This is a genomic window from Neisseria elongata subsp. elongata, assembly GCF_900113545.1.
GTDB lineage: Bacteria > Pseudomonadota > Gammaproteobacteria > Burkholderiales > Neisseriaceae > Neisseria > Neisseria elongata.
The window spans coordinates 115344-171177 of the sequence record NZ_FOPS01000002.1; the positions used below are offsets into that span (position 1 = coordinate 115344).

Here is a 55834-nt window from a genome sequence, read left to right on the forward strand (position 1 = left end):
CTGGCAGGGCACGGTCACCGGCGTTACCCTCAACGTCGACATCGAAAACGACGCCCCCGTCGTCATGCAGACCGTTACCATCGACCGCTACTTGGGTTAGGCTGTCTGAAAAGGCCGTCTGAAAGGAAAAACATGAACCTCTACCGCCAGCTTACCGACCTGATGAAACGCGAAAGCCGCGCCGCCGCCAAAATCACCGCCTCCCTCGGCGGCGGCACATGGGAAGCCGAAACGCAAAGCGGCCGCACAGTCATCCTGCGCGGCCGCGGCGAAACGGGCAAACGGTTTTTTTACGACGCCCATACCGGCCAAATCCTCGCCCCCGCCCCCGATTTGGACATGACGGATATTGCCGTGTGAAGTGAAGCGGAGAAGGACGGGCGGGATTGTTTGGAAGCCTAGAATGGGGATATTGGAACAAGAAGAGAGGAATATTTGAAGAGGGACGGCGACGCGGAGGTGATGGGACACCGCCGCGCCAGCCAAGCAGGACAGGCTGCATTGACTTCGAGGCCGTCTTGTCTGTACAGACGGGCGGGATTGTAATCAAACCGTAAGGAAATGCAAACATGTACCGCGAATTGCGTTGCACAGCCTGCAACAAACTGTTGGGAAAAGGCAGCGGCACAGTGGAAATCAAATGCTGCCGCTGCAAAACCGTCAACCGTTTCAACTGATTTTTAACAGAGTGCCGTGAGCACCGTATTTTTTTCAACAGAGCCGCCCGACGGCCTTAGCGAAAGGAAAATATGGATGCGAACGCACCCTCAAAACCCACCGTCGGCAGCCTGTTCGCAGGCATCGGCGGCTTCGACCTCGGTTTCGAGCAGGCAGGATTCGCAACCGCGTGGCAGGTCGAAATCGACGACACCAACCGCGCCGTCCTCGCCGACCGCTTCCCCCATGCCAAACAACTGCGCGACGTGCGCACCTGCCTGCCCGACTTGTGGCGCACAGATGTCATCGTCGGCGGCTTCCCCTGCCAAGACGTCTCCATGGACTGGATGAGGCCGACGCTGCGGAAGCTCGGGCTGCGGGAAACGCCGTCTGCCCGCAAGTCGCCCGCTGGATTGCCGAAAAATTCATCCCAACCTTCCGATAAATAAAACAAAAGGCAGAGCACCGCGAGTGCCTGCCGCATATGACAAAAACAAACCACCATACCAAAGCCCCGCTGCCCTTCGTCGGGCAGAAACGACACTTTATAAAACACTTCAAAGCCGCCTTGGGCAACATCCCCGACGACGGAGCAGACTGGACGGTTATCGACGTCTTCGGCGGCAGCGGCCTTCTGGCACACGTTGCCAAACGCACCAAACCCGCCGCCCGCGTCATATATAACGACTTCGACGGCTACGCCGACCGCCTGCGAAGCATCCCCGACACCAACCGCCTGCGTGACAGACTGGCCGCGATATTGGACAACAAGCCGCGTGAAAAGAGACTGGACAAAGACATCAAGTCCGCCGTTATCGCCGCCATCGAAAACTTCGACGGCCGCAAAGACCTCAACTGCCTGCGCTCATGGCTGCTGTACAGCGGCAAAGAAGCTCCGACGCTCGAACACCTATATAAGGAGACCATGTACAACTGCCTGCGCCGCAGCCCGTATCCCGAAGCGGCGGACTATCTGGACGGCCTCGAAATCACCGCCGAATCATTCGAGACCCTGCTGCCCCGATACGCAGGACGGGAAAACACCCTGCTGGTACTCGACCCGCCCTACGTCTGCACCCAGCAGGGCATGTACGCCAACAAGGCTTATTTCGGCATGATTCCCTTCCTGATTCTGACCGCGATGGTGCGGCCGCCCTTCATCTTCTTCAGCAGTACCCGCAGCGAGTTCGCCGCCTACCTCGACTACCTGCGGCGGCACCGCCCGCAGGAATGGGCGAAATGGGAGGGCTTTGAGCATGTCAAAATCACCGGCGGCATCTCCAAAACCGTCCGCTATGAGGACAATATGATTTACCGATTCACTCCCGAGCAGGCATAACAAAAGGGGCTGGCTGCCCCTTTGTTCCCACGCTACACGAGCCAAGCAGGAATATGGATAAAACGGGAGGAATTTTGCGCGGGTTTTGTCATGGGTGATAAAGGTGGGGGTGTGACAAAAAAAACGCAAAACAGGGACAAAACGCCCGCGACGTTACAAAACGGCATCAGCCGCCCATAAACCAGAATTTCAACGCCCACAATACGGCAACTATCCACACCATAGGCGGCACGTCTTTGACGCGGTTGCACAAGAGTTTGATCACGGCGTAGCTGATGAAGCCGAAGGCGATGCCGTCGGCAATCGAATAGGTGAACGGCATGAACACGATGGTCAGGAAAGCGGGGGCGGCTTCGGTCATATCGTCCCAGTCGATTTCACGCGCGCTGCGCAGCATTTGCGCGCCGACGTAGAGCAGCGCGGGCGCGGTGGCGAAACCGGGGATGCTCTGCACCAGCGGCGAGAAAATCAGACACGCCAGCATCAATACGCCGACGGTTACGGCGGTCAGCCCCGTGCGGCCGCCTGCGGCAACACCCGCCGCGCTTTCGACATACGGCGTGGTTGAAGACGTACCCAGCGCGGCACCGGCGACGATGGCGGTCGAGTCGGCAAGCAGGGCGCGCTTCAGGCGGGGCAGTTTGCCGTCTTCCAGCAGGCCCGCGCGGTGGGAAACGCCGACCAGCGTGCCGGTGGAGTCAAACAAATCAACCAGGAAAAAGACGAAAATCACGCTGACCATGCTGAGTTTAAAGAGGCCGGTAAAATCCATCTGCATGAACGTCGGTGCAATGCTCGGAATTTCGCCGACCACGCCTTTAAATTCGCTCAAGCCCAGCAGGGTGGAAATGGCCGTGATTGCCAGAATGGTCAGGATAATCGCCCCTTTGACGCGGAAATGACCCAACGCCACCACCATGGCGAAGCCCGCCAATACCAAGAGCGCGACGGGTTGATGAATATCACCCAGTTTCACCAAAGTTGCTTCGCTGGAAACAATGATGCCTGCGCCTTTGAGCGCAATCAGCGACAGAAACAGCCCGATGCCGGCGGCAATCGACATTTTCAAACCCATAGGCAGCGCGTTCACCAACATTTCGCGCACCTTGAAAAAGCTGAATAAAATAAAAATGATGCCGGAAACGAACACCGCACCCAAAGCCACCTGCCAGGGCACGCCCATGCCTTTGACGACGGCGAAAGTAAAGTAGGCGTTCAAGCCCATGCCCGGAGCGAGCGCAATCGGATAGTTGCCGACGAAGCCCATCACGAAGCAGCCGATGGCGGAAGCGATGCAGGTGGCGACGAATACTGCGCCCATGTCCATGCCCGTTTCGCCGAGAATCAGCGGATTGACGATGATGATGTAGCACATGGCGAGGAAGGTGGTCAGCCCCGCCGTCAGCTCCGTGCGCACATTCGTGCCGGCAGCGGACAGGCCGAACAGGCGGTCAAACAGATTGGGAGTTTGTTTATCCATGATTGAAATGTGAAGTTAAGTAAAGCAGGTATTATACCCGAATTGTCTACAAATCAGGCCGTCTGAAAGCATAGAATATTTTTTTTCAGACGGCCTATCCCGCGTTTTCCAGCATCAGGACAAACTGCGCCAATTCCTGAGGCAGTTCGGCCTTCAAGTGCAGCGGTTTGCCTGTCAGCGGGTGGTCGAGGTGCAGCTCGGAAGCGTGCAGGAACATTCGTTTCAAACCGAGTTTCTGAAGGCGTTTGTTGGCTTGGTAGTCGCCGTAGCGTTCGTCGCCGGCGATGGGGCAGTGCTGCGATTGGAGGTGGACACGGATTTGGTGGGTGCGACCGGTTTTCAGGGTGGCTTGCACGAGGGTGAGGTACGAGAGTCCGACTTGGTGCAGGAGGCCGTCTGAAAAGCGGTTGAGTACGCGGAAGATGGTGTGCGCGGATTGTCCGTCTTCGCTGACGCGCACCATTTTTTCGCCTTGCGCGCCGGTGTATTTGAATAGGGGCAGTTTGACGTGGAAGCTGTCGTTCGGCAATTTGCCCACACCCAGCGCGAGGTAGATTTTTTTGGGGTGGTCGTTGCGGATGGCTTCGTGCAGTTTGACGAGCGCGCTGCGTTTTTTGGCTATCATCAAGAGGCCGCTGGTGTCTTTGTCGAGGCGGTGGACGAGTTCGAGGTAGCGGGCTTCGGGGCGGGCGCGGCGGATTTGTTCGATAACGCCGAAGCTCACGCCGCTGCCGCCGTGAACGGCGGTGCCTGCGGGTTTGTTAATCACCAGCAGCGCGTCGTCTTCGTAGATGATGGTAAATTCGCGCGCGGGTACGGCTTGGGTGCGGTTTTCAGACGGCCTCTGCTTTTCGGCGGTGCGTACGGGCGGGATGCGGAGCAGGTCGCCTGCCTGAATACGGCTGTCGGGCTTGCAGCGTTTTTTGTTCAGGCGCACTTCGCCGGCACGGATAATGCGGTGGATATGGCTCTTGGGTACGCCTTTGAGGATTTTTATCAGATAGTTGTCAAGGCGTTGGCCTGCCGCCTCGTCGTCAATGCGGAAGAAACTTGCGGAGTCTTTGCTTATCGGCTGCATTTTCTCTATAATCTGCGCGTTTTGTCCCTGTGGGGCAAAGCATATTGAAAAAAGAGATTCTATATTAAAAACGTACTCTGCAAAGCATTTCCTTCCGTCTGCGAAAGCCCGCGGCGGAAGACCGTAATCAAGTTTGAATGGAACTGCCGAACCGTTTTGGCATAAGACGACAGGGCTTTTGCCGCGCCGCACAAAACAGACCACAACAGGCAAACGATAATAAGAAGATGTCGGCTGTCATTTTTTAAGCCCGAGAGTGTCCGCCTCAAAAGCGCACGCGGGTGCCGCCGGAAAACTCTGGCGTATGTTCTTTAATACCTTCTTTATCCGCTTAACCGACCGCACATGACCGCTTGACGCGGCATGCAGTATTGCGGTGTGAAATTCGAAAACTGATTACACGCTTCGTGAGTGCTAACGGGGTGTCCGGGGCCGTCTGAAAGGCCGCCGTCCGCCCGAGAGGTTATCATGAAACGTATGTTGTTTAACGCCACGCAGGCAGAAGAACTGCGCGTGGCCATTGTGGACGGGCAAAACCTGCTCGACCTCGACATTGAAACGCTGGGCAAAGAACAGCGCAAAGGCAATATCTACAAAGGTGTCATCACCCGCATCGAGCCGTCGCTGGAGGCGTGTTTCGTCGATTACGGAACCGACCGGCACGGCTTTTTGCCGTTTAAAGAAGTATCCCGCTCCTATTTTCAGGACTACGAAGGCGGCCGCGCCCGCATTCAGGAAGTGCTCAAAGAAGGCATGCAGGTCATCGTCCAAGTGGAAAAAGACGAACGCGGCAACAAAGGCGCGGCACTGACCACCTTCATCAGCCTGGCCGGACGCTACTTGGTATTGATGCCGAACAACCCGCGCGGCGGCGGCGTGTCCCGCCGTATCGAAGGCGAGGATCGGCAGGAGCTGAAAGACGCGATGGCCGAGCTGGATGTCCCCGCTGGCATGAGCCTGATTGCCCGCACCGCCGGCATCGGCCGCAGCGTGGAAGAATTGCAATGGGATTTCGACTACCTGCTGAAACTTTGGCGCGCCATCGAAGAAGCGGGCGAAGCCCATCGCGAACCCTACCTGCTTTTCATGGAAAGCTCGCTGCTCATCCGCGCCATCCGCGACTATTTCCGTCCCGACATCGGCGAAATTTTGGTGGACAACGAAGAAGTCCATGCGGAAATTTCCGAATTCATGTCGTATGTGATGCCGAACAACGTAGGCCGTCTGAAACTCTATCAAGACCACACGCCGCTGTTTTCCCGTTTCCAAATCGAACACCAAATTGAAAGCGCGTTTTCACGCAGCGTCAGCCTGCCTTCCGGCGGCGCGATTGTGATTGACCACACCGAAGCCCTCGTTTCCATCGACGTCAACTCCGCCCGCGCCACCCGCGGTGCGGACATCGAAGACACCGCCTTCAAAACCAATATGGAAGCCGCCGAAGAAGTCGCCCGCCAAATGCGCCTGCGCGACTTGGGCGGTTTGGTCGTCATCGACTTCATCGACATGGAAAACCCCAAGCACCAGCGCGATGTTGAAAACGTCCTGCGCGACGCGCTCAAAAAAGACCGCGCCCGCGTGCAAATGGGCAAACTTTCCCGCTTCGGCCTCTTGGAATTGAGCCGCCAACGCCTGAAACCCGCCTTGGGAGAAAGCAGCCACGTCGCCTGCCCGCGCTGCGCCGGCACCGGCGTCATCCGCGGCATCGAATCGACCGCCCTGCACGTTTTGCGCATCATTCAAGAAGAGGCGATGAAAGACAATACCGGCGAAGTGCACGCCCAAGTGCCCGTCGATGTCGCCACCTTCCTGCTGAACGAAAAACGCGCCGAGCTGTTTGCGATGGAAGAGCGTTTGGATGTCAACGTTGTCCTGATTCCGAATATCCACTTGGAAAATCCGCACTACGAAATCAACCGCATCCGCAGCGACGATGTGGAAGAAGACGGTGCGCCGAGCTACAAACGCGTCGCCGAGCCCGAAGCGGATGACAACGCCAAACCTTTCGGCAACGAGCGTGTCAAAGCCGCCCGTCCCGAACCGGCCGTTAAAGGCGTCAAACACAACCAGCCGGCTCCCGTTGTAGCCGAACGCCCGGCCGGTTGGTGGGACAAATTCAAAGCCTGGTTCAAAGGCCTGTTCGGCGGCGGCACGATGGAGCAGCCTCAGGAAGAAAGCCGCAAACAATCCTCAGGCAATTCCCGCCATTCCTCATCCCGCAGGCGCGGTAACCGGCGCGGTGCCGGCAGAAGCGCGGGCGGGGAAATGCGGAATAACGCCTCTCGCAGCGATACGGCGGATGTTGAAGAAACCAAAACAGACAACGCCAAAACCGACAGCCGCCGCAACGGCCGACGCGGTGCGGACAGCCGAAACGCAGACGGCCGAAACGCAGACGGCCGCAACGGCAACCGCCGCCGCAACGACCCAGCCGCAGCCGTTCCAATGGCCGAACAGGCGGAAAAACGCACACCGGCGGAAGAAACCGTTGTTGCCGCACCTGTTGCCGCCCTGCCCGAAGTTCAAACGGAAAAACGCGAAAGCCGCGACAACCGCCGCCGCGAACGCAACCCGAAACGCAACGAAGCCGCAGAAGCCGCCGCGGTTGAAACCGTGGCCGCTGCGGCAGCCGAACAGCCTGCCGTTGCCGAACCCGCAGAGAAAAAACGCGGCGGACGCAATCAGGAGCGGGGCGGTCGCAATCCGCGCGACCGCAACGGCAACCGCCGCAGCGACAAGAAACGCAACATTCCGTCAGCCGCCAAAATCGAGCAGTATCTGATGATTGACGAGGCTGCCGACAAAGTCCTTGCCGCCGTCGCGCACGTTTTCGGCGAAACGCGTCCGGCAGACAGTCAGCCGCAAACCGGCCATGATCAACCGCTGATCATCACACTGCCTGCCTTGCCGCAGGATGAGGCGGAAGAAACCGTTTCCATTATGGTGCAGCCTGCAAACGCTGAAGCGGACATGATTGCCGACAGCAGTGCCAAAGTGCTTGCCGCCGTGGCGCAGATTATGGATACGGCCGAAACCGTGCCTTCTGCGGCAACCGAAACCGCCGAACCTGTCGGAGAAACCGTGCCGGTTGGGCAGCCCGCCGAGCCCGTTGCCGTGGAAGCCGAACCGTCGGCCGTGCCGGCTCCCGCTGTTGCGGCTGCCGCAATTGAACCGTCCGCGCCGTCCGGCCTGATATTGGTTCAAACCCGTCCGGAAGCCTTGGCCGCCGCCGTTGCCGCCGTTCAACCCGAACAGCCGCAGGGCAAACGCCGTGCAGATTTGCCGAAACCCGTTGAAACCGAAACGGCTGCCGCACCGCTGGAACAGGTGGAAACCCGCCGCGTTTAGCCATATGCCGTAAGTGCAGGCCGTCTGAAAACAGGTTTCGTGTTTTCAGACGGCCTGTTTCCGTTTCCACCTTTCGGTTTATGTTTTTTAAATTGCAGTCCGAGCAAGAAAACTGAATGACGGCGCGGGGGTGCCGTTTCAGACGGCCTCTTTCCCGCCGTGGCGGTTTTGCCGTTCCGTCCGACGGACAAAGCGGGAAAACGCGGCTTGCCGGATATTCCGTTATACAATCAGTTCTATATTTTCAGACGGCCTTTGCCGCAGGCCGAGGCCGGCCGATTCAACCAAAAGGAGTTCCGTATGACCCTAATCTTCAATTCCGACGGTTTTCCCGTTTATTTCGAACAAGCCCCGACCATCATGGTTCGCGACCCGCTGGCCGAATTCCTCGGTGCGGCCGAACACGGCCTGATGACTTACCGTTACGTTGATGCCGTGCGGCTGGCCGGGCATTCCTGCCCCACGGTGGCCGGTGCGTACCTGATGGTTTGCCGGGGCTTGAAGGCATTGTACAGCGACGATGTGCCCGAACGCGGCGGTATCGAGGTTCGGATGCGCGACGGACGGGATGAGGGCACGACCGGCGTTGTCGCCTCCGTCGCCACCCTGCTGACCGGCGCGGCCACAGAGCAAGGCTTCGGCGGCATCGGGATGAACCGCCGTTTTGCCCGCCGCGACCTGTTGGCTTTCAACGGCAATATCGACGGCACGCTCGCCCTGCGCCGCCGCGATACCGGCGCGACGGCGGAAATCGACTATCACGCCCAACGCGTCCCGTTTGCTCCGCAGATGGCCGAAGTGATGCCCAAAGCCGTGTCGGGTACGGCCTCGGATGAAGAATTACGGCTGTTTAAAGAGTTTTGGCAGGAACGCACCCGCGCCATTTTGGTCGATCATGCGGATGATGACGGGCTGATTGAAATCCGTTTGAAATAAGGTTCGTCCGTCAAACGGCATCATGCCGCAAAAAAACGCCTGGAAGGTTTGCGGGCGTTTTTTTTTGCGGGAGGAAGTGGGTTTTCAGCGCGGCCGGGCGGGCGGAAGTATTCATGTTTCGCATCAATTCGTTCTGTTGTTTTCAGACGGCCTTATCTGTTTTGATTACAGCTGCGGGCGGCATGAGGCTTTCATCGTCGGGATTGTCGCCGCAGGCACACGCGCAACGGACGAAGCGGCAATCGGGCGGTGACGGGTTGGCGGACGGGCAACCGCAACGGCGGCAGCCGGCAGGATTGCCGGACGGCCGGAACGGGTCGTCGAAACGGCGGTATTTGTCTGCTTTCATAAGCCTTCCTTTCGGCTCTTTATTTCGCGCTCGGGCGGATTTGCCAAGAAACAGCCGGAAAGATAATATCCCCGCCCGTGCCGTACCTTCAAGGAAAAACAAGAAAAAAACGGCTGGAAACTGATTTATCGCAAAGGCATATAAAGTATCCGATGCCAATCGGGATGTGACCGCACGGGCAGATATAGGCCGTCTGAAAGACATTCGGCGGGCAAATGAAAGATTTTATCGACACTCAGGACTTGTTTGGAGAGGTATTCGGCGAATGGCAGACGAGCAATACAGATTACAACAGCCCCGAACAAGTGTTGGACGAGGCCTATTATTCTATAAATTGCGATTATTACCTAACCGCCTATCTGCAATACCCGCTTTACCGCACCAAGCCTGACGGCGATTTTCTCCGTCCTTATTTCGATTTGTGGAAACAGGGTTACGGCTTTACCTTAGATAAAGACTGTTTGTATTTGTGCAAATAGCTTCCGTTTTTTCAGACGGCCTCAAACATTTTTTACACGCCATGATCTACCACCGCATCGCCGTAAACGTGCCGCTTTCAGACGGCCTTTTGACTTATTCCCATTCCGACCCGCTGCCGCAGGGCGCGCGGGTGCTTGTGCCTTTCCGCAACAAAACCGTGGTCGGGATTGTGTGGGAAACGGATATTGCGCCCGATATGGATGCGGCGCGGATTTTGGGCGTTCAGACGACCTTTTCGGACGAGCCGCTGCTGCCTGAAAACTGGCGTGATTTGCTCTCGTTTACGTCGCGTTATTACCACTATCCGACGGGGCAGGCGGTGTTTGCCGCGCTGCCGCAGGGTTTGAAGGAAACGCGCGCGGTGGAAATGCCGCAGCCGCCGTTGTTTTACGCGCTGAACGAAGCGGGCAGGGCGCAAACGCCGCCGCCGGCGCGGTTCAACAAAAAAGCGGCTTTGTGGGATGCGCTGCTGTCGGGCGGGATGACGATGGCGGGGTTAAAGCAGGTAAACACGCAGGCGGCGAAATTGATTGGGGATTGGGCGGAGCAAGGTTGGATTGAAACGACGGAAGCGGCAAAACCCGTTTTAAGGTCGTCTGAATTTCAGCTCAACGCCAACCAACAGAAGGCTTCCGATGAAATTCAGACGACCTTCGGCAGCTTTCAACCGTTTCTGCTGTACGGCATCACCGGCAGCGGTAAGACCGAGGTGTATTTTGATGCGATGGCGAAAGTATTGGCGCAGGGGCGGCAGGTGTTGTTTCTGTTGCCCGAAATCAACCTTACGCCGCAGCTTTTGAAGCGGGTGGAAGACCGTTTTGCCGACGTACCGACCGCCGTGTTGCACAGCCAGATGGCGGCAGGCAGGCGCACGCAGGATTATCTGCGCGCGATGTTGGGGCAGGCGAAGCTGGTCATCGGCACGCGGCTGGCGGTGTTCACGCCTTTGCCTGATGTCGGGCTGATTGTGGTCGATGAGGAACACGACGGCTCGTTCAAGCAGGACAACGAATTGCGCTACCACGCCCGCGATTTGGCGGTGTGGCGGGCGAAGCAGAGCGGCTGTCCCGTCGTGTTGGGCAGCGCTACGCCCAGCTTGGAGAGCTGGCACAAAGCACAAAGCGGCGCGTACCGCCTGCTGCAACTGACCGAACGCGCCCATACCGCCGCGCAACTGCCGCAAGTGGACATCCTCAACGTAGGTCGTCTGAAACTCGACAACGGCTTCTCGCCGCAAGCCTTGCAGCTTTTGAAACAGAACTTCGAAGCGGGCGGCATGTCGCTGGTGTACCTCAACCGGCGCGGTTTTGCGCCCGCGCTGTTTTGCGGCGACTGCGGCCATACCTTCGGCTGCCCGAACTGCTCCGCCAAAATGGTGCTGCACCAACGCGCCCGCCAACTGCGCTGCCACCATTGCGACCACCGCGAACCCATCCCGTTCAAATGCCCCGACTGCGGCAACCAAGACCTGACCGCCGTTGGTCACGGCACGCAGCGCGTCGAAGAAACCCTGCGCGCCTTCCTGCCGAAAGCAACCGTTGTCCGCGTCGATAGGGACAGCACGGCGCACAAAAACGACTGGGCGGATTTGTACCGCCGCATCGCCGATAACGAAATCGACATTCTGGTCGGCACGCAGATGCTCGCCAAAGGCCATGATTTCGCGCGGCTCAACCTCGTTATCGTGTTGAATGCCGACGGCAGCCTGTACAGCGCGGATTTCCGCGCACCGGAAAGGCTGTTCGCCGAGCTGATGCAAGTGTCCGGCAGGGCGGGGCGCGCCGACAAACCCGGCAAGGTGTTGATACAGACCCAACTGCCCGAACATTCCGTCTTCGCCGCCGTCAAAGCGCAGGATTATGCCGTGTTTGCCGAAAACGAATTGAACGAACGGCAAATGTTTTCCATGCCGCCTTTCGGTTTTCAGACCGCCGTCCGCGCCGACGCGCCGCGCGTTGCCGATGCGATGGAGTTTCTCAACGCCGCCAAAGAAACCCTCGCTCCTCTTTTGCCCGAAAGCGTCTCCCAGTTCGGCGCCGCCCCCATGCTGATGGTGCGCCTCGCCGAACGCGAACGCGCGCAAATCTTCCTCGAATCCCCGTCCCGACAGGATTTGCACCGCGCCGTGAGTTTGTGGGTGCAGGTGTTGCAGCAAAACCGCGACGGCAAAATCCGATGGTCGGTGGATGTGGATACACAAGAATCGTGAGGGGTTTGAAGAAGGCAGAGGCCGTCTGAAAGGTGTTTTCAGACGGCCTCTGTTTGGTGTCGGAGTTATTTTGCCAGTTCTTCGTCGATTTGGCGGTAGAGTTCGGCGAAGTCGGGTTCGCCGACGAAGGTTTTCAAGACTTCGCCTTTTTTGTTGATGAGGACGGAAGTCGGGTAAACCTGCGTGCCGAAGGCCGTGGCGGTGGTTTTCCCGCCGTCGTAGGCGACGGTGAAGTTCATGCCTTTTTCGGCGGCGTAGGTTTGTACGGCGGGGAGGGGGTCGAAGGGCAGGGAGATGCCGATGACTTGGAAGTCAGGCCGCGATTGGTAGTCGTGCGCCATTTTGATGACCAGGGGCATTTCTTTGACGCAGCCGGGGCAGGAGGGATACCAGAAATTGATGAAGCTGACTTTGCCGTTCAGGGTGCCGTTGTTTACGGGGCGGCCGTTGAGGCTGGTCAGGGAAAAGGCGGGGGCGGCCGGTTTGGCGGGTATCAGGACGAAGGCCAGCAGGCCAGCGATGAGGGCGGCTGCGGCGACGGGGATGAGTTTTTTCATGGTTGGCGGTTTTGCAGTTGTTGCAGGAGGGTGTAAACGTCGGGCGGGAAGCAGGTGCCGCGGCCGTCTGAAACGGGGACGACGGTGATGTCGGCCTGAACGGCGGTTTTGCCGTTATGCGCCAGGGTTGCGGTTTGGCGGATGACGGTGCGCTCCGGTTCGAGTGTGCGGATGCTGCTGCGGATGAGGAGGGTGTCGCCTTCGGTGGCGGGGCGCAGGTAGCGGATGTCGGCACGGGCGACAAGGATGGAAATGCCGCCCAAGCCGGCGAGCAGGTTGTACCGTTCGAAAAAATGCCAGCGCGCTTCTTCGAGGAATTCGAGGTAGCGCGCGTTGTTGACGTGGCCGTATCCGTCGAGGTGGTAGTTGCGGATGCGGATGGCGGTGTCGCTCATTTTCAGTCTAAATCCAGCGGTTGGAAGGCTTCGCGTGCGAGCGGTTCGGCGGTGAGGTCGGTAACGACCGTGGCGGTGCGGATGTCGAACCATTCGGCGAAGATGTCGGGGTGGAGGTCGGGCCACAGGCTGTCGTCTTCGCACCAGTCGGCCAGTTCGGCGGCGAAGATTTCTTCGACGCGGCCTTCGATGCTGTCCCAGATTTCGTCCGTGTTGTTGCAGGGGTCGGTGAGGTAGGCGTTGGCATCGTCTTGCAGGTCTTCGAGGGTGAAGTCGGAAAGGTCGGTGCCTATGCTGTGCAGCCAGTGCCAGAAGGGTTCGCGGGGAATCAGCAGGAAGAGGCTTCGGTTTACTTCGTACATGGTGTTTTCCTTAAATGTCGGTTGGGACGGCGGCTATGATAATGTGTGCCGGCGGTTTCGTCATCCGTGTGCTGCGGTTTCAGGCTTCGCGCTCCTGCGGCGGCCAGTCGGAATAGGAGTGTTTGCTCAGGTAGGCGTTGGTGTAGCGGCCGTCGGCGGTGATTTCGCGGCCCAGCCAGGACGGGCGTTCGAAGGGGGTGTCTTCGGCGGGCAGTTCGATTTCGGCAACGACGAGCGGGGCGTTTGCGCCGAAGTATTCGTCGATTTCGAAGGTGAAGCCGCCGTGTCGGACGGTGTAGCGGTGTTTTTCCAGTGTGAACGGGCACATGGTGTCCATGATTCCGCGTGCGTGTTCGAGGGGGATTTCGTATTCGTATTCGCTGCGGGTGATGTCGGAAATGTAGCCTTTCAGGGTCAGCCAAGCCCGGCTGCCGATGATACGGACGCGGATGGTGCGTTCTTTTTCGACGCTGAGGTAGCCTTGGGCGAGCAGTTCGGGTTCGCCGGCTTCGGCGCGCCAGCCGTCGTTTGCGGGGAGGAAGCGGCGTTCTATTTCGATGGTCATTTTCAGACGGCCTTTCAGAATGGTTTGAATATAACGAGGTAAAGTGCGGCAATCATCATCAGGACGGGTATTTCGTTGAAGACGCGGTACCATTTGTGGCTGTGGCGGTTGCGGCGGGCGGCGAAGTCGTGCAGCAGGCGGGCGCAGTAGGCGTGGTAGGCGAGGAGGAGGAGGCCGAGCGTGAGTTTGAGGTGCACCCAGCCGTAAACCCACCAACTGGTGGCGAAGGGGATGAGGATGCCGAACAGGGCGGCTCCGATGCCCAGCGGGGTCATGAAGCGCATCAGCCGCTGCGACATTTCGAGCAGGCGGCGGTATTCGGCGGATCCGGTGTCTTCCACCTGCGCGAGGTTCACATAGATGCGCGGCAGGTAGAAAAGTCCGGCAAACCAGGAGATGATGAAGAAGAGGTGCAGCAATTTAAACCAGGGATACATTTTCAGACGGCCTTTCTGCCCGTGATACGGGTCGGGCGGCATTATATAGTAGGCAGGGGCGGATTTTGTTAAAATGGGTGTCCTTAAACCAAATCCATAAGGGAAAGCGTGATGTTGAACCAGTTTGAAATCCACGGCGGCGTCGTTAAGAATTTGAATGCCTTTTTGGCCGAGCGCGGCATAGACCTGAAAACGGCGATGGATGCGGAGGAAACCAATAAGTTGGTGGCCGCGATTATCCATGAGGGTTTGCCGGGCATGGTGCGCCGCATTTATTCGCTGCAGAAAATGCAAACCTTTTTCTGGGAGAAAAAGGATTTGATGGTGGATTATGTGGCCGCGCGTTTGGAAGCGGCGGAGAAAAAGGCTCAGGCGCGCAAATAAGCCTGCTTTGAATCCGGTTTGGAGGCCGTCTGAAAACCCGAAATGCGGTTTTCAGACGGCCTCTCTCCGTGTCGGGACAGGTTGCCGCCGTGTTGCCTTTTGTTAAGTAGGCGGCTATAGTGAATCACATTCAGGCCGCTTCTTGTTCGGCCGATAAGAAAAATATCGATTCATTAGAGGACACATCCATGCACCTGATACGCGCGCTCAGCATTATTTTCGGCTTCCTCGCCTTGGGGGAGGCCGTGATTCATTTTACGGGCATGAAGCTGCCCGGAAGCATCATCGGCATGGCCTTGCTGTTTGTTTCGCTGCACATGAAGTGGGTGAAGGCGGCATGGCTTCAGGGGCTGGTGGATGTGATGATGGCCAACCTCTCGCTGTTCCTCGTGCCGCCCTGCGTCGCGGTGATGGGGTATTTCGATTTGCTGGCCGAGGATTTTTGGGCGATTGCGGCATCCACGCTGTTGAGCACGTTGGCGGTAATGTTCGCCACCGGCAAGACCCACGAACTGCTGCGGAGGCGTTGAAATGGAAATGTTGCGCCATCCGATTGTGTTGCTGTGGCTGACGATTACGTTTTATTGGGCGGTCAATCTGCTGCGGGCACGTACCGGCAGCATGTTTGTCAATCCCGTGGTGTGCACCACCGCCGTCGTCATCCTTTATTTGAAGCTCGCAGGCATAAATTACGCCGCCTATCACAACGCGGCGCAGTTTATTGATTTCTGGCTCAAGCCGGTGGTGGTCGGGCTGGCCGTGCCGCTTTATTTGAATTGGGACAAAATCCGCCGCCAATGGCTGCCGATTGTGCTATCGCAGGCCGTGGGCAGCGTTACCGGCATCGTCAGCGCGGTGTATATCGCCAAATTTATGGGCGCGGGGCGCGCTGTGGTGTTGAGCCTGGCCGCCAAATCGGTCACTAATCCGATTGCCATCGAAATCACCCAAAGCATAGGCGGGATTCCCGCCATTACCGCCGCCACCGTTATCGCCGCCGGCATGATCGGGCAGATGGCGGGTTACCGCATTATGAGCGCGGGTACGCTGACCAAGCCGATGTCGCAAGGGATGTCGATGGGTTCGGCCTCGCACGCGATGGGCATTGCCGCCTCGTTGGAGCGCGGGAAAAAGTTTGCCGCCTATGCCAGCCTCGGGCTGATTTTCAACGGCGTATTGACCGCAGTTTTAGTACCGCTGCTGATTCCCCTGATGGGCGTGTAAGTATCCGCCCGACATCATGAGGCCGTCTGAAAACCATGTGCGGTTTTTTCAGACGGCCTCATGCCTGATTCCGCATACCGATGCCAAAAAGAGGTATTTGCTTTACAATACCGTCCCTTAACTTTTGTTTACCCGATTTTTTGTACATGAACGAACACGTTTCCGTCCCATCCCCCGTCGGCGAAGACTACCTGCTGTTAGGTCAGTACGCCGAACGCGCCTATCTCGAATACGCCATGAGCGTGGTCAAAGGCCGCGCGCTGCCTGAAGTTTCAGACGGCCAGAAGCCCGTGCAGCGGCGCATTTTGTTTGCCATGCGCGATATGGGTTTGACGGCGGGGGCGAAGCCGGTGAAATCGGCGCGCGTGGTCGGTGAGATTTTGGGTAAATACCACCCGCACGGCGACAGTTCCGCCTATGAGGCGATGGTGCGGATGGCGCAGGATTTTACCTTGCGCTATCCCTTAATCGACGGCATCGGCAACTTCGGTTCGCGCGACGGCGACGGGGCGGCGGCGATGCGTTACACCGAAGCGCGGCTGACGCCGATTGCGGAATTGCTATTGTCCGAAATCAATCAGGGGACGGTGGATTTCGTGCCGAACTACGACGGTGCGTTTGACGAACCGCTGCACCTGCCCGCCCGCCTGCCTATGGTGTTGCTCAACGGTGCGTCAGGCATCGCAGTGGGCATGGCGACTGAAATTCCGTCGCACAATTTGAACGAAGTGACGCAGGCGGCGATTGCGCTGTTGAAGAAACCGACGCTGGAAACTGCCGACCTGATGCAGTACATCCCCGCGCCCGATTTTGCTGGCGGCGGTCAAATCATCACGCCGGCGGACGAATTGCGCCGGATTTACGAAACCGGCAAAGGCAGCGTGCGCGTGCGTGCCCGTTATGAAATCGAGAAGCTGGCGCGCGGGCAATGGCGCGTGATTGTGACCGAGCTGCCGCCAAACGCCAATTCCGCCAAAATCCTTGCCGAAATCGAAGAGCAAACCAACCCAAAACCGAAAGCGGGCAAAAAGCAGCTGAACCAAGACCAGCTCAACACCAAAAAGCTGATGCTGGATTTAATCGACCGCGTGCGCGACGAGTCCGACGGTGAACATCCCGTGCGCCTTGTGTTCGAACCAAAATCCAGCCGCATCGATACGGATACCTTCATCAACACGCTGATGGCGCAGACTTCGCTGGAAGGTAATGTGTCCATGAACTTGGTGATGATGGGGCTGGACAACCGCCCCGCGCAGAAAAACCTGAAAACGATTTTGCAGGAATGGCTGAATTTCCGCGTCGTGACCGTAACACGCCGTCTGAAATTCCGTTTGAACCAAGTAGAAAAACGGTTGCACATCCTTGAAGGCCGTCTGAAAGTCTTTCTACACATCGACGAAGTGATTAAAGTCATCCGCGAGTCAGACGACCCGAAAACCGATTTGATGGCGGCGTTCGGGCTGACCGAAATCCAAGCCGAAGACATTTTGGAAATCCGCCTGCGTCAGTTGGCGCGTTTGGAAGGTTTCAAACTCGAAAAAGAATTGAACGAGTTGCGCGAAGAACAAGGTCGTCTGAATATCCTTTTGGGCGACGAAAACGAAAAACGCAAGCTGATTATCAAAGAGATGCAGGCGGACATGAAGCAGTTCGGCGACGCGCGCCGCACGCTGGTGGAAGAAGCCGGACGCGCCGTGCTGACGCAAACCACCGCCGACGAACCGATCACGCTGATTTTGTCGGAAAAAGGCTGGATACGCAGCCGTGCCGGACACAACCTTGATTTGAGCCAAACTGCGTTTAAAGAAGGCGACCGCCTCAAACAAACCCTTGAAGGCCGCACCGTTTTACCCGTTGTCATCCTCGATTCATTGGGCAGAACCTACACGCTCGATGCCGCTGAAATCCCTGGCGGACGTGGCGACGGCGTGCCGGTTTCATCGTTAATCGAGCTGCAAAACGGCGCAAAACCCGTCGCCATGCTCACCGGTCAGCCCGAACAGCACTACCTACTCTCAGGCAGTGGCGGCTACGGCTTCATCGCCAAACTGGGCGATATGGTCGGACGCGTGAAAGCAGGCAAAGTGGTGATGACCGTGGATAGCGGCGAAACCGTCCTGCCGCCGATTGCGGTTTATGCCTCTTCGCTCATCAACCCCGACTGCAAAATCGTACTGGCAAGTAGCGACCACCGCCTCTTGGCGTTTTCCATCGGTGAACTCAAAGTCATGCCCAAAGGGCGCGGTTTGCAGTTGATGTCGCTGACCGACGGCGCGTCTTTGGAGCACATCCTCGTTACCACGTCTGCGGAATTTATCGTTGAAACCGTCGGCAAACGCGGTGCGGCGCATCAGGAAAAATTGCGCATTTGCGACATCGACGGCAAACGCGGCAAAAAAGGGAAGGTTTTGGACGTATCAGGTCGTCTGAAAACCATTAAGGCGGGCGATTAACCGTTGAGGCTGTCTCAAAAATCTAAAAATGCTGCTATGCGATAATCTAGACAAAAGACCGTTAGAATAACCGATAGAACGATTGCGAAACCGATACGAACATGGATAAATCCTTTTCCTCAAAAATTGATGAATGGAACGAACAGGTGGGTCGAATTCCGTGGCTGCTCAATGTCTGCCGGTTGACCATCCTGCTGTCGATGTTTGTGCTGTATATGATGTCGGTTTTCTCGGAAAACGCCGGGCTGAAAAAAATGGTGCCGCCGACCATTTTCTACATTTGGGCCGCCGTTTATGCCGGAATTACCCTGATTTCGATTATCCGGCCGCATTGGGTGCGGCAGGAAAACGATAAATTGCCCAATGCCAGCGCGGTAGTCGATATCGTGATGATTATGGCCTTGGTGTACTTGACAGGCGGTATAGGGACGGGTGTCGGTATTTTGGTGCTGCCGTTTGTCGCCACATCGTGCATGCTCAGTTACGGCAAGTTTCCGGCCCTGTATGCCGGCTTTACCACGGTGTGCATCCTGTGCGTGATGTTTTTGAGCGACCAATTGAGTTTGGATGCCGACACATGGGACGGCCGAAATATCGGTACGGCCATTATGTTGATTGGGGCATCGTTTGCCGTGGCTTATCTTACTTCATACAGTGCCACTTTCCTGCGCGATGCCACTGCTTCGGCACGGAAGCACAAACGGAACTACAACCGCGTGCGCGGGCTGAACCAGCTGGTGTTGAACCGGGTGCAGGAAGCGGTGATTGTGATTGATCCGGAATTGAAAGTCTGGCTGTTTAACCGTCAGGCGAAGAATTATTTTTCCGGCTTGGCGGCAGAGCATAAAGAACCGATTTTCGAAGATTTGGTTGCGCGTTGGTTGTTAAACCCTGAAAAACCGTTCGAGGCCGACATCCATCTGCATCGATTTTCCATGCACGTCCGTGCCGTGCCCATGGTGCAGGAAGACGGCAAATTGCTAATGTTGTTTTTGCGCTCGTTGCGTGAAATCGCTGCCGAAGCCATGGCAACCAAACTGGCTTCCCTCGGCCAGCTGACCGCCAATCTGGCGCATGAAATCCGCAATCCGATGTCCGCCATCCGTCATGCCAACGACTTGCTGCAGGAAGGCATAGAAGACCCGGTCAGCAAGAAATTGCACGGTATCATCGACGGTAATATTCGTCGTATCGACAAGATGCTGGAAGATGTTTCTACATTGAACAAAAAAGACAACCTCGGCCGCGAAAGCATCAATCTGATGAAATTCTGGCTGGCATTCAAGCAGGAATTTACACTGAACAACCCAAGTTCGGTCGGTTGCATCAAAATGGAAATGCAGGGCAAAAATCTGACCGTTACGGCAGATCCCATGCATGTACAGCAAATTATGTGGAATTTGTGCAACAACGCTTGGCGGCACAGTACGAAAGGCAGTGACGCCATCCAAGTATCGATTAAGCCGAGCGGCAAACTGAATGTTTCGATTGTGGTGTCGGATGATGGCCCGGGAGCGGCCCCCGAAATCCGCAACCAGCTGTTCGAGCCGTTTTTCACTACCGAAAAAGGCGGCACCGGGCTGGGACTGTATGTTGCACGAGAACTGGCTCATGCCAACTTGGGACAGTTGCACTACCATCCCGAATTGAATGGATTCGAATTGATTTTACCGAAAGACAACAATCATGAAGAGTAACGATCTGCAATATCCGGTATTGGTCGTAGACGACGAGGCGGACATTCGCGACCTGATGGAAATGACCCTGATGAAGATGGGGCTGCGGGTGGAAACCGCCGTCGGTGTGGACGATGCCAAAGAAAAATTGGAAAACAACGACTATTCGCTGGTATTGACGGATATGCGTATGCCCGACGGTTCGGGTTTGGAAGTGGTGCAACATATCAATAAGCTGATGCTTGACACGCCCGTGGCCGTGATTACCGCTTTCGGTAATGCCGACCAGGCAGTGGAGGCATTGAAAGAGGGTGCGTTCGACTACCTGCAAAAACCGATTACCTTGTCGCAACTGCGTTCGTTGGTCAAATCGGCTGTCAAAGTAAACGAGCCCGAAGAAAAGCCTCAGGCTGCTCCGGCCGCACCTACGCCCCCCGCTCCGGCTGCCCAACCTGTTCCTTCATTCGTGCCGCCGAGGCCGCAGCCCATAGCAGCCGTCCCCTCAAGGCCGTCTGAAAGCGCGGCGAAAACCGTCAGGAAAGGCATTTCCGGCGGTATAGACCGTCCGATGACGCCTCCGAGTGCATTGAGTTCCCTGCGCGAGCGTTTCCGCAGTGCCCCGACGCAAAATACCCAGGCTGCAGCAGGTATGGCATCGGAGCCGGAAGTCGGCGGCGATATCGATATGCCGCGCCTTTTGGGTATGTCGCCGCAGATGGTGGAAGTGCGCCACTTAATCCGCCGCTTGGCCGGAAGCAACGTGCCGGTTTACATTTCCGGCGAATCCGGTTCGGGTAAAGAGCAGGCTGCCCGCAGCATACACGAACTGTCTCCGCGTACGGTCGGCCCGTTTATCGCGGTGAACTGCGGCGCAATTCCCGAAAACCTGATGGAAAGCGAATTTTTCGGTTACAAAAAAGGCAGCTTTACCGGTGCAGATCAAGACCGTCTCGGCTTTTTCCAACATGCCGACGGCGGCACGCTGTTCCTCGACGAAGTTGCCGATTTGCCGTTGGCCATGCAGGTCAAACTCCTGCGTGCCATTCAGGAAAAGGCCGTCCGCCGTATCGGTGATGCCAAAGAAACGCCTGTGGATGTGCGCATCATCTGCGCCACCCACAAAAACCTAGAAGCACTGGTAGAAAGCGGCGCATTCCGCCAAGACTTATACTACCGCCTCAACGTCGTTACCCTGCATATGCCCCCGCTGCGCGAGATGCGCGAAGATTTAGGCGGCCTGATTCTGCGCCTGTTGAACAAATACCGCGACGGCGTGCCGGGCGGCTACAAACTCAGCCCCAAGGCACAGGAAGCCTTGTTATCGTACAGCTATCCGGGCAACTTCCGCGAATTGGAAAACATCTTGGAACGCGCCATTGCCCTGACGATCGGCAACATCATCCAAGTAGACGATTTGCAGCTGACCGCAGGAAACGGCCCGCGCCTCAGCGATTTGCCGGCCCGTTCGCCAGCCGAGCCGCAGGCTGAAGCCGTCGTCGAAACGGCTGCGGACGATGCTGCGGAACTGCCGCCGATGAATTTCGACGATTTGCCGCAGTTTATGCCCGGCCGGACGCAGATTCAGGAATATCTCGACCTGTTGGAGCGTTCGATTATCGAGCAGGCCTTGCAAATTACGCGCTATAACCGCACGCAGGCCGCCAAGCTGCTGGGCATCAGTTTCCGTTCGATGCGTTACCGCATGGAACGGTTGAGTATCGAATAAACGCCCGCCGTTGTTTACCAAAAGAAAACAGGCCGTCTGAAAAAGGTTTTCAGACGGCCTGTTCGAATGTGTTGCAGACTAATTAGTAGTCTATTGTCTCACGGATGATTTTCAGGTCGGGATAGGACAGAATGATGTCGTATTCGCGGCCGTTTTTATAGGCTTCGATTTCCAGTACAGGTTTTCCCCAGTGGTCGTCGGGATCGATTTCGTGTACTTGGTAACCGCGTTGCTCCAACATTCTGACTGCTTTAGCACGGTTTTGTTCGAAGTTTTTGTCGCTGTAAATCTGATGTTCGATGTAGTCGTTGGCCGAAGCAGAAGCGGCAGACAGGGCGATGATGGCGGTAATGAGGAATTTTTTCATGATGTTTTCCTTTCGGTTGGTGAATGTTGTTTCGATGGGTGTTATTAAACCGTATTCGGATTAGGGGAAAATTAGAGGAGTGTAATCGAAGTGTAAAGCTGTCAAAAAGGCCGTCTGAAAAACCTTTTTCAGACGGCCTGATGTATTGATTCAGCGGCAGGAGTTCATGCATTCGCGTACCAGCTCCGGCCCTTGGTAGATCAGGCCGCTGTAGAGTTGGACCGCCGTTGCGCCGAGCCGCAGTTTCTCCGCCGCATCTTCGCCGCAGACGATGCCGCCTACGCCGATGATGGGGACGGTGCTGCCCAATATTTCGGCCAAACGGCGCAGGACGAGATTGCTTTTTTCGCGCACCGGCAGGCCGCTAAGGCCGCCTTGTTCTTGGGCGAGCGGATGGTTGCCCAAGGCCGTTTTGTCGATGGTGGTGTTGGTGGCGATGATACCGTCCATTTCGACGTTTTGCACCACATGGGCGATGTCGGCGATTTGCGTTTCGTCCAGGTCGGGCGCGATTTTGACTGCCAGCGGCACATAGCGGCCGTGGGATACGGCCAGTTGCGCCTGTTTGTCTTTCAGCGCGGTCAGCAGGGCGGTCAGTTCGTCGCCGCCTTGCAGGGCACGCAGATTTTTGGTGTTGGGCGAGGAAATATTGACGGTGATGTAGTCGGCATGGGCGTAGGCCTTTTCCAGACAGATTAAATAGTCGTCGGCGGCGTTTTCAATCGGGGTAACGGCATTTTTGCCGATGTTGATGCCCAGTATGCCTCGGTACGCGCTTTTTTCGATGTTGCGAATGGCTGCGTCGATGCCGTGGTTGTTGAAACCCATGCGGTTGATGATGGCCTGTTGCTCGGGCAGGCGGAACAGGCGCGGCTGCGGGTTGCCGTCCTGCGGCCTGGGGGTAACGGTGCCGATTTCGATGAAGCCGAAACCGAGTGCGGCCAGCGCGTCGATATATTCGCCGTTTTTATCCAGTCCGGCGGCCAGCCCGACCGGATTGGGCAGCTGCAGACCCATCAGTTCGGTGGGGCGGCTGCGCGGCGGTACGGGGGCGGTCAGGCCGAAACGGGCGGCCAGTTTCAGCATGGCCAAAGTGGTGTGGTGGGCCTGTTCGGGTTCCAGGCGGAAAATCAGGGGTCGGAGTAGTGAATACATGATGGAGGCCGTCTGAAAAATAGGGAAGGAAGGGTCATTTTAACCTAAAAACGTATCGGCCATGCGGCGGGAAATACCGCTTCCGGCAGGCAGGCCGCAGTGTTTAAAACGACGAACCCGGCCGGCTGAGGAAATCTTGTTCCTCAGCCGTGCTTTTCCGGCCCAAAACGGCATTGCGGTACGGATAACGGCCGAAGCGGTCGATGACGGCTTTGTGCCGCAATTCGAAATCCGACGCTGATTCGGAAGTGTAGCGTTCGAACAGCGCGGCGGCTTGGGTGTGGATGGCGCGGCTTTCGCTGTGCATCAGCGGCATCAGTATGAAATGCCGCTCTTCCTCTTTCATGGCGGCGAATCCGGGCAGGCGGAGGGCTTCCTGCGCGAGGCAGACGGCGGCCAAATCTTGCGCGAAGGCGGCCGGGCTGTCGCGGAACAGGTTGCGTGAAAATTGGTCGAGTACGATGATTTCGGCCAGCCTGCCGCGCAAGGTGTCGCGCCAGTCGGCCAGTTCTCCTGCCGCCGCCTGTTGCCACAGCGGGAAAAAACGGCTGCGGATTTGTTGGTCGAAATCGTCGTTTTTGGCAAACCAAAACGGGCGGTTTGATTCGGCAAACCAAAAATCCAATACGTCTTGGGCATTCATTGATTTTCCTTTCTGATTGGAGACAGGGGCGGCAGGGCATCCGAGTCCGTCTGAAAACACTGGTTGCGGTTGCTTGGCAAGGTTTGCGGCGATGGCAAAGGGTTTATTGGGATTTCGCAACAACGCCGATTTTTGTCGGAAACTTTGTTTGGATTCTGTAGAAACTCTGCTTCCTAGCGGAAACCTCGTTTTGGCTTCGCAGAAACCCGCTGCGCTCGTTTTAGCTTCGCAGAAACCCTGCTTCCTGACGGAAGCAGGGTTTTCAGACGGCTTGTGTTTATTTGGCTGCTTCGGGCAGGGTTTGTTCGAACGATTCGGTCAGCACTCCGCCGTGCGTAAGGTCGGCGTGGTGGCGGTATTGCACCTGCAGGCCGTGTTGCTGCAGGCGTTCTGCCAGTTGTTTGGCACTGTCGGGCGGCACGGCGCGGGTAACGGCTTCTCGGTGGGATAGCATGGCGGCCTGTTGCGGGTTGGCGGGTCGTTTGTTGTCGTTTGTACCGCTTTTTTCGATGGTAAGGCTCAGGTTGCTTGGAGGAGGCCGTCTGAAAAACGGTTCGGCGTATTGCAGCATCAGGCCGTTTTGCCACCACAGCGAGGGGTCGGCGGCAACATAGCGGGTGAAGGCCTGCGGCTCGTTGAACAGGGTGTGGAGGACGAACAGGCCGCCGTAGGAGTGTCCCCACAGGGTTTGTTTGTGCGGGTCGGTGCGGACGAGGCGGTCGATTTGCGGCCGGACTTGGTGCAGGATGAAATGGAGGAATGGCGGTGCGCCGCCGTTGCTGCGTTCGGGTGTCAGCTGGTCGGGCATGGTTTTGCCTTGCGGGTCGGGCGGGGTGTAGTCGTAGGCGCGGGCGGCGGTATCGAAACGCAGTTCGGTCGGGTAACCGATGAGGACGAGGACGGGCAGTTGCTCGGGCGGGAGTTTGAGGCGGTCGGGGGCGAGGTATTCGAGCAGGGCGTTGCCATCGAGTGCGTAAAGGGCAGGGAAGCCGCGGGCGGGCGGGGCGGCTTTGGGAATGCCGACGAAGATGCGGTGCGGCCGGTTTTGGCTGTCTTTGATGTCGAGTGTGTGGAAGGTGTAGGCGTTGTGCTGCTGCGAGAGGACGGTTGTGTCGGCGCGGCGGGTGATTTCGTTGTTGGGTGTCGGTGCGGCGGAAACGATGCTCGCGGCGGTAATCAGGGCAAGGGGGAGGAGGTGTTTGTTCATGGGCTGCTCGTTGTGGTGGGTGGGTCGGGAGGCCGTCTGAAAGGGTTTGGCGAGGGTGTTTGGATTTTGCCGTTTTTGTTTCTGTTTTGCAGAAACCCTGTTTCCTGACGGAAGCCTCGTTTTATTAGCTTCACAGAAACTCGCTACGCCCGTTTCAGATGGCCTGTGTGTCAGCGTTTGGCTTTGAAGCTGAGCAGGTGTTGCCGTGTGGCCAGCCATGCGCCGGCGATGCCGAGTGCGGCGACGATGCCGCAGACGGACAGCCATTCCCATGTGTGGAAAAAACGCCATTCGATGTTGAGGCCGTAGGGGCGGAAAATCTGTGCCACCAGGGGCTGGGTGGCGTGTATCAGCCAGGCGCACAGGGCAAGGCTCAGACCTGTGGCCAGGAGGCTCTGCCAGACGGCCTGATAGAGGAAGGGGCGGCGGATGAAGGAGGACGGCGCGCCTAGGAGTTTGGTGATTTCGATTTCTTCTTTGCGGCTGAGAATTTGCAGCCGGATGGTGTTGTGCGCCACCAAAACGAAGGCCACGCTGAGGGTAACGGACAGGAAGGCCAACACTTTTTGGACGAAATCGTCGATTTGGTAGAGGGTTTGCATCCATTCGGTGTCGAGTTGGGCGGATTCCACCATCGGCAGTTTGGCCAAATCCTGCCTCAGTGCCTGCATTTCAGACGGCGTACCACCGGGCTTGGGGCTGACGACGAATGCGTCGGGCAGCGGGTTGCTGTCGAGCATGGAGACGATGTCTTGCTCGCCCATGCTGGTTTGCAGTTCGCTCAAACCCTGCGCCTTGCCGATAAATTCGCTTTTTTCAATCCGTTTGTCGGCGGCAAGCAGTTCTTTGACGACGGCGCTGTCGGCTTCGTCGGCGTTTTGTTCCATATATAGGGTGATTTGCGGCGATTCGTTCAGTTTGCCGAGTACGGCCTGGCTGCTTTGCACGCCGAGGTAGAGTGCCAGCGGCAGGCTCATGGCGATGGCCAGCATAACGAGTATCAGCAGGGTGGCCAAAGGTTGTTTGAACAGCTGGCGGACGGCGTTTTTGGCCGCTTCGAAGTGTAGGGTGAAGTAGTTCATGAGGCAAACCTGCCTTCCTGCAGGCGCAAAATGCGGTGGCCGTAATCGGCCATCAGGGTTTCGTCATGGGCGGCGACGATGACGGTGGTGCCCGCTTCGTGAAAGGTTTTGAACAGTTCCATGATGTCGAGTGCGTAGGCGCGGTCGAGGTTGGCCGAGGGTTCGTCGGCAATCAGCAGGCTGGGCTGGTGGACGACGGCGCGCGCGATGCACAGGCGTTGCTGTTCGCCGCCGGAAAGGGTGACGGGGTCGGCGTTCTCACGTCCGGCAAGTCCGACTTTCGCAATTGCCACCCGCGCGCGTTTTTCTGCTTCGGCACGGCCGTAACCGATGATTTGCAACGGCAGCAGGACGTTTTGCAGCACGCTGCGGTCAAACAGTATTTTATGGTCTTGGAAAACGATGCCTATATGCTGGCGTAGGAAGCCGATTTGGTTATCGTTCAGGCTGCCGATGTCTCGGCCGTTCATCCACACTTTGCCGGAAGACGGTTTGGTAATGCCGGCAATCAGTTTGAGGACGGTCGATTTGCCTGCGCCCGAATGGCCGGCGACAAAAATAATCTCGCCTTTTTCAATTTGGAAACTGACGTTTTTCAGCGCCTGGAAACCACCTCTGTAGGTTTTGGAAACTTGTTCGAAACGTATCATGGAAAAACGGGGTTATCGATAAAAAACGGCGGCATTATAGCCGAAAATAATCGCAGGCCGTCTGAAAGCCGTTCGGACGGCCTTGAAGGATAAATAAAATTGATGGGGGCGTGCAAATACAGTAAACTGCGTCTATTTAAAAAATTTATGGTATCTGCAGCATGAAACCTGCTTTTGAAATCAAATCCGCCCGCACCGACGCATTGGCCGTTTATCTGCACAATGCCGATGCCGCCGCATTGGATGCCGCATTGGCCAAGTGCGCGGCGCAATATCGCGAGCTCAACCTGCCGCTGATATTGGATATGCAGGATTTCCGTCCAGCCGAGGCCGATTTGCCCGCCGTGCTGGCCGTTTTCCGCCGCCACCGCCTGCCTGTCGCCGCTTTGCGGCACAGCGATGAAGTCTGGGCGGCAACGGCGGCCGACAACGGCCTGCCTTTTACGCCGCCGGGCAAAGACCGCCCTGTTCCGCTGGAAACGGCGGATGCGGGGACGGTGGCCGAAATCACAAGTGAAGTCGCCTCCGAAACGGCCAAACAAGTCGGACATCCGACCGTCCTGGTTGCCGATCCGGTGCGGACCGGGCAGCAGGTGTATGCGGAAAACGCCGACTTAATCGTTACCGGAACGGTCAGCGAAGGGGCGGAGCTGATTGCCGACGGCAACATCCATATCTACGCATCGATGCGCGGCCGCGCGCTGGCGGGAGCCAAAGGGCGGCGCGACGCACGCATTTTCATTCATTCCATGCAGGCCGAACTGGTATCGATTGCGGGCATCTACCGCAACTTCGAACAGCAGTTGCCCGAACATTTATATCGGAAGCCAGTACAGATACACCTGCAGGACGACCGTTTGGTCATTGCGGCCATCGCGGCTTAGCCGGATGCCGTATCATTCGAACCCTGAATATTTTGCATTGAAAGTAAAGGAAACATTGTGGCAAAAATCATCGTTGTAACTTCAGGCAAAGGCGGTGTGGGTAAAACCACCACCAGCGCGAGCATCGCTTCCGGTTTGGCACTCCGCGGCCATAAAACCGCCGTGATCGACTTCGACGTCGGCTTGCGCAACCTGGATTTGATTATGGGCTGTGAACGCCGCGTGGTATACGACCTGATCAACGTCATCCAAGGGGAAGCCACCCTCAATCAGGCACTGATTAAAGACAAACATTGCGACAAACTGTTCATCCTGCCCGCCTCGCAAACACGCGACAAAGACGCGCTGACCAAAGAAGGCGTGGAAAAAGTACTGAACACGCTGACCGGCGAGATGGGTTTTGAATTCGTCATCTGCGATTCGCCTGCCGGTATCGAACAAGGCGCACTGATGGCACTGTATTTTGCCGACGAAGCCATCGTAACCACCAACCCAGAGGTTTCCAGCGTGCGGGATTCCGACCGCATCCTCGGCATTCTGCAAAGCAAATCCCGTAAGGCGGAACAGGGCGGAAAGGTAAAAGAACACCTGTTGATTACGCGCTATTCGCCGGATCGGGTGGAAAAAGGCGAGATGCTGTCGGTGGACGATATCTGCGATATCCTGCGCATCCCCCTGATCGGCGTGATTCCCGAATCGCAAAACGTATTGCAGGCCTCCAATGCCGGCACGCCCGTCATCCATCAGCAGGATGCGGTGGCTGCGGAAGCCTACAAAGACGTGATTGCCCGCCTGTTGGGCGAAAACCGCGAAATGCGTTTTCTGGATGCCGAGAAAAAAGGCTTCTTCAAACGTTTGTTCGGAGGTTGATATGTCGTTGATCGATATGCTGTTCGGCAAAAAACAGAAATCGGCCGAAGTTGCCCGCGACCGCCTGCAGATTATCATCGCGCAGGAGCGCGTCAAATCTCAGGCTCCCGACTATCTGCCCACCTTGCAGAAAGAACTGTTGGAAGTGTTGTCGAAATATGTGAACGTTTCGCTTGACGATATCCGCATTTCTCAAGAAAAACAGGACGGCTTGGACGTGTTGGAGTTGAACATCACCCTGCCGGACCAGCCGAAAAAGGCATAAGCCATGACACTGACCGAATTGCGTTACATTGTTGCCGTTGCGCAAGAACGGCATTTCGGCCGGGCCGCCCAACGCTGCCATGTCAGCCAGCCCACGCTTTCGATTGCAATAAAGAAGTTGGAAGAAGAGCTGGCACTCTCTTTGTTCGACCGCAGCAGCAATGAGGTTATCACCACCGAAGCGGGCGGGCGTATCGTGGCGCAGGCGCGGCGTGTTTTGGATGAGGCCGACGTTATCCGCCAGCTGGCCAGCGAAGAGCAGAATGAATTGGACGGCGCGTTCAAACTCGGCCTGATTTTCACTGTCGCGCCGTATCTTCTGCCCAAGCTGATTCTGTCGCTGCGCGAAATTGCGCCGAATATGCCTTTGATGTTGGAAGAGAATTACACCCATATGCTGACCGAATCGCTCAAGCGCGGCGATTTGGACGCCATTATCGTTGCCGAGCCGTTTCAGGAAACAGGCCTTCTGACCGAGCCGCTGTATGACGAACCTTTTTTCGTCATCGTGCCCAAAGGGCATCCGTTCGAAGAACTCGATGCCGTTACCCAGCACGAATTGGCGCAGGAGCAGGTTTTGCTGCTGACCGAGGGCAACTGTATGCGCGACAACGTGCTTGCCGGCTGCAACGAATTGGCGGCCAAGCAGAAAATCAGCGGCCTGACCAATACGCTGCAGGGCAGCTCCATCAATACCATCCGCCATATGGTGGCCAGCGGCCTGGCCATCAGCGTATTGCCGGCCACCGCGCTGACCGAAAACGACCACCTGCTGTTCAGCATCATCCCGTTTGCCGAAAAAGTGCCGACCCGGCGCGTGGTGCTTGCCTACCGCCGCAACTTCGTCCGCCCCAAGGCATTGGCGGCGATACGTAACGCCATTATCGGTTCGCAGTTGGCTGGGGTGAACTTTACTGAAAAAAACGGGGCCGTTCCGGCTTGAATATTGCCGTTTTCAAATAAAGGCCGTCTGAAAAACGGGTTTTCAGACGGCCTCCTTTACAAACTGCCGGCACCATGCCGGTTCAAAATGGAAAAAATGATGACAGAACAAGAATTGCAGGATTTGCAGAAAATGGTCGAAATCGCCGTTTCGGCCTTGGAAGACGTGAAAGCCAAAGACATTGCCGTTTTGGAAACCCAAGACAAAACCTCCCTGTTTGCCCGCATGATTATTGCCAGCGGCGACAGCAGCAGGCAGGTCAAAGCTTTGGCCAACAACGTGGCAGTCGATTTGAAAGAGGCGGGTTTTGAAATTCTCAGCACCGAAGGCGACAGCGGCGAATGGACTTTGGTGGATGCGGGCGATTTGGTGGTGCATGTGATGCTGCCCGCCGTGCGGGATTTTTACGATATCGATACGCTGTGGGGTGGGGAAAAACCTACGTTCCACGCCGGTGCGGCCAAGCCTTGGCACGCCGCCGACAATTGATTTGGGCAGAAAATGCCGCATCCGCCTTGCAATGGCGGTTTAAATGATTTGAGGCCGTCTGAAAGAATAAGAATGTTTTCAGACGGCCTTTTTGTCGATTCAAACGGAAATTCGTGTATTGCCGCCGTTTTGCCAGTTGCCGTTTGGATTTTGTCTGTGCGGGAATGGCGGCATCGTTATGTTTCATCGGAATGTACGGCGTTTGATTGGACTTCACGTTTTCCGTTATCCGATGAGATGAGGCTTCAGGTCGGCGGTGCGGCACGGTTTTGCCGCAATGTGCAGCTTCAGTCTGTCGTGCCGCCGTCCGTTTCCCGATAGGCCTGTGCCGTGGCGGTGTAGTTGGCTGCGGACTGAACGAGGAAGGCACGTTCCTGTGCCGTCAGTTCGCGCGCGGCTTTTGCGGGGGAGCCGGTGTAGAGAAAGCCGCTTTCCAGATGTTTGCGCGGCGGCACTAGGCTGCCCGCGCCGATAATCACGTCGTCGCCGATAACCGCGTCGTCCAAGACGACCGCGCCCATGCCGATTAACACGCGGTTGCCTATGGTGCAGCCGTGCAGTACGGCGCGGTGGCCGACGGTAACGTCTTCGCCGACAATCAGTGGTGAACCTTCGGGTTTGGCCGCCGTGCGGCCGCTGACGTGCAGCACGCTGCCATCCTGTATGTTGGAGCGCGCGCCGATGCGGATGTGGTTGACGTCGCCGCGCACGACGGCGCACGGCCAGACGGATACGTCGTCCGCCAATACGACATCGCCGATGACGACGGCGGCGGCATCCAGGTAAACGCGTTTGCCCAGTTGCGGCAGGATGTGGCGGAAGGGGCGGAGGTTCATGGTTTGCTCCTGACGGGTTTTGTGTAAAAGGAGGCCGTCTGAAAACGCGGAAATGGGTTTGCCGTTTCGGTTGCGCTTTTCAGACGGCCTGTTTGTTTTTGCCGCTTTATGCCGTTGTTTGGAGGTGTCCCAACGGCAGGGCGGTGGTGTTTTTCAGTTCCTTGAGGACGAAGCTGGATTTCGCATCCTGCACGCCGGGGTGGGAGAGCAGGGTGTCGAGCACGAAATGGGAAAAGGCGTTCATGTCGGGGAAGAAGGTGTGCAGCAGGTAGTCGGTTTCGCCGGTGAGTGCGAAGCAGCTTAAAACTTCAGGCCAGGTTTGCACGGTTTGGGCGAAGCGGTCGCGCAATTCGCCCGATTTGTCGATGGATACGCGGATAAACGCTTGAAGGCCGAGTTTGATTTCCTGCGGCGAGAGCAGGGCGGCATATTGGCGGATGATGCCTGCGTCTTCGAGTTGTTTGAGGCGGCGCAGGCAGGGAGACGGCGAGAGTGCGACGCGTTCGGAAAGTTCGACGTTGGTCAGGCGGCCGTTGCTTTGCAATACCTGCAGGATTTTGAGGTCGGTTTTGTCCAATGTAATTTGTGCCATGCTATTTTCCTTTTTTTCTTCTGATAAACGGTTTGCAATGTTTCGCAACCTTAGTGTGCGGCAATATAAGGTAAATCCGCTTAACGCACAATAGCGTAAAAAAATTACTTCTTTAACATTAAATGTTTTTTCAGACGGCCTTTCGGGCATGAATGGAAACAATGGGATGGTTTTTCGGCAAGTGTAAAGAAATATGGCGGACGGGGGAGTGTGGCCGTCTGAAACGGCAATGGGAGGCTGCCATGCCTTCGGGCTGTCCGGCAGATGAGGGCGGCTGGGTGTTTGAGTTTGGATGAAATGAATGTCCGATCCTGCAAAATGAGGCCGTCTGAAGGTGTAAAACATTCAGACGGTTGGATAGATATATTTGAAAACCGTTTGCATTTATATCCGTATCAGCGGATAATTTGCACAATTTAACTGAAAATACCTTAAAACCATGCTGATAGCTTTTTTAATTATGTTGCGCGAGGGCATAGAGGCCGCGCTGATTGTCGGCATCGTGGCCGGTTTTCTGAAACAGTCCGGGCATCATCATCTGATGAACAAAGTCTGGCTGGGCGTGATTTCCGCCGCGCTGCTGTGCGTGGGTATCGGCCTTGCCATCCATCGCCTTACCGGTGAAATCCCGCAAAAGGAGCAGGAATTCGTCGTCGGTGCAATCGGTCTGGTGGCAGTGGGCATGCTGACCTATATGGTGTTGTGGATGCAGAAGGCCGCCCGTTCGATGAAGCAGCATTTGCAAGATTCCGTCCAAGCCGCGCTCAATCAGGGCGGTTCGGGCTGGGCGTTGGTTTTGATGGCGTTTCTCGCCGTGGCGCGCGAAGGTTTGGAAAGCGTGTTTTTCCTGATTGCCGTGTTCGGCCAAAGCAGCGACCATAAAATGCCTTTGGGCGCGGTGGCCGGATTGGCGACGGCGGTGGTCATCGGCGTTTTGCTCTATCAGGGCGGCATCCGTTTGAATTTGGGCAAATTCTTCCGTTGGACGGGCGTGTTCCTGATTTTCGTCGCCGCCGGTTTGCTGTCGGGTTCGTTCCGCGCCCTGCATGAGGCAGGCGTGTGGAATATCGGCCAAACCATATTGTTCGACTGGTCTAAGGTTTTGCACGAAGACAGCCCGTTGGGCGTGCTGATGGGCGGTTTCTTCGGCTATACCGACCATCCCACGGTCAGCGACATCGCTTGGTATTTCGCCTATCTGCTGCCCGCTTTATTTTGGTTTTTACGCGGCAGCAAAGCCGTTTCACCTTCCCGTTAAATCCCCTAAAGGAAATCCGTTATGAAAATGAACCACATCGCTTTATCCGTCTTGCTGGCCATGGGCTTGGCCGCCTGTCAGCCGCCTGAGGCCGACAAACCCGCCGCCCCCGCTTCGGGCGACACCGCTTCGGCCGGCAAGCCTGCCGCACCGAATGCCGACGGCAGCGTCAATATTGCCGTAAACGATTCGGCCTGCGAACCGATGGAATTGACCGTCCCCAGCGGCAAAACCACGTTCAACATCAAAAACAACAGCGGCCGCAAGCTGGAATGGGAAATTTTGGAAGGCGTGATGGTGGTGGACGAGCGTGAAAACATCGCTCCCGGCCTGTCTGACAAAATGACCGTTACCCTGCTGCCCGGCACTTATGAAATGACTTGCGGCCTGCTGACCAACCCGCGTGGCAAGCTGATTGTTACCGACAGCGGCTTCAAGGCCGAAGCGGCTCAGGCGGATATGGGCAAACTGGCGCAACCGTTGGCCGACTATAAGGTTTATGTCCAAGGCGAAGCCACCGCTCTGACCGAAAAAACCGAAAAATTCGTCGCTGCCGTGAAAGCGGGCAAAATCGAAGAGGCTAAAGCGATGTTTGCCGACGTGCGTACCCACTACGAACGCATCGAGCCGATTGCCGAATTGTTTAACGAACTCGACCCCGCCATCGATGCGCGCGAGGACGACTTCAAAGAACAGGCCAAAGACCCGAATTTCACCGGTTTCCACCGCATCGAATACGCTTTGTGGGTTGAGAAAAGCACGGACGGCGTGAAAGACATCGCCGACAAGCTGGAAAAAGACGTGAAAGCACTGAAGGCTGAAATCGATACGCTGAATTTTCCGCCGAGCAAAGTGGTCGGCGGTGCGGCCGTGTTGATTGAAGAGGTGGCCGGTTCGAAAATTAGCGGTGAGGAAGACCGTTACAGCCACACCGATTTGAGCGATTTCCAAGCCAATATCGAAGGGGCGCAGAAAATCGTCGATTTGTTCCGCAATGTGATTGCTGAGAAAGACAAAGCCTTGTTGGATACCGTAGATGCCAACTTCAAACAAATCAATGAAATTCTGGCGAAATACAAAAAAGGCGATGGCTTTGAAAGCTATGACAAGTTGTCGGAAGACGACCGTAAGAAATTACAGGCTCCGATTAACACGTTGGCTGAAGAGTTGGGCAAACTGCGCGGCACTTTGGGCTTGAATTAAGGCCGTCTGAAAACTTATTCCGGTTTTGCGGGAATTCGGTTGCCTGATGGGAATCGGATTCTTGTCCGAACTGGGTTTGTTTGAGCGGAATATAAGGCTGAGGCCGTCTGAAAATCGTTTTTCAGACGGCCTCTTTTTATTGCGGATGAACGGTTTGATACCGGGCGGAAAGCCGTAGACATGCAGGCGCGGGCGGTATGCAAGGCGATGTGTTTCCGCCGCTTTAATATCCGAAGGAATTGTTCCCCGGATGTTGTTGCGCGAGGTTATCCGCTGTAAACCGTTACAGGATGCGCGCCGCCAGCAGGTCGTGCATATTGAGCGCGCCGACCAGTATGCCGTCGCCTTCTACTACCAAAAGGCCGTTCACATGGTTTTGCTGCATTTCTTTCAGGGCTTCGGTGGCGAGACGGTCGGGGGCGATGCTTTTCGGGTTGGGGTGCATCACGTCGTTTACCGTCAGTCTGGCAAAGGTTTCGCATTTTTGGAATAGGCGGCGCAGGTCGCCGTCGGTCAGGATACCTTTCAGACGGCCTCCTTGGTCGGTAACGGCCAGCATCCCCAGCCCTTTTTCGCTCATGATGACCACGGCGTCTTTCAGCGGCGTATCTTCGGTTACGGCGGGCGAGTTGTCGCCGCTGTGCATCAGGTCGGCAACGCGCAACAGCAAACGCTTGCCCAGCCGTCCGGCGGGATGGCTGAGGGCGAAGTCTTCGCGGGTAAAGGAGCGTGCGCGAAGCAGGGCAACGGCGAGTGCGTCGCCTAAGGCCATGACGGCGGTGGTGCTGGAAGTGGGGGCGAGGCCGAGCGGGCAGGCTTCCTGCGAAACGGCGGCGGTCAGGTGGATGTCGGCATGCCGCGCCATGGTGGATTCGGGATGGGCGGTAATGCAGATCAGGCAGATATTTTTGCGTTTCAATGCCGGCAGGATGGCAGAAATTTCGTCGCTTTCGCCCGAATTGGAAATGGCCAGTACGACATCGCCGTCCACAATCATGCCCAAATCGCCATGGGCGGCTTCGGCAGGATGGACGAAAAATGCCGGCGTGCCGGTGGAGGCCAGTGTGGCGGCGATTTTGTGGCCGACATGGCCGGATTTTCCAATACCCATGACCACCAGCCGCCCCGTGCAGGAAAGAATAGTGTCTGCGGCGGCGGCGAATGTGCCGTTGAGGCCGTCTGAAATTTCCTTCAGGCCGTCGGCTTCGATTTGCAATACTTCCCTTGCCCATTCGATGTATTGTTCTGCGTCGTTTGTCTGCATGGTGTCTGCCTTGTTCAAATATGGTGTTTCGCGTAGGATGCGCTCCTTATTTATTTCGATATAAGGAAGCGGAAATGACTATTTTATCGGACGTTAAAGCCTTGGGCCAACAAATCTGGCTGGATAATTTATCCCGCTCGCTGGTGCAGGGCGGCGGATTGGCCGAATGGCTGGCAAAAGGCGTGTGCGGAGTAACGTCGAATCCGGCTATTTTTCAGAAAGCTTTTGCCGGAGACCCTCTGTATGCCGCCGATGTGGCGGATTTGAAGCGGCAGGATTTGTCGCCGAAACAGCGTTATGAAACTTTGGCGGTAGACGATGTGCGGGCTGCCTGCGATGTATGCCTGCCGACGTATGAGGCCGACGGCGGACGAAGCGGCTTTGTCAGCTTGGAGGTTTCACCTGAGTTGGCGCACGATGCCGAAGGCACGGTGGCCGAAGCCAGGCGGCTTCATCGGGCAATCGGCAGAAAAAACGCGATGATCAAAGTGCCGGCAACCGATGAGGGTTTGAAAGCGTTGGAAGGTTTGGTGGCAGACGGCATCAGCGTCAATCTGACCCTGCTGTTTTCGCGCCAACAGACCTTGAAAGCCTATGAAGCTTATGTGCGCGGCATCCGTGCACGTTTGGCTGCAGGCGGCGCAGTGGCAGATATCCATGTGGTGGCCAGCTTTTTTATTTCGCGTATCGACAGTGCCTTGGATGCCGTGTTGCCCGAGCATCTGCGCGGTAAAACGGCGATTGCTTTGGCCAAAGCCGCTTATTTGGATTGGCAGCGGTTTTTTGATGGCGGCGATTTTTCCGGATTGTTGGAGCAGGGGGCAAACCGTGCCCAATTGTTGTGGGCTTCTACAGGCGTGAAAGATCCGGCTTATCCGGCCACATTGTATGTGGACAGCCTGATTGGCAGGGAAACGGTCAATACCGTGCCGGAAGCAACGTTGAAAGCCTTTATCGAACATGGTACGGCGCATTCGACTTTGTCCGAGCAAAGCGATGCCGCACTTGCCGTCTTGGAGGAAGTTGCGACGCTGGGTATAGATGTCGAAACATTGGCGGTGCGGTTGCAGCAAGACGGCTTGCAACAGTTTGAAGAGGCATTTGCCAAGCTTTTGGCACCGCTGGCATGATTTCTTATATTTTCAGACGGCCTGAGGCCGTCTGAAAATATTAAGCCTATGAAAGGAAACGAAACGATTTGCCTGTATCGATAGGATAAATCGACTGGTTTTTGCGTTAAACCGGCTAAGTGTCTTGGATGTGAATGTTTGATGGGAATAAAGGCAAGAAGTAAACTGTCTTCATGTTACAAATTTATTGATTTACCCTATTCCAATCATGCATTCCGTGATTTAAGTGCATCTGAAAATATGAAAATAAAAAAACCCTGCTTTGGCAGGGTTTTTTTGCAGAAACGGATTAACGTTTCGAGAATTGTTTTGCACGACGTGCTTTGCGTAAGCCCGGTTTTTTACGCTCAACTTCACGAGCATCACGGGTAACGAAGCCGGCTTGAGATAATGCGGGTTTCAGGGCTGCATCGTAGTCAATCAGCGCACGGGTAATGCCGTGGCGGATAGCACCGGATTGGCCGGTTTCGCCGCCGCCGGTTACATTGACTTTAATGTCGAAAGATTCTGCATTTTCGGTCAAAACTAAGGGTTGGCGGACAACCATGCGGCTGGTTTCACGGGCGAAGAACTCGTCAACCGGACGGCCGTTTACAATGATTTGACCGCTGCCTTTTTGCAGGAATACTCGGGCAACCGAACTTTTGCGGCGGCCTGTGCCGTAGTAATATTTACCGTTCATGTCGCGTCCTTATTTCAATTCCAGAGCTTTGGGCTGCTGGGCGGCATGCTGGTGTTCTGTACCTGCATACACTTTCAGTTTTTTAATCATCGCATAACCCAAAGGGCCTTTGGGCAGCATACCTTTAACGGCTTTTTCCAGTGCGCGACCGGGGAAGCGGTCTTGCATTTCGCGGAAGGTGCGCTCGTAGATGCCGCCGGGAAAGCCTGAGTGGCGATAGTATTTTTTGTCTTCGAATTTCGCACCGGTAACGCGCAATTTGTCCGCATTGATAACGATGATGTAATCGCCGGTATCAACATGCGGTGTGTATTCGGGCTTGTGTTTGCCGCGCAGGCGGCTGGCGACTTCGGCTGCAACGCGGCCCAGAACTTTATCTGTGGCATCGATTACAAACCATTCGCGCTTCACCTCGTGCGGTTTGGCTGAAAAGGTTTTCATAGGGTAATTCCAAAGGTATATAGAAAGCTGCCGATTTTAGAGCGTTCTCGTATGGATGTCAATCAAGGATAAGGTTTGTTGTGCGGCTGCGGCGGCTTGTGTGGTTTGCGCCGTAAAAACGCCGTGCTTGTTTGGCAGGGGTAAATGTGAAGCGGTACCGAAATGGTCCGGTACCGCTTTTTGAGGGTTTCCCCGCCGGTGGCGTTTCGGCTCAATCCGCTTGAACCTTGTCAAACAAGGCGGCTGCCTCGGGCAGTTTCGGGTGCGTTCCTAAAGGAACGCTCGCGCCCACTGCACTCCCGACAACCTTAAGCGAACGTATTGGTTCAAAGGAATGTATGCCTTCACGGACACCGCAGGGAAAAAGGGAGGGTCAGGGAACTTTGGATAGTGCTTTTTCGCACACCCCAACCATGTCGGCTATTCTACGCTCAAATTCTCCGATTGCCAAACCATCTTTCATTGAGATTTTGAGTAGGTCGTGGACGACGTTTAAGGCGGCCATGATGATGATTTTATCGGTTTCGACAATGCGGCCGCCGTTTTGTATGGCTTCGATTTTTTGGTTCAGCATGTCTACGGCTTGGAGTAGTGTTGCTTTTTCGGACGTCGGGGTTCCGATGCCGAAGGTGCGTCCCATGATGGATACGGAAACTTGTTCGGTTTGTTGTGTCATTTTTCAGTCTCCGGGGATGTTTCAGACGGCGTTTTGGTCGGCAGCCGGGCAAGCAGTCGGCGGATTTCGGCGGCACTTTCTTCCAATAGGGTGCGGTAGTGCCGGTTTTCTTCCGTCAGGATGTCGATTTTGCTTTGAAGGTCGTGTTTCAGTTTGTCTACTTGTACCAGCAGGGCTTCGCTTAATTCGTCTACGGCCGCCTGGTGCTGTTCGTCTTTGCGTTTTTGTTCGGCTTTGAGCCGGACGTTTTCCAGTTGGTGTCTGCGGCTTTCGCTCAACAGGGTTTCGAATTTTTGTACCAGTTGGTAGACGCGGGCTTCCAGTTTTTCCAAGGGTTGGGTCATGCGGTGCTCCGTGTAGGCCGTCTGAAACGCTTTCAGACGGCCTGGGGGTTATTCCGATTTGGCTTCGCGCATCATCAGACGTTCGGCGACATCTTTTGCGCTCAGTTCGTTGCGTACGAGTTCGTACAGGGTTTGGGTAATCGGCATGTCGATTTGGTGGCGGCAGGCGGTGTTGAATACTTCGTCTATGGTGGGTACGCCTTCGGCAACATGGCCGATTTCGGTCAGGACTTGGTGCAGGGGCTTGCCGGAAGCCAGGCCCAGGCCGACTTTTCGGTTGCGCGACAGTGCGCCGGTGCAGGTGAGGATGAGGTCGCCCATGCCGGCCAGTCCCATCATGGTTTTTTGTTGCGCGCCCAGTGCGACGGCCAAACGGGTCATTTCGGCCAAACCACGCGTAACCAGTGCGGCTCGGGCGTTCATGCCGTATTCGAGGCCGTCTGAAAGGCCGGTGGCGATGGCCATGACGTTTTTAACCGCGCCACCGACGGCTGCACCGATGATGTCGGTGTTGGCATACAGGCGCATGATGGGTGTGTTTAGTTCTTGCACCAGCCCGTTAATCCATTTTTCGTTTTCTGAAGCCAAAACGACGGCGCAGGGCAGTTGTTTGGCGAGTTCTTGGGCGAAGCTGGGGCCGGAAAGGACGCCGATTTTGTCGTTGTCGGGCAGGATTTCTCGGACGACTTGGAAGGTCAGCAGGCCGGTGTCGAGTTCGAAGCCTTTGCAGGCGGTGAGGATGGGCAGGTGGCCGTAACCGGCTTGTTTGATCAATTCGACACTGTCGCGCAGGCCGGCTACGGAGGTAACCATTAAAACCAGTTCGCTGCCTTCGAGGGCTTCGGTCAGTTCAGTGTGTGCGGTCAGGTTGTCGGGCAAGGGAAAACCCGGGAGGTAACGTTGGTTTTCCCGTTCGTTTTGCATGGCGGCCATTTGTTCGCGGTTGCGCGCCCAAATGGAAACCGGATGGCCATGGAGGGAGAAGTGGATGGCAAGGGCCGTTCCCCATGAGCCGGCGCCGATGACGGTAATTTTCATGTTGTGTTTTCCATGCTGAGCGGCCGGCTGTTCGGAGGTTTGTCCCGCCGTTTGTTGCCTGCGGGTTTTCAGACGGCCTGATTGAAACAGGGCTGCATTATTGCATTTTGGCTGTTTTTTCTCAAATTCAGCGGTTTGTGCCGTTGTGTGCTTTCAGACAGCCTTATGTCGGAAGGCTGTTTGTCGTATGGCGCGCATCTAGGGTGCGGTTGGTTTATTTTTGCAATGTTTGTTTGTCCAATTCCACTTGGGCAAGCAAGCCATGCCCTGTGCGCCGGTTGTCGGACAGTATCAGTTTCCCGCCGTAACGTTTGGCGATGGTGTCGGCAATGGACAGGCCGAGCCCTGTGCCTTGCTGTTCGCTGCCCAGTATGCGGTAGAAGGGGTCGAGTACGCGCCGGCGTTCTTCCGGCGGAATGCCGGGTCCGTTGTCTTCAACCCAAAGGGTCAGGTGTGTGTCATTGTCGTCAAAGCCGAGATCGATTTGGCCTGAAGCCGGCGTGTAGCGGATTGCGTTGTCGGCCAGTGTTTTAATCAGGGTGTAAATTTCTGTTTCATTTGCATAAATTTCGCAGTTCCGTTCGACGGCGATGCCGATGTCTTGTCCTTTGACGGCGGCAAGGGGGTAGAGTTCTTCCAATATGCGTCGGAACAGGTGTTGCAGGTTGACGGCGGCGAGCGGACGTTTTGCATCCGGCGATTGGGCGCGTGCCAATGATAAAAGCTGTTCGAGCAGGTGGCGTTGGCGGGCAATGCTGGTTTGGATTTGCCGGGCTTGTAGTTTGGCGTCATCTGCAAGGGGGAGTTGGTTTAAGCGTTCGACTTGCAGGGAAAGCGCGGTCATCGGGCTGCGCATTTCGTGTGCCGCATCGGCGATGAAGCGTTGCTGTTGGCGGATGTTGTCGTCCGTGCGTTTCAATAGGCGGTTGATGGCGGCAATAAAGCCGGTCATTTCGCTGGGGGCATCTGTGTCGTTCAGTGGGGAAAGGTCGTTTTCCTGCCGTACGGACAGGCTTTGCGACAGCCGTTTTACCGGTAGCATGGTGCGCGAGACCACCCAGACGGTCAGCAAGATGGTTAAGGGAATGGATAAAAGGAGCGGGATAACGCTGTGAAAGGCTGCATTTTCAGCCAGGTCGGCGCGGTATTCGTTTTCTTGTATGACGGCGATTTGGCCTTGTGAACCGTGGTGCAGATAGATTCGGTAGTCGTCTCCGTCGTCCCGCAAATCGTGGAAGCCGTCGGACAAATCTGCAGGGATATTCAGACGGCCTTGTTTTCCGGGACGTTGGGTGAAGATGCGGGAATCGCTGTCTATATCGGTTTCATCTTCGTCTGAAGAGGAAAGTGCGGCTGTTTGACGTAAAAGGTCGTCTTGTAACTCTTCTGTTTCGTGATAGGTCGTATAGAAGGAAAATCCGCCGGCTATCACGGCCAGCAGCAGGGAAACGGCAATGACGGCCAGGCTGATTCTGGCTTGCAGTGAGTTTTTGATGAGTCGGAAAGTACGGTTCATGCCAAATATTGTGTGTGAGGTGAGGTTTGGGGTGTGGATTGTAACGGGTGAAAATTAGTAGAAAAATAGTTTTGTGTGCGTTCTAGGTGCAATTTTCTTGCGCAGGGTCAATGGTTGATTGTTATGATTTGAGAGTTTCGGTATGCGGATGGTTGTAATGTGGCAAAATCGGTAAAAAATAAAATCATAGGAAAAAAACATTTAAATCAAGGGGAGGAGAGACGGCAGGCTTGGGTTTTTCGTAAATTCTCAGGGGGAATATTGCGGCGGTATCGAAAAAATGGCGGGATATTCGGCAAACTCTTCCGAGAATAGGGTATTAAATCTATAATGGCCGTCTGAAATTTGTATTTGGACGGTTGTTGCTTGGCAGTAAAAATGCCTGTGCCGCCTCCGATTAAATTAATTTGAATGATTTAAAGGAACTGTAATCATGGCTCAAACGAACGTTGCTTCGGGTCCCATGTACAAAACCAATTTTGCTTTTGCCGTCATGCTTATTGGTATGGTCGGCTATTTTATTTATTGGGGTCTCGGATATACCAACCACAATCATACGACGATGTTTTTGCTGGCCACGTTTTTCGGTGTTTTCATGGCATTCAATATCGGCGGAAACGATGTGGCCAATTCGTTTGGTACGTCGGTTGGGGCAGGTACTTTGACCATTCCCCAAGCTTTGATTGTGGCTGCCGTTTTTGAAGTCAGCGGTGCCGTGATTGCAGGGGGGGAGGTAACGGCAACCATACGTAACGGTATTGTGCAGATGGAAGCCTTGCCGATGGAACCCATGCAGTTCGTTTATGTTATGTTGTCCGCACTGTTGGCTGCCGCTTTATGGCTATTGTTTGCCACGAAAAAAGGGTTGCCGGTATCCACTACACACGCAATTATCGGCGGTATCGTCGGTAGTTCGATGATGTTGGGGTTTTTGCTGACAAACAACGGTGCAGGAACGTTGGCATTGGTGAAGTGGGAAAAAATAGGTGAGATTGCCATTTCTTGGGTTTTATCACCGGTTTTGGGTGGCTTGGTATCTTACTTATTGTTTTATCAAGTAAAAAAGCATGTTTTAGATTATAACGACGATATTGAGCGTCAATTGAAAGAAATTAAAGCGGAGAAAAAAGCATATAAAGAGGAGCACCGTCTAAGGTTTGAAGCATTGCCGGAACAGGAGCGGTTAGAGGCTGCTTCAGCTATGGCTAGGGATGCGCAAATTTACGGTGAAATCGATTTTGATCCGAATGAATTAGAGTCAGCCTACTATAAGGGGCTGCATAATATTGATCAACGCAAAAATAATATCGATGCATATAAAGCATTGCATTCATGGGTGCCTCTGATTTCGTCTCTTGGTGGGATGATGATTGCCTCTATGCTGATTTTTAAAGGATTGAAAAATCTGAATCTTGGTATGAGTGAGTTGGCGAGTTACCTGACCATACTTATGATTGGTGCCGGTATTTGGTTGGCAACCTTTATTTATGCTAAAACTTTAAAGCGCAAGGATTTGTCCAAATCAACTTTTTTAATGTTCTCATGGATGCAGGTGTTTACAGCGGCCGGGTTCGCATTCAGTCACGGCGCAAATGACATTGCGAATGCTATCGGGCCGTTTGCAGCCATTATGGATGTATTGCGGACAGATGAAATAGGTGTTTCCGCACCTGTGCCCCCGGTTGTTTTGCTGACGTTTGGGATCGCTTTGATTGTTGGTTTGTGGTTTATTGGTAAAGAAGTCATTGCAACTGTAGGGACAAATTTGGCGGAAATGCATCCTTCGTCAGGTTTTACGGCGGAATTGGCAGCAGCTTCCGTGGTTATGGCTGCCTCTTTATTGGGATTGCCTGTGTCCAGTACACATATCTTGGTTGGTGCGGTTTTAGGGATTGGTTTGGTAAATCGCAATGCAAATTGGAAAGCAATGAAACCGATCGCATTGGCATGGGTAATTACATTACCGGCTGCTTCGGTTTTGTCTATAGGTTGTTTTCTAATATTAAGGGCAATTTTTAGTTAATTCAGGAATGTATATTTTAAGATAAATTTTGTCAGATGCTGATGAAATATTTATAATAAGCGTAAAGCTATTCCTGGGCAGTGCTTAAATAATTGTTTTTGGAGTAGGGAAATTTTGATAGGTTAAATTTTATGAGTATGGGATTATTAAGGGTTTTGGTTCAGAATAAAACCCTCAGCAGTGAACAAGCTGGACGCTATCAACAAGCATTGAAAGATAATAAAGATATTGTTGCTATGTTGTTTGCTGACGGGATAGTTAATCCCAAGGCGTTGGCAGAATTGTTAGCGGGGATGTTCAATTACCCTGTTCTTGATTTGAGTTACTATCCACGTAGTAATATCGTGCAAGATGTTTTAAATGAAGAACAAATGCAGGCTAATGCGTGTGTTCCTATTTTTAAGCGTGGTAATAAGATATTCCTTGCGGTATCAGATCCAACTAGAATTCAAGAGTTTCAAAAAGTCGTTCTTTCTTCCGGATTTTCAATAGATTTGGTGATTGTTCGTCATGATCAGTTGATGACGTTAGTTGAGTGGCTGGGGCAGAGATCTACTACTATCTTGCGTGAGATGTCCCAAGATCAGTTGGATGTTGGAGCATCGCAATCACTATACATTGATAATGAAGAGGCCGAGGATGGGCCTATTGCGCGATTTATTCATAAAACTTTATCTGATGCATTAAATGCAGGTGCTTCTGATATCCATTTTGAGTTTTATGAGCAGATGGCACGTGTGCGGTTCCGTGTGGATGGGCAATTGCGAGAAGTTGTGCAACCTCCTGTTGCAATACGTGGGCAATTGGCGTCACGTATTAAGGTGATGGCAAGATTAGATATTTCTGAAAAACGAATTCCTCAAGATGGACGCATCCAAATTGCTTTTTCTAAACATGGTAGACCCACAGATTTTCGTGTGAGTACATTGCCAACGTTGTTTGGTGAAAAAGTTGTGATGCGTATTCTTAATTCGGATGCAGCATCATTGAATATTGATCAGCTTGGATTTGAAGATTTCCAAAAAGAATTATTATTGGAGGCAATTCATCGACCGTATGGGATGGTCTTAGTAACTGGGCCTACAGGTTCTGGTAAAACTGTTTCGCTGTATACTTGTTTGAATATTCTAAATACTGAAGGGGTAAATATTTCTACGGCAGAAGATCCTGCAGAGATTAATTTACCTGGAATTAATCAGGTAAATGTAAATGACAAACAAGGGTTAACTTTTGCTGCTGCACTAAAATCGTTTCTGCGCCAAGATCCGGATATTATTATGGTTGGTGAGATTCGTGATTTGGAAACTGCAGATATTGCTATTAAAGCATCGCAGACAGGGCATATGGTGTTTTCTACATTGCATACCAATAATGCTCCTGCAACATTGTCTCGTATGTTGAATATGGGTGTTGCACCATTTAATATAGCCAGTTCCGTTAGTCTCATTATGGCGCAAAGGTTATTGCGTAGATTGTGTTCAAATTGTAAGGAACCAATGGAAAGACCTCCTGAGCATGCCTTGAGAAAGGCAGGTTTTTCAGATGAAGATTTAGCTAAAGATTGGACAATGTATCGAGCGGTAGGTTGTGATACATGCAGAGGTAAAGGTTATAAGGGGCGTGCTGGTGTATATGAAGTAATGCCAATTACAGATGAAATGCAAAGAGTGATTATGGAAGGTGGAACAGAAGTAGATATTCAAAAAATGGCATATCAAGAGGGAATGGTAGATCTACGTCGAGCAGGTTTATTGAAGGTAATGAGCGGTATTACCTCTCTAGAAGAAGTATTAGCTCATACCAATGATTAATTTAGACAAGTATGGATTGGGAAAATGAAGATAAATAAAGCAAAAAATGAAAAAGGGCATCGTTTTACTTTTGAAGGGAAACATACACAAAGTGAACAGATTGTACGTGGTGAAGTAGTTGCGACTAATGAGGATGAGGCGAAGAAAAAATTATTACGTAGAGGAATTAAACCTACTCGTGTGACTAAAGTAAAAGCCACCCGTAAGAAGCGAATTACTCAAGCAGATATTACGGTTTTTACTCGACAACTCGCTACTATGATGAAGGCTGGATTGCCTTTAATGCAAGCTTTTGAGATTGTTGCTAGAGGGCATGTTAATCCTTCGATGACTCAGTTGTTGATGGCTATACGCAGCGATGTGGAGCAGGGGTCTTCGATGGGGGCTGCATTTGCAAAGCATCCCAAGTATTTTGATAAATTTTATTGTAACTTAATTTCTGCAGGTGAAGCTGGTGGTGTGTTAGAACATTTGTTAGATAAGCTCGCTGTATACAAAGAAAAAACTCAGTCCATCAAGAAAAAAGTTAAATCGGCTCTTACTTATCCTATAGCCGTTGTTGCAGTGGCGGTTATATTGGTTATTGTAATGATGATGTATGTCTTGCCTGCATTTGGTAAGATTTATAAAGATATGGGTGCTGAATTGCCAGGATTGACACAAATGTTAATGAGTGCATCAGATTTTTTTGTTGAATATGGCTGGATTGTAATTATTGTCTTAATAGGGTTAGTTGTTGGATTTGTTCATTTACATCGAAATTCACCTGAGCTGCAGAAAAGGGTAGATATGCTAGTACTTAAAATGCCAATCTTCGGCGATATTGTACGAAAGGCCACTATTGCTAGATGGGCCCGGACGACAGCTAGTTTGTTTGCTGCAGGTGTTCCTTTAGTTGAGGCATTGGATTCAGTTGCTGGCGCTTCAGGTAATATTTTATATGAAGAGGCTACTATTTCAATTAAATCACAGGTAAATCAAGGTATGTCATTAACATCGGGGATGCAGAACACTGGCCTTTTCCCTAATATGGTCCTACAAATGGCAGCTATTGGTGAAGAGTCTGGATCACTAGATGATATGCTAAATAAAGCAGCTGAATTTTATGAGGAAGAAGTAGATACTGCAGTTTCTCAATTATCCTCTTTGATGGAACCTATCATAATGGTGGTTCTAGGAAGTATTATTGGTACTATGTTGGTTGCTATGTATTTACCTCTGTTCAATATAGGCAATGTTATCGGGTAAAGGCTTGTAGATGCATGCATGGATAAATGAAGCTTATGCTCCTTGGATTGTTCAGTTAGCTGTTGTCTTTGGTTTATTAGTGGGCAGTTTTTTAAATGTAGTGATCTATCGTATTCCTGTTATGATGGAGCGCAAGTGGACTGTTTTCGCAAAGACACACCTAAATATTGCTTTAACTGATGACGAAAAAGAGCCATTTAGTTTAACTAAACCGGCATCACGATGTCCAAAATGTGGAAGCTCGGTAAAGCCTTGGCAGAATATACCCGTGCTAAGTTATATTTTGTTGAAGGGACAATGCCATAAGTGCCACGATCATATCAGTTTGCGGTATCCATTGATTGAAATCTTGACTGCTTGTGTATTCGGCATTGTTGCAGTCTGTTATGGATGGTCTTGGATCACTTTAGCGGGTTTTATCTTTTCCGCAATTTTGATAGCGTTGACATTCATTGATGCAGATACTCAATATTTACCTGATGAACTTACTAATCCTTTAATTTGGTTGGGATTGTTGGTTAATTCTACAGGGAATGGATTGGTGGATTTGAAACAATCCCTTTTAGGAGCCATATTTGGATATTTAAGTTTATGGTTGTTGAATAAAATACATAAAACGATTCGCGGTATAGATGGAATCGGTGGTGGGGATTTTAAATTGTTAGCAGCTTTAGGGGCGTGGTTGGGTAGTTTGGTATTACCTATAATAGTCCTTGTTGCAGCAATAATCGGCATCCTGGCTGCCGTAGTTATGAAAGTTGCGAAGAGTCAGCCTATCGCATTCGGTCCCAGCTTAGCTATTGCTGGATGGGTAGTGTTTATTGCCTATGATAAAGTGATTGCTGGGGTAAATTGGTGGTTGCACCAGTCGGGGTTGGCATAGTGACGATTTGGATTGGTTTAACCGGTGGGATCGGCAGCGGAAAATCACAGGCCGCTGCCGAATTTTCGTTTTTGGGTGTTCCTGTGCTGGATGCGGATGCGGTTAGCAGAGAATTGACGGGGGAGAATGGCAAGGCGTTGCCTTTGATACGGAAATGTTTTGGCGAGTCAGTTTTTATGGGGGCTCAGTTAAATCGTGCAGTGATGCGGCAATTGGTTTTTGCAGACAGTAGTGCAAGGCAGGATTTAGAAAATATGATGTTGCCTTTGATTATGGAAGAAATTCAGAATCGGCAATTGTTATATCAACAACAACCATATGGAGTCATTGAAATTCCTTTGCTGCAAGAAAAAAAGGAATTTCAGACACTTGTTCAGCATGTTTTACTGATAGATACGGATGAATCAATCAGAATAAATCGTGTTATGGCTAGAAGCAATTTGTCAGAATCAGAGGTTAGAAAAATTATTGCGGCACAGAGCGAGAATAGCTCAAGGTATTGGATGGCTAATGAGATTATCTTGAATAATGGAAACAAGGATGAATTGACGCATAAGATAGGCCGTCTGAATCAGTATTATCAATCTTGTTTTAATGGTTAGAAACGGATATTGAGATGATTACTTTCGAACACCCTTTGTCAGAACGGGTTCGTAACTTTTTGCGGATTGAATATTTGTTTAAGCGTTTCCAAGATGAGATTGTATGCAGCGATTCTGTTTGGGCACATCATTTGGCGTTAGCCACATTGTTTGACATCATGGAGTGTGCGGCCCGTGCCGAGTTGAAACTGGATATTTTGCAGGAATTGGAACGTCAAAAGCAAATGATGGCGCAGAACCGTGATCGGCAATCCGCATTATTGTTGCAGGAAGATTTGAAACAGGTTGCGCAAGGACTTTTGGGGATACAGCAAAAGTTTGGCCAGCATTTGCGTGAAAATGAATGGTTGATGGCGATTAAACAGCGCATGCTTGTACCTGGAGGGACCAGCCCGTTTGATGTGCCGTCTTATTATTATTGGCAGCAGCGGCCTTTTGAGGAACGTAAGGCCGATTTGCAGAATTGGATTCGTACGTTAATGCCTACTTATGATGCCATTTCCGTATTGTTGAGCATCTTGCGAAAAAATTCGCGGGCAGTAAATTGCTTCGCGAAGCATGGTAATTATCAACATCCTAGTCTGGCGCAGAATATTCATATGTTGAGCATAGAAGTGGATGAAGCAGACAGGGCGATACCGGAAGTTTCTGCCAATAAGTATTTTACCCATATACGCTTTCTAGCCGTATCAGATGAGCGCCTCAGAGGTTCTCAGCTTGATCAGGATATACGGTTTAAAATGATTATGAGCAGTTTTGATCCGGTGGTGGAATGATGGAGGCCGATATGCGAAAAGTAAAATGTCCGCGTTGCGGCATAGTTTCAGAGTGGTCTTCAGCCAACCCGTATCGGCCTTTTTGCAGTAAACGTTGTAAAAATATTGATTTGGGTGCCTGGGCTGATGAGGATTATCGTGTAACGATGAGTGATCAGGAAGATTTTTTTGTTGGAACTGCAACAGGTTGAGTAAATTCCCTAGAGTTGGTAAATAAAATTCTGAATATATCTTTCTTGTTTTATTCATGCCGCTTCAGGTTTTATTGTTTACCCCAATTTTTTAGTTTAATCTAAAAATAAAAAAGACTGCCAATGCAGTCTTTTTTATTTTCTTTTTCAGAAAATTAGCTACGTTTGAACATGTTGCCAAATTTTTGGTTAAATTTGTCTACGCGACCGGTTGTATCTACGATTTTTTGGGTTCCGGTGTAGAACGGGTGGCATTGTGAGCAAACCTCAATATTGAAGTTTTCTTTTTCCATTGAAGATTTGGTTACAAATTTGTTGCCGCAAGAGCAAGTAACATTAACTTCATGATAATCTGGATGAGTATTTTGTTTCATTTTAATTCCTTTGGTTGGCGGGCACAGGGGATGTGCCTGTGCTTCAAAATATCCCTTTCGGGAAGGCGGCGGATTATGGCCTAAATGGTTTGTTTTGGCAAGTTTTTTATCTTTTGCCCATTGGTTGTTTTCGGTTAGTAGTGCGGTGGGACTTCATCACGGAGGCTATACGGCTCTTGATTACCGTCTTGGTTTTTATCTTGAATTTTCCGATACAGCAGCTTGAGTTGAGCTTGTTGCAAATCCAATGTTTGCCGCATTTGGGCAACAGTGTCGTTCAGGCTGTCAATCAGTTCGCCTTGTAAGGCCGTCTGAATTTCCAGTTCGGTAATGCGTTGCGTCAGTTCTTCCATTTACAGCACCATTGCGGCAATCCAGCCGGCAATCATCAGCGGGATATTGTAGTGGATAAAGGTGGGGATAACCGAGTCGCGGATATGGTCGTGTTGGCCGTCGGCGTTCAGTCCCATGGTCGGACCCAAGGTCGAATCTGATGCGGGGGAGCCTGCATCACCCAATGCGCCGGCAGTACCGACAATGGCTACGGTTGCCAATGGTGAAAAGCCGAGGCTGATACACAGAGGTACATAAATCGCCGTAATAATCGGCAGGGTGGAAAAGGAAGAGCCGATGCCCATTGTGACCAGCAGGCCGACCAATAGCATGACAAATGCCGCCATGCCTTTGTTGCCGCCGAACATCGCCATGCTGTTTTCCACCAAAGGCTGGATATCGCCGGTTGCTTTCATGACCGCCGCAAATCCTTGGGCGGCAATCATAATAAAGCCGACCATCGCCATCATTTTAATACCTTCGCCAAACACATCGTTGGCGGCATTCCGATTGATGACGCCGAGCATCATGAATACCGCGAAACCGACCATTGCCCCTAAAACCAGCGCATCTTTGTATTTCAACTGTATGGCGAAGCAGACGGCAATCGCTATTGCCGCCACCATGCTGCGGTAGGCGGAAGGTTGCGGTTGTTCGGCCGCTTTTTGATGATCGACCGTATCGATATCATTGGTTTGATAAAGACGAGGTTTGCGATAATGAATCAAAGCCAGCAGCAAACCTGCCACCATACCCAAAGCGGGGATGGCCATTGCTTGCATGACATTGATGTCTTTCACCTCCATGCCCGACGTGCGGATATTGCCCAACAGGATTTCGTTGAGGAAAATTGCGCCGAATCCGTAAGGTAGGAACATATAGGTGGTCACCAGGCCGAAGGTAATGACGCAGGCAATCAGCCTACGGTCGATTTTCAGGCGGTTAAATACCAGCAGCAACGGCGGCACAATCATCGGGATAAAGGCGATATGGATGGGGACGACGTTTTGGCTCATGACACCCATGACCAAGATGATGGACAACAACAGCCATTTGACCGCTTTTTCCCCGGTTTGAGAGTTTTGTCCTTGATTCAGGCGGCGGACAATCGAGCCGGCCAATTGTTGCGGTAGGCCGGAGTGGGTGATTGCCATTGCGAAAGCCCCCAGCATCGCATACGACAACGCGATTTGCGCCCCGCCTTTCAAGCCTTCGTTAAAAGCGGAAATAATGCCGGGTTGAGTCACTTCTCCCGATATGTCCGTTACATTTGCCAACGGCATTCCTGCCACCAGTCCGCCGACAAACGCGCCGATTGCCAAACTCAGCACTACATGTATGCGCGATAGTGACAATGCCAACATGACGATTACGGCGATTACGACAGCATTGGGCGTCCCCATTATGCTTAATAACATCTTTCACTCCTCATTGCCGAATGGTTTGACGATGCGCCAAGCGGTTTCAGACGGCCTAATTGTTAACATTTTCAAATATTAACATAAGCATACAAAAACACCAAGCATCAGGCCGTCTGAAAACCCGGCTGCAACAAAGTTTGAAAAGTAACTTCAGTTTTTGCTTGCACTGAAACGATTGAAACTTTATTGAAGCACGTTTTCAGACGGCCTTTTGTGACGGATTGCCGTATAGGGGTGTCGAGAATTTGGTCATTCCTTTGTGTGGCGCGGTGTATTAACGCAAAGTGCCGGTAAAGACTTTTTTCCGTTTCCAAAATGCCCGTTCGGCTTTGGTTCTAATATTCAGAACGCCGCCGTGTTCGCCGTCTGTGGTCAGCGTCAGGTTTTTCAGACGGCCTTTTTGCAGGGCGAGGCGGATGGGGGTGAAAAAACGGACATCCCAATCGGCCAGCAGTTGGCGATACGATTCTTCATCATCCGCCGCCACGGACACGGTCAAATCATCCAGAAAAATCAGACCGTCTGAAATCTGTTGGCCGCATTCCTCCAGCATGGCTTCGAATGCCGCCCAGTCGTAGGGCGCGGCATCGTGCGGCAGGCCGGGGCGGAGCAGCCAACTGCTGTCCGTAGCGGTAAAGCCGGCTTCGGCTTGCCCGTCCGAATGCCCGGGCCACAGCCATACGCCGTTAACCGGCATTGTGCGAGCGGCATTGAGCGGATGGGCGTGCAGCCACATTTGGATTTCCGTTTGCTTGGACAGCCAATCCGGTGCGGCATACCGTTCCATCCGCTCCATCCCGTCAGCTTGCCCGAGCATATCCAGAACCGACGGAACTTGCCAGTCAGGCTGTTTTGGCAAGGTCAGCAGCCATAAGTCGGGTTTGAACGGGTAAAACCGCCAACCGTCCTCACAAAAAAAATCGTTCAATCCAGCGCACCACTGCGCCGCCTCTTGCGCTGTTACCGACAAGGCGCGGCCGGATGCGAGATGCGCCTGATTCATGCCCATTTGCTGACAGACGGGTGCGGCCAGCAGGGAGGGCGTGTCTGCGGACAGCCCCAGTTCGGCCAATATCGAAATTTCCGGCCTGCCCCGCCAAAGATGGCGTGCATAAAAAACAGATGTTTCGGCGGGCAATGAAGTAAAGTGTCCGAAACGCAGCAGTGCGTTAAGGCCGGGCGTATCGAACGGTACAGGTCTTTCAGACGGCCTGTTCAATGAAGGGATGGCAAGGGTCAGATTCATCATGGTTCGGCATTGTTCGGATTAGCGTTATTTTACGCGCTTTTTCCGCATAATGAGGATTTATATGAGGATTTATAGTATACTGAAACGTTTGAAGATAAATGAAAATCTGTTTGTAAGGCTTTGTGCCTGATGGCGAATCAGGCCGTCTGAAACGGAAAAATGAAGCAATGAAAAAGATTTTTTCCCATCGTTTTTTGCAGCGTAAATCCGTCCGCTGGTCGCTGCTGGGTATACTGCTGCCCGTATCGGGTGCAATGACGGCTTATGCCGTAACTTCTCCGCCCAGGCAAGACGAATTGTTTAAAACCGAAGTCGTTGTGAAGGAGCTGCCGCCGATTCAAGTGTCCGATGTCGAAAATCGGGCGGGATATTGGCTGGAAGAAGCGGCTCAAGAAGGTGATACGCTGTATACCATGCTGTCGCGCTACGGCTTGAGCGATACGGATATTGCCAATGCCTTGAAAGGCAATGGCGAAGACGGCGGTGTCGACAAGAAATTACAACGGCTTCGTTCGGGGCAAACCATCAGTGTTTTAATGGACGGCAGCAATCGGCCGGCTGCCATCCAGTTTTTTAACGATGACGATAATGGCGAGAAAAACCTGATTGCCATCGGGAAAATCAAAGGAGAGTGGCAGGCGAGCGCATCAGAAATCGAGATGAAAACCCTGCCGACACTGAAATCCGTCGTTGTCCGCACCTCCGCCAAGGGTTCGTTGGCGCAAGCAGGCGTAGGCATCGAATTGCGTGAATCGCTGCGCGATATTTTCAGCGAACAATTCAATTTGGACGATTTGAAAGAGGGCGATCAAATACGCCTGCTGTACAACAGCATGTATTTCCGTGGACAGGAAATGGCGGCAGGCGATATCTTGGCGGTGGAAATTGTAAAAGGCGGTAAAACCTATCAGGCTTACTACTACGACAAAGGCGATGAGGGCGGCAGCTATTATGATTATGACGGTGAGCCGTTGAAGTCCGACAGTCTGAACGGCTTTGCCTTTATGCCGCTGCAAAACTATACACGCGTTTCCTCACCCTACGGCATCCGTGTCCATCCCGTGCTGCATACCGTTAAAATGCACACAGGCATAGACTATGCCGCCCCGCCCGGCACGCCGGTTTATGCGCCGGCCGACGGTACGCTTACCTTCAAAGGTTGGAAAGGCGGCTACGGATATACTGTAATGCTGCTGCACAGCAACGGAGTAGAAACGCTATATGGCCATTTAAGTGCTTTCTCTCCCTCAAAAGGCCATGTGAAGGCGGGAGAAGTCATCGGCTTTGTCGGTTCCTCTGGCCGCTCTACCGGTCCACACCTACATTATGAAGCACGGATTAATGGTCAGCATGTCAATCCAACTACAGTGGCATTGCCGACCCCGAAAATGGAAAAAATCCATTTGGCTTCTTTCCTGCGGCAACGGCAGAAAGCTGAAGACACAATGGCGGTCATTCATGATTTGCCGGTTACGGTGGCGCAGCTTTATTGATTGGATTTTGGCAGTGACGAAGGCCGTCTGAAAATCACGAATCAAGGGTTTAATTTCCTTGAAACAGTGTTTTCAGACGGCCTTCTCAATATTTGTATGAAGCGTCGTAGCAACTTGAGATCATATAGATTGCGCTATGATGATAAATTCTAAGAGGCTGTCCTAATTATCTAGAGCAGCCCCACACTTTAAGATATATAGAGTTTGCAGTTATGGCAAAAGCATAAGAGGAATGTTTTACATTCCTCTTATGCTTGAAGCTAAATATTTTGAATAGTGATTTAAAAACTAAATTTAGAAGATTTCACGCCACGAGATACGACGAACTGAATTCAATCGTAAAGGATTCATTGTCATATGAAATGAACCATTATCTCCTGAATAAAAAGTAACCGTAACACGTTTGCCATTAATCATCATATCAACTGTTTTGGATTTAGGAGCTAAAATGTTTGAAGCTTCAATCATACCTCCAAGTTTATCGTTTTCATCAAATTTGCCATCATTGTTTGTATCAAATATTTTTTCGTTAAACTGACCACCTGTTTTTAAGTCAACAGCAATCCGTGCAGTTGCACCATTAAAGCCACATGCATTACTTTCTAAGCTGGCAATAGAGCGCACAGCAGTAAAAGTTGCAACACGATTGCGGTGAATGTTTGAAGCAGAAACTATAGATTGACCAGGCAATAGTTTAAGTTTCCAGCCCTTATGGGCAGTAGTCAAAGGATTGGTCGTAATCGTATAAAGTTTTTGTTCTAATGTTTTTTCTGTTGTGCTAACAATAGCATTTACCTCAGTACCAGTACTATTTACAGATTGTTGTAACAAATCAGTTTCTGTTATAGGACCCATATCAGCAAATAACCCTAAAGCATAATTTTGGACATTTGATGCAATATCCGATAGAGAGAAATACTGACCAGTTCCAACAACCACATACAGACGTCCCCCAACTTTTTGAGCAAAGGGAGCTCCTGTTATTGGAGAGTTTGAGCTGGATGGTGAATATAACGGACTTGTACCATAAGGATTACTCCAAGTGTTAGATGCCTGATCATAATTAATACGCCAGACTTTTCCTTCATTGTCTCCAACAAAGACTGCTTCAGGGATTCCATCACTATTATCATCATATACAAAAGGCTCGCCTACTCCACTAGAACCTAAAGGTATCTTCCAGTAATTACTATTTTGAACCCACGAGTTTGTATTTTGAGCATTGAGAATATATAAATACCCTTTTCCTGAGACATTATTGTATCCGCTACTCAAAATAGCTAATGGAGTGCCGGATCCATTTTTTGTAATTGCAGGTTGGCCAACTGTTAATCCTAAATCGCTATCATCCTTATTGGAAAAATCCCACAATACATTTGATGCGCTAGGATTACTTAAATTTGTAACATCCAACGCATATATAGAAGATCCTCCCCGACCGGTAGTACCGATTAGAAGCGACTTAGCTTCGGATCCAAAACATACTTCTGCAGTGATAGGAGAGCCATCATTTATGTATTCATGTACGGCTCCAAGTTTTGCAAAATTATGTAGTTTTGGTAGTGCAGATTTGGGAATATACCCCATTTTCTCGACACCATTATGATCAAGTATATGTAACATCCCATCATTTGCAGCTACGGCATAATAAGCAGAACGGTTCATTACAGTAGAATCGCTGTATGTGCAACCATTTGGAATTCGTTTAGGTTTGAGGATGGTACTAGGCGTTGAATTGATAATTGTACCCATTAAGCTGCTACGCTTTCTCCATACACTACCTTCTTGAGTACTATCCCCTAATAAATATTTAGTCAAACTTGCCGTATCAAGTGAAGAGTCTTGCTCCTTTAAGGTACTCTCAAAAGCACTTAAATTGTTCGGAGTAAACTGAACAGTTAAGCCATTTTGTGCTTTTGTAAATACTTTACGATTTATCCATGTTCCAGTATTGTTATGATACGAATTATTCAGTAGGTCTGCAGCACGCCACTCAGGAATAAAAGTAAGTTTTCCTCCTGATAATCCAAGCCGTTTACCAATTAGATCACCTGCAAGGTCTTTAACCTTAAAGATGGCCTGTATCGCCATAGTGCTTCCTGTTGCAACATCAACAACGGAATCTTCATAGTCATTAATTGCTATGGCCGCTTGTGATGGATCTTTATAACTGTTTGCAGATACAAAAGCTTTATTTAGGGCGTCAACCATACTTTCAGGGCTATTGCCTAAAGCAAAATT

60 protein-coding genes and 1 other RNA gene (2 of these 61 only partly in view) are annotated in these 55834 nt (G+C 52.9%); 32 read left to right on the forward strand and 29 right to left on the reverse strand.

Annotated elements, in window-relative coordinates; genetic code table 11:
* The 5 genes from BM261_RS02600 to BM261_RS02625 all read left to right on the forward strand — a co-directional run.
* On the forward strand, positions 1-100 hold the 3' portion of the coding sequence (locus BM261_RS02600) for a hypothetical protein (RefSeq protein WP_174888222.1). Its footprint begins 38 nt before the window's first position; only the last 100 of its 138 coding nucleotides appear in the window; the start codon falls outside the window, past its left edge; its stop codon occupies positions 98-100.
* Between the two features lie 32 nt (positions 101-132).
* Positions 133-360 carry a hypothetical protein gene (locus BM261_RS02605; protein ID WP_074894857.1) on the forward strand — a complete coding sequence of 76 codons (228 nt, stop codon included), beginning with the start codon at positions 133-135 and terminating at the stop codon, positions 358-360.
* A gap of 209 nt (positions 361-569) precedes the next feature.
* Complete coding sequence (locus BM261_RS02610) at positions 570-677, forward strand: zinc finger domain-containing protein (protein WP_074894859.1); 108 nt, start codon at positions 570-572, stop codon at positions 675-677.
* A 72-nt stretch (positions 678-749) separates the two neighbouring features.
* Complete coding sequence (locus BM261_RS02615; protein ID WP_240317839.1) at positions 750-1106, forward strand: DNA cytosine methyltransferase; 357 nt, start codon at positions 750-752, stop codon at positions 1104-1106.
* A 35-nt stretch (positions 1107-1141) separates the two neighbouring features.
* Positions 1142-1996 (forward strand): hypothetical protein, encoded by an 855-nt coding sequence (locus BM261_RS02625; RefSeq protein ID WP_074894862.1) that lies wholly within the window; start codon positions 1142-1144, stop codon positions 1994-1996.
* 166 nt (positions 1997-2162) lie between these two features.
* Here the strand turns inward: BM261_RS02625 and BM261_RS02630 are convergent, their stop codons facing one another.
* Positions 2163-3476 carry an NCS2 family permease gene (locus BM261_RS02630; RefSeq protein ID WP_074894864.1) on the reverse strand — a complete coding sequence of 438 codons (1314 nt, stop codon included), beginning with the start codon at positions 3474-3476 and terminating at the stop codon, positions 2163-2165.
* A gap of 94 nt (positions 3477-3570) precedes the next feature.
* The gene (locus BM261_RS02635; protein ID WP_074894866.1) at positions 3571-4554 is read right to left on the reverse strand and encodes an RluA family pseudouridine synthase; all 984 of its coding nucleotides are present in this window, start codon (positions 4552-4554) and stop codon (positions 3571-3573) included.
* 468 nt (positions 4555-5022) lie between these two features.
* On the opposite strand from BM261_RS02635, the gene BM261_RS02640 reads away from it, so the two are divergent.
* Both BM261_RS02640 and BM261_RS02645 read left to right on the forward strand, forming a co-directional pair.
* Positions 5023-7902 (forward strand): Rne/Rng family ribonuclease, encoded by a 2880-nt coding sequence (locus BM261_RS02640; protein ID WP_074894869.1) that lies wholly within the window; start codon positions 5023-5025, stop codon positions 7900-7902.
* A gap of 300 nt (positions 7903-8202) precedes the next feature.
* Positions 8203-8838, forward strand: a complete 636-nt coding sequence (locus tag BM261_RS02645) for a hypothetical protein (protein ID WP_074895212.1) — start codon at positions 8203-8205, stop codon at positions 8836-8838.
* Between the two features lie 142 nt (positions 8839-8980).
* Here the strand turns inward: BM261_RS02645 and BM261_RS02650 are convergent, their stop codons facing one another.
* Complete coding sequence (locus BM261_RS02650) at positions 8981-9187, reverse strand: hypothetical protein (protein WP_074894872.1); 207 nt, start codon at positions 9185-9187, stop codon at positions 8981-8983.
* A gap of 215 nt (positions 9188-9402) precedes the next feature.
* Between BM261_RS02650 and BM261_RS02655 the strand changes: the two genes are divergently transcribed.
* Together BM261_RS02655 and BM261_RS02660 are read left to right on the forward strand one after the other, a co-directional pair.
* Positions 9403-9666, forward strand: a complete 264-nt coding sequence (locus tag BM261_RS02655; RefSeq protein ID WP_074894875.1) for a hypothetical protein — start codon at positions 9403-9405, stop codon at positions 9664-9666.
* Between the two features lie 41 nt (positions 9667-9707).
* Positions 9708-11876, forward strand: a complete 2169-nt coding sequence (locus BM261_RS02660; protein ID WP_074895214.1) for a primosomal protein N' — start codon at positions 9708-9710, stop codon at positions 11874-11876.
* Between the two features lie 65 nt (positions 11877-11941).
* Here BM261_RS02660 and BM261_RS02665 read toward each other — a convergent pair whose 3' ends face one another.
* From BM261_RS02665 to BM261_RS02685, 5 genes are all read right to left on the reverse strand, one after another.
* On the reverse strand, positions 11942-12433 hold the full coding sequence (locus BM261_RS02665) for a TlpA family protein disulfide reductase (protein ID WP_074894878.1): 492 nt from the start codon (positions 12431-12433) through the stop codon (positions 11942-11944).
* Positions 12430-12828: an acyl-CoA thioesterase gene (locus tag BM261_RS02670; RefSeq protein ID WP_074894880.1), complete on the reverse strand. Its 399-nt coding sequence runs from the start codon at positions 12826-12828 to the stop codon at positions 12430-12432. Before BM261_RS02670 ends, BM261_RS02665 begins: the two co-directional genes overlap by 4 nt.
* Before the next feature lie 2 nt (positions 12829-12830).
* The gene (locus BM261_RS02675) at positions 12831-13190 is read right to left on the reverse strand and encodes a VacJ (RefSeq protein ID WP_074894882.1); all 360 of its coding nucleotides are present in this window, start codon (positions 13188-13190) and stop codon (positions 12831-12833) included.
* A gap of 79 nt (positions 13191-13269) precedes the next feature.
* Complete coding sequence (locus tag BM261_RS02680; protein WP_074894884.1) at positions 13270-13755, reverse strand: CYTH domain-containing protein; 486 nt, start codon at positions 13753-13755, stop codon at positions 13270-13272.
* 14 nt (positions 13756-13769) lie between these two features.
* Complete coding sequence (locus tag BM261_RS02685) at positions 13770-14192, reverse strand: CopD family protein (RefSeq protein WP_074894886.1); 423 nt, start codon at positions 14190-14192, stop codon at positions 13770-13772.
* Between the two features lie 111 nt (positions 14193-14303).
* On the opposite strand from BM261_RS02685, the gene BM261_RS02690 reads away from it, so the two are divergent.
* From BM261_RS02690 to BM261_RS02715, 6 genes are all read left to right on the forward strand, one after another.
* Entirely contained in the window at positions 14304-14576 is a 273-nt protein-coding gene (locus tag BM261_RS02690) for a hypothetical protein (protein ID WP_074894888.1), read from the forward strand.
* A 188-nt stretch (positions 14577-14764) separates the two neighbouring features.
* Positions 14765-15106 carry a CidA/LrgA family protein gene (locus tag BM261_RS02695; protein WP_074894890.1) on the forward strand — a complete coding sequence of 114 codons (342 nt, stop codon included), beginning with the start codon at positions 14765-14767 and terminating at the stop codon, positions 15104-15106.
* 1 nt (position 15107) lies between these two features.
* Positions 15108-15800, forward strand: a complete 693-nt coding sequence (locus tag BM261_RS02700; RefSeq protein ID WP_074894893.1) for an LrgB family protein — start codon at positions 15108-15110, stop codon at positions 15798-15800.
* 146 nt (positions 15801-15946) lie between these two features.
* Positions 15947-18253: a DNA topoisomerase IV subunit A gene (gene parC / locus BM261_RS02705; protein ID WP_074894895.1), complete on the forward strand. Its 2307-nt coding sequence runs from the start codon at positions 15947-15949 to the stop codon at positions 18251-18253.
* 101 nt (positions 18254-18354) lie between these two features.
* A complete protein-coding gene (locus tag BM261_RS02710) occupies positions 18355-19950 on the forward strand; it encodes a two-component system sensor histidine kinase NtrB (protein WP_074894897.1) in 1596 nt (531 codons plus the stop codon).
* The gene (locus BM261_RS02715) at positions 19940-21655 is read left to right on the forward strand and encodes a sigma-54-dependent transcriptional regulator (RefSeq protein ID WP_074894899.1); all 1716 of its coding nucleotides are present in this window, start codon (positions 19940-19942) and stop codon (positions 21653-21655) included. The genes BM261_RS02710 and BM261_RS02715 overlap by 11 nt, the downstream gene beginning before the upstream one ends.
* 82 nt (positions 21656-21737) lie before the next feature.
* Here BM261_RS02715 and BM261_RS02720 read toward each other — a convergent pair whose 3' ends face one another.
* The 6 genes from BM261_RS02720 to ftsE all read right to left on the reverse strand — a co-directional run bounded on the left by BM261_RS02720 (position 21738) and on the right by ftsE (position 26759).
* On the reverse strand, positions 21738-22022 hold the full coding sequence (locus BM261_RS02720) for a PepSY domain-containing protein (protein WP_049252957.1): 285 nt from the start codon (positions 22020-22022) through the stop codon (positions 21738-21740).
* Positions 22023-22172: 150 nt separating this feature from the next.
* Positions 22173-23177, reverse strand: coding sequence for a quinone-dependent dihydroorotate dehydrogenase (locus BM261_RS02725; RefSeq protein WP_074894901.1), 1005 nt, complete (start codon positions 23175-23177; stop codon positions 22173-22175).
* A 103-nt stretch (positions 23178-23280) separates the two neighbouring features.
* Complete coding sequence (locus BM261_RS02730; RefSeq protein WP_074894903.1) at positions 23281-23820, reverse strand: DUF924 family protein; 540 nt, start codon at positions 23818-23820, stop codon at positions 23281-23283.
* A gap of 277 nt (positions 23821-24097) precedes the next feature.
* Positions 24098-25027, reverse strand: a complete 930-nt coding sequence (locus BM261_RS02735; RefSeq protein ID WP_074894905.1) for an alpha/beta hydrolase — start codon at positions 25025-25027, stop codon at positions 24098-24100.
* 170 nt (positions 25028-25197) lie between these two features.
* Positions 25198-26109, reverse strand: a complete 912-nt coding sequence (gene ftsX / locus BM261_RS02740; RefSeq protein WP_074894907.1) for a permease-like cell division protein FtsX — start codon at positions 26107-26109, stop codon at positions 25198-25200.
* Positions 26106-26759 carry a cell division ATP-binding protein FtsE gene (gene ftsE / locus BM261_RS02745; RefSeq protein WP_074894909.1) on the reverse strand — a complete coding sequence of 218 codons (654 nt, stop codon included), beginning with the start codon at positions 26757-26759 and terminating at the stop codon, positions 26106-26108. Before ftsE ends, ftsX begins: the two co-directional genes overlap by 4 nt.
* 161 nt (positions 26760-26920) lie before the next feature.
* On the opposite strand from ftsE, the gene minC reads away from it, so the two are divergent.
* The 5 genes from minC (at position 26921) to rsfS (ending at position 30209) form a co-directional block, all read left to right on the forward strand.
* A complete protein-coding gene (gene minC / locus BM261_RS02750; protein ID WP_074894911.1) occupies positions 26921-27643 on the forward strand; it encodes a septum site-determining protein MinC in 723 nt (240 codons plus the stop codon).
* 57 nt (positions 27644-27700) lie between these two features.
* Positions 27701-28513 (forward strand): septum site-determining protein MinD, encoded by an 813-nt coding sequence (minD, locus tag BM261_RS02755; RefSeq protein WP_074894913.1) that lies wholly within the window; start codon positions 27701-27703, stop codon positions 28511-28513.
* A gap of 1 nt (position 28514) precedes the next feature.
* Complete coding sequence (minE, locus tag BM261_RS02760; RefSeq protein ID WP_049248617.1) at positions 28515-28778, forward strand: cell division topological specificity factor MinE; 264 nt, start codon at positions 28515-28517, stop codon at positions 28776-28778.
* A 3-nt stretch (positions 28779-28781) separates the two neighbouring features.
* Positions 28782-29720 carry a LysR substrate-binding domain-containing protein gene (locus tag BM261_RS02765; RefSeq protein ID WP_074894915.1) on the forward strand — a complete coding sequence of 313 codons (939 nt, stop codon included), beginning with the start codon at positions 28782-28784 and terminating at the stop codon, positions 29718-29720.
* A 99-nt stretch (positions 29721-29819) separates the two neighbouring features.
* The gene (rsfS, locus tag BM261_RS02770; protein WP_040665527.1) at positions 29820-30209 is read left to right on the forward strand and encodes a ribosome silencing factor; all 390 of its coding nucleotides are present in this window, start codon (positions 29820-29822) and stop codon (positions 30207-30209) included.
* 287 nt (positions 30210-30496) lie between these two features.
* Here the strand turns inward: rsfS and BM261_RS02775 are convergent, their stop codons facing one another.
* Both BM261_RS02775 and BM261_RS02780 read right to left on the reverse strand, forming a co-directional pair.
* Positions 30497-31045: a gamma carbonic anhydrase family protein gene (locus tag BM261_RS02775; RefSeq protein WP_074894917.1), complete on the reverse strand. Its 549-nt coding sequence runs from the start codon at positions 31043-31045 to the stop codon at positions 30497-30499.
* A 106-nt stretch (positions 31046-31151) separates the two neighbouring features.
* Positions 31152-31637 carry an Lrp/AsnC family transcriptional regulator gene (locus BM261_RS02780; RefSeq protein ID WP_040665507.1) on the reverse strand — a complete coding sequence of 162 codons (486 nt, stop codon included), beginning with the start codon at positions 31635-31637 and terminating at the stop codon, positions 31152-31154.
* Positions 31638-31798: 161 nt separating this feature from the next.
* Between BM261_RS02780 and BM261_RS12855 the strand changes: the two genes are divergently transcribed.
* From BM261_RS12855 to efeO, 3 genes are all read left to right on the forward strand, one after another.
* On the forward strand, positions 31799-31933 hold the full coding sequence (locus tag BM261_RS12855) for a hypothetical protein (protein WP_256205700.1): 135 nt from the start codon (positions 31799-31801) through the stop codon (positions 31931-31933).
* A gap of 143 nt (positions 31934-32076) precedes the next feature.
* Positions 32077-32895 carry an iron uptake transporter permease EfeU gene (gene efeU / locus BM261_RS02785; RefSeq protein WP_070455032.1) on the forward strand — a complete coding sequence of 273 codons (819 nt, stop codon included), beginning with the start codon at positions 32077-32079 and terminating at the stop codon, positions 32893-32895.
* 21 nt (positions 32896-32916) lie between these two features.
* Positions 32917-34098: an iron uptake system protein EfeO gene (gene efeO, locus BM261_RS02790; RefSeq protein WP_074894920.1), complete on the forward strand. Its 1182-nt coding sequence runs from the start codon at positions 32917-32919 to the stop codon at positions 34096-34098.
* Between the two features lie 283 nt (positions 34099-34381).
* Here the strand turns inward: efeO and BM261_RS02795 are convergent, their stop codons facing one another.
* The gene (locus BM261_RS02795; protein ID WP_074894922.1) at positions 34382-35362 is read right to left on the reverse strand and encodes a KpsF/GutQ family sugar-phosphate isomerase; all 981 of its coding nucleotides are present in this window, start codon (positions 35360-35362) and stop codon (positions 34382-34384) included.
* Positions 35363-35436: 74 nt separating this feature from the next.
* On the opposite strand from BM261_RS02795, the gene tal reads away from it, so the two are divergent.
* The gene (gene tal / locus BM261_RS02800; RefSeq protein ID WP_074894924.1) at positions 35437-36492 is read left to right on the forward strand and encodes a transaldolase; all 1056 of its coding nucleotides are present in this window, start codon (positions 35437-35439) and stop codon (positions 36490-36492) included.
* A 289-nt stretch (positions 36493-36781) separates the two neighbouring features.
* On the opposite strand, the gene rpsI is transcribed toward tal, so the two are convergent.
* From rpsI to BM261_RS02835, 7 genes are all read right to left on the reverse strand, one after another.
* Positions 36782-37174 (reverse strand): 30S ribosomal protein S9, encoded by a 393-nt coding sequence (gene rpsI, locus BM261_RS02805; protein WP_003769457.1) that lies wholly within the window; start codon positions 37172-37174, stop codon positions 36782-36784.
* Between the two features lie 9 nt (positions 37175-37183).
* On the reverse strand, positions 37184-37615 hold the full coding sequence (rplM, locus tag BM261_RS02810; RefSeq protein WP_074894926.1) for a 50S ribosomal protein L13: 432 nt from the start codon (positions 37613-37615) through the stop codon (positions 37184-37186).
* Between the two features lie 185 nt (positions 37616-37800).
* Positions 37801-37980, reverse strand: a non-coding RNA gene (gene ssrS / locus BM261_RS02815) — 6S RNA.
* Positions 37981-37988: 8 nt separating this feature from the next.
* The gene (locus BM261_RS02820) at positions 37989-38291 is read right to left on the reverse strand and encodes a cell division protein ZapA (protein WP_049248624.1); all 303 of its coding nucleotides are present in this window, start codon (positions 38289-38291) and stop codon (positions 37989-37991) included.
* Positions 38288-38635 (reverse strand): hypothetical protein, encoded by a 348-nt coding sequence (locus tag BM261_RS02825; protein WP_074894929.1) that lies wholly within the window; start codon positions 38633-38635, stop codon positions 38288-38290. The genes BM261_RS02820 and BM261_RS02825 overlap by 4 nt, the downstream gene beginning before the upstream one ends.
* A 48-nt stretch (positions 38636-38683) precedes the next feature.
* Positions 38684-39673 (reverse strand): NAD(P)H-dependent glycerol-3-phosphate dehydrogenase, encoded by a 990-nt coding sequence (locus BM261_RS02830; RefSeq protein ID WP_074894931.1) that lies wholly within the window; start codon positions 39671-39673, stop codon positions 38684-38686.
* Between the two features lie 214 nt (positions 39674-39887).
* A complete protein-coding gene (locus tag BM261_RS02835) occupies positions 39888-41189 on the reverse strand; it encodes an ATP-binding protein (RefSeq protein ID WP_074894932.1) in 1302 nt (433 codons plus the stop codon).
* Positions 41190-41622: 433 nt separating this feature from the next.
* On the opposite strand from BM261_RS02835, the gene BM261_RS02840 reads away from it, so the two are divergent.
* From BM261_RS02840 to BM261_RS02870, 7 genes are all read left to right on the forward strand, one after another.
* Complete coding sequence (locus BM261_RS02840; RefSeq protein ID WP_074894934.1) at positions 41623-43212, forward strand: inorganic phosphate transporter; 1590 nt, start codon at positions 41623-41625, stop codon at positions 43210-43212.
* Positions 43213-43343: 131 nt separating this feature from the next.
* A complete protein-coding gene (gene pilB / locus BM261_RS02845; RefSeq protein ID WP_074894936.1) occupies positions 43344-45023 on the forward strand; it encodes a type IV-A pilus assembly ATPase PilB in 1680 nt (559 codons plus the stop codon).
* A gap of 24 nt (positions 45024-45047) precedes the next feature.
* Positions 45048-46271, forward strand: a complete 1224-nt coding sequence (locus tag BM261_RS02850) for a type II secretion system F family protein (RefSeq protein WP_049248630.1) — start codon at positions 45048-45050, stop codon at positions 46269-46271.
* A gap of 10 nt (positions 46272-46281) precedes the next feature.
* On the forward strand, positions 46282-47154 hold the full coding sequence (locus tag BM261_RS02855) for a prepilin peptidase (RefSeq protein WP_074894938.1): 873 nt from the start codon (positions 46282-46284) through the stop codon (positions 47152-47154).
* On the forward strand, positions 47127-47756 hold the full coding sequence (gene coaE, locus BM261_RS02860; RefSeq protein ID WP_256205701.1) for a dephospho-CoA kinase: 630 nt from the start codon (positions 47127-47129) through the stop codon (positions 47754-47756). Before BM261_RS02855 ends, coaE begins: the two co-directional genes overlap by 28 nt.
* Before the next feature lie 14 nt (positions 47757-47770).
* Positions 47771-48532: a cell division protein ZapD gene (zapD, locus tag BM261_RS02865; RefSeq protein ID WP_074894942.1), complete on the forward strand. Its 762-nt coding sequence runs from the start codon at positions 47771-47773 to the stop codon at positions 48530-48532.
* A complete protein-coding gene (locus BM261_RS02870) occupies positions 48529-48723 on the forward strand; it encodes a DNA gyrase inhibitor YacG (RefSeq protein WP_049253000.1) in 195 nt (64 codons plus the stop codon). The genes zapD and BM261_RS02870 overlap by 4 nt, the downstream gene beginning before the upstream one ends.
* A gap of 155 nt (positions 48724-48878) precedes the next feature.
* Here BM261_RS02870 and rpmE read toward each other — a convergent pair whose 3' ends face one another.
* The 4 genes from rpmE to BM261_RS02890 all read right to left on the reverse strand — a co-directional run bounded on the left by rpmE (position 48879) and on the right by BM261_RS02890 (position 52100).
* Positions 48879-49097 (reverse strand): 50S ribosomal protein L31, encoded by a 219-nt coding sequence (gene rpmE, locus BM261_RS02875; protein WP_049248635.1) that lies wholly within the window; start codon positions 49095-49097, stop codon positions 48879-48881.
* A gap of 134 nt (positions 49098-49231) precedes the next feature.
* Positions 49232-49450 (reverse strand): SlyX family protein, encoded by a 219-nt coding sequence (locus BM261_RS02880; RefSeq protein ID WP_003769492.1) that lies wholly within the window; start codon positions 49448-49450, stop codon positions 49232-49234.
* Positions 49451-50833, reverse strand: a complete 1383-nt coding sequence (locus BM261_RS02885; protein WP_074894944.1) for a Na+/H+ antiporter family protein — start codon at positions 50831-50833, stop codon at positions 49451-49453.
* 292 nt (positions 50834-51125) lie between these two features.
* Positions 51126-52100 carry a hypothetical protein gene (locus BM261_RS02890; RefSeq protein ID WP_240317838.1) on the reverse strand — a complete coding sequence of 325 codons (975 nt, stop codon included), beginning with the start codon at positions 52098-52100 and terminating at the stop codon, positions 51126-51128.
* 167 nt (positions 52101-52267) lie between these two features.
* Here BM261_RS02890 and BM261_RS02895 point away from each other — a divergent pair, with 167 nt between their 5' ends.
* A complete protein-coding gene (locus BM261_RS02895; RefSeq protein WP_074894946.1) occupies positions 52268-53593 on the forward strand; it encodes a M23 family metallopeptidase in 1326 nt (441 codons plus the stop codon).
* A gap of 294 nt (positions 53594-53887) precedes the next feature.
* On the opposite strand, the gene BM261_RS02900 is transcribed toward BM261_RS02895, so the two are convergent.
* Positions 53888-55834, reverse strand: the 3' end of a protein-coding gene (locus tag BM261_RS02900) for a pilus assembly protein (protein WP_162817034.1). 2091 nt of this gene lie beyond the right edge of the window; 1947 of the gene's 4038 nt are visible here — the last part of the coding sequence; its start codon lies off the right edge, out of view — the gene reads right to left on this strand; its stop codon occupies positions 53888-53890.

Bases quoted from the DNA above. Each gene is read 5' to 3' on its own strand.
- BM261_RS02605 (WP_074894857.1), top strand. From the start codon at position 133: ATGAACCTCTACCGCCAGCTTACCGACCTGATGAAACGCGAAAGCCGC.
- BM261_RS02610 (WP_074894859.1), top strand. From the start codon at position 570: ATGTACCGCGAATTGCGTTGCACAGCCTGCAACAAACTGTTGGGAAAA.
- BM261_RS02615 (WP_240317839.1), top strand. From the start codon at position 750: ATGGATGCGAACGCACCCTCAAAACCCACCGTCGGCAGCCTGTTCGCA.
- BM261_RS02625 (WP_074894862.1), top strand. From the start codon at position 1,142: ATGACAAAAACAAACCACCATACCAAAGCCCCGCTGCCCTTCGTCGGG.
- BM261_RS02630 (WP_074894864.1), bottom strand. From the start codon at position 3,476: ATGGATAAACAAACTCCCAATCTGTTTGACCGCCTGTTCGGCCTGTCC.
- BM261_RS02635 (WP_074894866.1), bottom strand. From the start codon at position 4,554: ATGCAGCCGATAAGCAAAGACTCCGCAAGTTTCTTCCGCATTGACGAC.
- BM261_RS02640 (WP_074894869.1), top strand. From the start codon at position 5,023: ATGAAACGTATGTTGTTTAACGCCACGCAGGCAGAAGAACTGCGCGTG.
- BM261_RS02645 (WP_074895212.1), top strand. From the start codon at position 8,203: ATGACCCTAATCTTCAATTCCGACGGTTTTCCCGTTTATTTCGAACAA.
- BM261_RS02650 (WP_074894872.1), bottom strand. From the start codon at position 9,187: ATGAAAGCAGACAAATACCGCCGTTTCGACGACCCGTTCCGGCCGTCC.
- BM261_RS02655 (WP_074894875.1), top strand. From the start codon at position 9,403: ATGAAAGATTTTATCGACACTCAGGACTTGTTTGGAGAGGTATTCGGC.
- BM261_RS02660 (WP_074895214.1), top strand. From the start codon at position 9,708: ATGATCTACCACCGCATCGCCGTAAACGTGCCGCTTTCAGACGGCCTT.
- BM261_RS02665 (WP_074894878.1), bottom strand. From the start codon at position 12,433: ATGAAAAAACTCATCCCCGTCGCCGCAGCCGCCCTCATCGCTGGCCTG.
- BM261_RS02670 (WP_074894880.1), bottom strand. From the start codon at position 12,828: ATGAGCGACACCGCCATCCGCATCCGCAACTACCACCTCGACGGATAC.
- BM261_RS02675 (WP_074894882.1), bottom strand. From the start codon at position 13,190: ATGTACGAAGTAAACCGAAGCCTCTTCCTGCTGATTCCCCGCGAACCC.
- BM261_RS02680 (WP_074894884.1), bottom strand. From the start codon at position 13,755: ATGACCATCGAAATAGAACGCCGCTTCCTCCCCGCAAACGACGGCTGG.
- BM261_RS02685 (WP_074894886.1), bottom strand. From the start codon at position 14,192: ATGTATCCCTGGTTTAAATTGCTGCACCTCTTCTTCATCATCTCCTGG.
- BM261_RS02690 (WP_074894888.1), top strand. From the start codon at position 14,304: ATGTTGAACCAGTTTGAAATCCACGGCGGCGTCGTTAAGAATTTGAAT.
- BM261_RS02695 (WP_074894890.1), top strand. From the start codon at position 14,765: ATGCACCTGATACGCGCGCTCAGCATTATTTTCGGCTTCCTCGCCTTG.
- BM261_RS02700 (WP_074894893.1), top strand. From the start codon at position 15,108: ATGGAAATGTTGCGCCATCCGATTGTGTTGCTGTGGCTGACGATTACG.
- parC (WP_074894895.1), top strand. From the start codon at position 15,947: ATGAACGAACACGTTTCCGTCCCATCCCCCGTCGGCGAAGACTACCTG.
- BM261_RS02710 (WP_074894897.1), top strand. From the start codon at position 18,355: ATGGATAAATCCTTTTCCTCAAAAATTGATGAATGGAACGAACAGGTG.
- BM261_RS02715 (WP_074894899.1), top strand. From the start codon at position 19,940: ATGAAGAGTAACGATCTGCAATATCCGGTATTGGTCGTAGACGACGAG.
- BM261_RS02720 (WP_049252957.1), bottom strand. From the start codon at position 22,022: ATGAAAAAATTCCTCATTACCGCCATCATCGCCCTGTCTGCCGCTTCT.
- BM261_RS02725 (WP_074894901.1), bottom strand. From the start codon at position 23,177: ATGTATTCACTACTCCGACCCCTGATTTTCCGCCTGGAACCCGAACAG.
- BM261_RS02730 (WP_074894903.1), bottom strand. From the start codon at position 23,820: ATGAATGCCCAAGACGTATTGGATTTTTGGTTTGCCGAATCAAACCGC.
- BM261_RS02735 (WP_074894905.1), bottom strand. From the start codon at position 25,027: ATGAACAAACACCTCCTCCCCCTTGCCCTGATTACCGCCGCGAGCATC.
- ftsX (WP_074894907.1), bottom strand. From the start codon at position 26,109: ATGAACTACTTCACCCTACACTTCGAAGCGGCCAAAAACGCCGTCCGC.
- ftsE (WP_074894909.1), bottom strand. From the start codon at position 26,759: ATGATACGTTTCGAACAAGTTTCCAAAACCTACAGAGGTGGTTTCCAG.
- minC (WP_074894911.1), top strand. From the start codon at position 26,921: ATGAAACCTGCTTTTGAAATCAAATCCGCCCGCACCGACGCATTGGCC.
- minE (WP_049248617.1), top strand. From the start codon at position 28,515: ATGTCGTTGATCGATATGCTGTTCGGCAAAAAACAGAAATCGGCCGAA.
- BM261_RS02765 (WP_074894915.1), top strand. From the start codon at position 28,782: ATGACACTGACCGAATTGCGTTACATTGTTGCCGTTGCGCAAGAACGG.
- rsfS (WP_040665527.1), top strand. From the start codon at position 29,820: ATGACAGAACAAGAATTGCAGGATTTGCAGAAAATGGTCGAAATCGCC.
- BM261_RS02775 (WP_074894917.1), bottom strand. From the start codon at position 31,045: ATGAACCTCCGCCCCTTCCGCCACATCCTGCCGCAACTGGGCAAACGC.
- BM261_RS02780 (WP_040665507.1), bottom strand. From the start codon at position 31,637: ATGGCACAAATTACATTGGACAAAACCGACCTCAAAATCCTGCAGGTA.
- BM261_RS12855 (WP_256205700.1), top strand. From the start codon at position 31,799: ATGGGATGGTTTTTCGGCAAGTGTAAAGAAATATGGCGGACGGGGGAG.
- efeU (WP_070455032.1), top strand. From the start codon at position 32,077: ATGCTGATAGCTTTTTTAATTATGTTGCGCGAGGGCATAGAGGCCGCG.
- efeO (WP_074894920.1), top strand. From the start codon at position 32,917: ATGAAAATGAACCACATCGCTTTATCCGTCTTGCTGGCCATGGGCTTG.
- BM261_RS02795 (WP_074894922.1), bottom strand. From the start codon at position 35,362: ATGCAGACAAACGACGCAGAACAATACATCGAATGGGCAAGGGAAGTA.
- tal (WP_074894924.1), top strand. From the start codon at position 35,437: ATGACTATTTTATCGGACGTTAAAGCCTTGGGCCAACAAATCTGGCTG.
- rpsI (WP_003769457.1), bottom strand. From the start codon at position 37,174: ATGAACGGTAAATATTACTACGGCACAGGCCGCCGCAAAAGTTCGGTT.
- rplM (WP_074894926.1), bottom strand. From the start codon at position 37,615: ATGAAAACCTTTTCAGCCAAACCGCACGAGGTGAAGCGCGAATGGTTT.
- BM261_RS02820 (WP_049248624.1), bottom strand. From the start codon at position 38,291: ATGACACAACAAACCGAACAAGTTTCCGTATCCATCATGGGACGCACC.
- BM261_RS02825 (WP_074894929.1), bottom strand. From the start codon at position 38,635: ATGACCCAACCCTTGGAAAAACTGGAAGCCCGCGTCTACCAACTGGTA.
- BM261_RS02830 (WP_074894931.1), bottom strand. From the start codon at position 39,673: ATGAAAATTACCGTCATCGGCGCCGGCTCATGGGGAACGGCCCTTGCC.
- BM261_RS02835 (WP_074894932.1), bottom strand. From the start codon at position 41,189: ATGAACCGTACTTTCCGACTCATCAAAAACTCACTGCAAGCCAGAATC.
- BM261_RS02840 (WP_074894934.1), top strand. From the start codon at position 41,623: ATGGCTCAAACGAACGTTGCTTCGGGTCCCATGTACAAAACCAATTTT.
- pilB (WP_074894936.1), top strand. From the start codon at position 43,344: ATGAGTATGGGATTATTAAGGGTTTTGGTTCAGAATAAAACCCTCAGC.
- BM261_RS02850 (WP_049248630.1), top strand. From the start codon at position 45,048: ATGAAGATAAATAAAGCAAAAAATGAAAAAGGGCATCGTTTTACTTTT.
- BM261_RS02855 (WP_074894938.1), top strand. From the start codon at position 46,282: ATGCATGCATGGATAAATGAAGCTTATGCTCCTTGGATTGTTCAGTTA.
- zapD (WP_074894942.1), top strand. From the start codon at position 47,771: ATGATTACTTTCGAACACCCTTTGTCAGAACGGGTTCGTAACTTTTTG.
- BM261_RS02870 (WP_049253000.1), top strand. From the start codon at position 48,529: ATGATGGAGGCCGATATGCGAAAAGTAAAATGTCCGCGTTGCGGCATA.
- rpmE (WP_049248635.1), bottom strand. From the start codon at position 49,097: ATGAAACAAAATACTCATCCAGATTATCATGAAGTTAATGTTACTTGC.
- BM261_RS02880 (WP_003769492.1), bottom strand. From the start codon at position 49,450: ATGGAAGAACTGACGCAACGCATTACCGAACTGGAAATTCAGACGGCC.
- BM261_RS02885 (WP_074894944.1), bottom strand. From the start codon at position 50,833: ATGGGGACGCCCAATGCTGTCGTAATCGCCGTAATCGTCATGTTGGCA.
- BM261_RS02890 (WP_240317838.1), bottom strand. From the start codon at position 52,100: ATGATGAATCTGACCCTTGCCATCCCTTCATTGAACAGGCCGTCTGAA.
- BM261_RS02895 (WP_074894946.1), top strand. From the start codon at position 52,268: ATGAAAAAGATTTTTTCCCATCGTTTTTTGCAGCGTAAATCCGTCCGC.